This window comes from Hymenobacter sp. CRA2, assembly GCF_002007105.1.
Lineage (GTDB): Bacteria > Bacteroidota > Bacteroidia > Cytophagales > Hymenobacteraceae > Solirubrum.
Genome location: NZ_MVBC01000001.1, coordinates 518,151 through 575,821, shown reverse-complemented (window position 1 = coordinate 575,821; position 57,671 = coordinate 518,151). Strand labels below are relative to the sequence as shown.

At 63.4% G+C, this 57,671-nt stretch carries 46 protein-coding genes (2 of these 46 cut by a window edge); 28 read left to right on the top strand and 18 right to left on the bottom strand.

What is annotated here, in order from left to right; all coding sequences use genetic code 11:
* Both B0919_RS02250 and B0919_RS02245 read right to left on the bottom strand, forming a co-directional pair.
* Positions 1-459: the beginning of a mechanosensitive ion channel family protein gene (locus B0919_RS02250; protein ID WP_078010566.1), read on the bottom strand. Its footprint begins 699 nt before the window's first position; the window shows 459 of its 1,158 coding nt (coding positions 1-459); its start codon is at positions 457-459; the stop codon falls past the left edge of the window.
* Between the two features lie 172 nt (positions 460-631).
* Complete coding sequence (locus B0919_RS02245) at positions 632-1,858, bottom strand: Glu/Leu/Phe/Val dehydrogenase dimerization domain-containing protein (protein ID WP_078010565.1); 1,227 nt, start codon at positions 1,856-1,858, stop codon at positions 632-634.
* Between the two features lie 260 nt (positions 1,859-2,118).
* Between B0919_RS02245 and B0919_RS02240 the strand changes: the two genes are divergently transcribed.
* Entirely contained in the window at positions 2,119-2,427 is a 309-nt protein-coding gene (locus B0919_RS02240) for an ArsR/SmtB family transcription factor (protein WP_059071745.1), read from the top strand.
* A 288-nt stretch (positions 2,428-2,715) separates the two neighbouring features.
* On the opposite strand, the gene hemA is transcribed toward B0919_RS02240, so the two are convergent.
* A complete protein-coding gene (hemA, locus tag B0919_RS02235; RefSeq protein WP_078010564.1) occupies positions 2,716-3,990 on the bottom strand; it encodes a glutamyl-tRNA reductase in 1,275 nt (424 codons plus the stop codon).
* 402 nt (positions 3,991-4,392) lie between these two features.
* Here hemA and B0919_RS02230 point away from each other — a divergent pair, with 402 nt between their 5' ends.
* A complete protein-coding gene (locus B0919_RS02230) occupies positions 4,393-5,577 on the top strand; it encodes a sensor histidine kinase (RefSeq protein WP_078010562.1) in 1,185 nt (394 codons plus the stop codon).
* Positions 5,578-5,658: 81 nt separating this feature from the next.
* Here the strand turns inward: B0919_RS02230 and B0919_RS02225 are convergent, their stop codons facing one another.
* From B0919_RS02225 to B0919_RS02215, 3 genes are all read right to left on the bottom strand, one after another.
* Entirely contained in the window at positions 5,659-6,726 is a 1,068-nt protein-coding gene (locus B0919_RS02225; protein WP_176132811.1) for a lipocalin family protein, read from the bottom strand.
* Between the two features lie 45 nt (positions 6,727-6,771).
* Complete coding sequence (locus B0919_RS02220) at positions 6,772-7,296, bottom strand: carboxypeptidase-like regulatory domain-containing protein (protein ID WP_078010559.1); 525 nt, start codon at positions 7,294-7,296, stop codon at positions 6,772-6,774.
* A 126-nt stretch (positions 7,297-7,422) separates the two neighbouring features.
* Positions 7,423-8,181: a carboxypeptidase regulatory-like domain-containing protein gene (locus tag B0919_RS02215; RefSeq protein WP_176132810.1), complete on the bottom strand. Its 759-nt coding sequence runs from the start codon at positions 8,179-8,181 to the stop codon at positions 7,423-7,425.
* Positions 8,182-9,221: 1,040 nt separating this feature from the next.
* Here B0919_RS02215 and B0919_RS02210 point away from each other — a divergent pair.
* From B0919_RS02210 to B0919_RS02200, 3 genes are all read left to right on the top strand, one after another.
* Positions 9,222-10,994: an amino acid permease gene (locus B0919_RS02210; protein WP_410503608.1), complete on the top strand. Its 1,773-nt coding sequence runs from the start codon at positions 9,222-9,224 to the stop codon at positions 10,992-10,994.
* Positions 10,995-11,127: 133 nt separating this feature from the next.
* Positions 11,128-16,038, top strand: a complete 4,911-nt coding sequence (locus tag B0919_RS02205; RefSeq protein ID WP_078010555.1) for a DUF3320 domain-containing protein — start codon at positions 11,128-11,130, stop codon at positions 16,036-16,038.
* Positions 16,039-16,092: 54 nt separating this feature from the next.
* Positions 16,093-16,692 carry a hypothetical protein gene (locus B0919_RS02200; protein WP_078010553.1) on the top strand — a complete coding sequence of 200 codons (600 nt, stop codon included), beginning with the start codon at positions 16,093-16,095 and terminating at the stop codon, positions 16,690-16,692.
* Between the two features lie 194 nt (positions 16,693-16,886).
* On the opposite strand, the gene B0919_RS02195 is transcribed toward B0919_RS02200, so the two are convergent.
* Entirely contained in the window at positions 16,887-17,855 is a 969-nt protein-coding gene (locus B0919_RS02195) for a DMT family transporter (protein WP_078010552.1), read from the bottom strand.
* Positions 17,856-17,996: 141 nt separating this feature from the next.
* Between B0919_RS02195 and B0919_RS02190 the strand changes: the two genes are divergently transcribed.
* Complete coding sequence (locus B0919_RS02190) at positions 17,997-19,859, top strand: M1 family metallopeptidase (protein WP_078010550.1); 1,863 nt, start codon at positions 17,997-17,999, stop codon at positions 19,857-19,859.
* A 267-nt stretch (positions 19,860-20,126) separates the two neighbouring features.
* Here the strand turns inward: B0919_RS02190 and B0919_RS02185 are convergent, their stop codons facing one another.
* Both B0919_RS02185 and dusB read right to left on the bottom strand, forming a co-directional pair.
* Positions 20,127-21,179 carry a hypothetical protein gene (locus B0919_RS02185; protein ID WP_078010549.1) on the bottom strand — a complete coding sequence of 351 codons (1,053 nt, stop codon included), beginning with the start codon at positions 21,177-21,179 and terminating at the stop codon, positions 20,127-20,129.
* Between the two features lie 16 nt (positions 21,180-21,195).
* Complete coding sequence (gene dusB, locus B0919_RS02180; protein ID WP_078010548.1) at positions 21,196-22,182, bottom strand: tRNA dihydrouridine synthase DusB; 987 nt, start codon at positions 22,180-22,182, stop codon at positions 21,196-21,198.
* Positions 22,183-22,420: 238 nt separating this feature from the next.
* Between dusB and B0919_RS02175 the strand changes: the two genes are divergently transcribed.
* From B0919_RS02175 to B0919_RS02155, 5 genes are all read left to right on the top strand, one after another.
* Positions 22,421-23,476, top strand: a complete 1,056-nt coding sequence (locus B0919_RS02175) for a CPBP family intramembrane glutamic endopeptidase (RefSeq protein WP_078010547.1) — start codon at positions 22,421-22,423, stop codon at positions 23,474-23,476.
* Between the two features lie 46 nt (positions 23,477-23,522).
* The gene (locus B0919_RS02170) at positions 23,523-24,464 is read left to right on the top strand and encodes a phosphatidate cytidylyltransferase (protein ID WP_078010546.1); all 942 of its coding nucleotides are present in this window, start codon (positions 23,523-23,525) and stop codon (positions 24,462-24,464) included.
* A 575-nt stretch (positions 24,465-25,039) separates the two neighbouring features.
* Complete coding sequence (locus tag B0919_RS02165) at positions 25,040-26,329, top strand: Glu/Leu/Phe/Val family dehydrogenase (protein WP_078010545.1); 1,290 nt, start codon at positions 25,040-25,042, stop codon at positions 26,327-26,329.
* Between the two features lie 212 nt (positions 26,330-26,541).
* Complete coding sequence (locus tag B0919_RS02160; protein WP_078010544.1) at positions 26,542-27,222, top strand: phosphatidylserine decarboxylase family protein; 681 nt, start codon at positions 26,542-26,544, stop codon at positions 27,220-27,222.
* A gap of 63 nt (positions 27,223-27,285) precedes the next feature.
* Positions 27,286-27,963, top strand: coding sequence for a hypothetical protein (locus tag B0919_RS02155; protein ID WP_078010543.1), 678 nt, complete (start codon positions 27,286-27,288; stop codon positions 27,961-27,963).
* 15 nt (positions 27,964-27,978) lie between these two features.
* Here B0919_RS02155 and B0919_RS02150 read toward each other — a convergent pair whose 3' ends face one another.
* The 4 genes from B0919_RS02150 to ribD form a co-directional block, all read right to left on the bottom strand.
* On the bottom strand, positions 27,979-29,151 hold the full coding sequence (locus B0919_RS02150; RefSeq protein ID WP_078010542.1) for a glutathionylspermidine synthase family protein: 1,173 nt from the start codon (positions 29,149-29,151) through the stop codon (positions 27,979-27,981).
* A gap of 115 nt (positions 29,152-29,266) precedes the next feature.
* Positions 29,267-29,959 (bottom strand): hypothetical protein, encoded by a 693-nt coding sequence (locus B0919_RS02145; protein WP_078010541.1) that lies wholly within the window; start codon positions 29,957-29,959, stop codon positions 29,267-29,269.
* Positions 29,960-30,051: 92 nt separating this feature from the next.
* On the bottom strand, positions 30,052-30,534 hold the full coding sequence (locus tag B0919_RS02140; RefSeq protein WP_078010540.1) for a GAF domain-containing protein: 483 nt from the start codon (positions 30,532-30,534) through the stop codon (positions 30,052-30,054).
* Positions 30,535-30,675: 141 nt separating this feature from the next.
* The gene (gene ribD / locus B0919_RS02135; RefSeq protein ID WP_254846449.1) at positions 30,676-31,725 is read right to left on the bottom strand and encodes a bifunctional diaminohydroxyphosphoribosylaminopyrimidine deaminase/5-amino-6-(5-phosphoribosylamino)uracil reductase RibD; all 1,050 of its coding nucleotides are present in this window, start codon (positions 31,723-31,725) and stop codon (positions 30,676-30,678) included.
* 220 nt (positions 31,726-31,945) lie between these two features.
* On the opposite strand from ribD, the gene prmC reads away from it, so the two are divergent.
* From prmC to rfbA, 8 genes are all read left to right on the top strand, one after another.
* Positions 31,946-32,839, top strand: a complete 894-nt coding sequence (gene prmC, locus B0919_RS02130) for a peptide chain release factor N(5)-glutamine methyltransferase (protein ID WP_078010538.1) — start codon at positions 31,946-31,948, stop codon at positions 32,837-32,839.
* Between the two features lie 50 nt (positions 32,840-32,889).
* Positions 32,890-33,495, top strand: coding sequence for an acyltransferase (locus B0919_RS02125; RefSeq protein ID WP_078010537.1), 606 nt, complete (start codon positions 32,890-32,892; stop codon positions 33,493-33,495).
* Positions 33,496-33,510: 15 nt separating this feature from the next.
* Positions 33,511-34,812 (top strand): nucleotide sugar dehydrogenase, encoded by a 1,302-nt coding sequence (locus tag B0919_RS02120; RefSeq protein WP_078010536.1) that lies wholly within the window; start codon positions 33,511-33,513, stop codon positions 34,810-34,812.
* 111 nt (positions 34,813-34,923) lie between these two features.
* Positions 34,924-35,946, top strand: a complete 1,023-nt coding sequence (gene galE, locus B0919_RS02115; RefSeq protein ID WP_078010535.1) for a UDP-glucose 4-epimerase GalE — start codon at positions 34,924-34,926, stop codon at positions 35,944-35,946.
* A gap of 83 nt (positions 35,947-36,029) precedes the next feature.
* Positions 36,030-37,085, top strand: coding sequence for a dTDP-glucose 4,6-dehydratase (gene rfbB / locus B0919_RS02110; RefSeq protein ID WP_078010534.1), 1,056 nt, complete (start codon positions 36,030-36,032; stop codon positions 37,083-37,085).
* Positions 37,086-37,186: 101 nt separating this feature from the next.
* Complete coding sequence (locus B0919_RS02105) at positions 37,187-38,194, top strand: SDR family oxidoreductase (protein WP_078010533.1); 1,008 nt, start codon at positions 37,187-37,189, stop codon at positions 38,192-38,194.
* A 44-nt stretch (positions 38,195-38,238) separates the two neighbouring features.
* Positions 38,239-38,595 carry a four helix bundle protein gene (locus B0919_RS02100; RefSeq protein ID WP_078010532.1) on the top strand — a complete coding sequence of 119 codons (357 nt, stop codon included), beginning with the start codon at positions 38,239-38,241 and terminating at the stop codon, positions 38,593-38,595.
* 59 nt (positions 38,596-38,654) lie between these two features.
* Positions 38,655-39,533, top strand: a complete 879-nt coding sequence (rfbA, locus tag B0919_RS02095; RefSeq protein WP_078010531.1) for a glucose-1-phosphate thymidylyltransferase RfbA — start codon at positions 38,655-38,657, stop codon at positions 39,531-39,533.
* Positions 39,534-39,616: 83 nt separating this feature from the next.
* On the opposite strand, the gene chrA is transcribed toward rfbA, so the two are convergent.
* Entirely contained in the window at positions 39,617-40,888 is a 1,272-nt protein-coding gene (chrA, locus tag B0919_RS02090; protein ID WP_078010530.1) for a chromate efflux transporter, read from the bottom strand.
* A 210-nt stretch (positions 40,889-41,098) separates the two neighbouring features.
* Positions 41,099-42,085 carry an isopenicillin N synthase family dioxygenase gene (locus B0919_RS02085; protein ID WP_078010529.1) on the bottom strand — a complete coding sequence of 329 codons (987 nt, stop codon included), beginning with the start codon at positions 42,083-42,085 and terminating at the stop codon, positions 41,099-41,101.
* A 139-nt stretch (positions 42,086-42,224) separates the two neighbouring features.
* On the opposite strand from B0919_RS02085, the gene B0919_RS02080 reads away from it, so the two are divergent.
* Positions 42,225-43,052 (top strand): hypothetical protein, encoded by an 828-nt coding sequence (locus tag B0919_RS02080; protein ID WP_078010528.1) that lies wholly within the window; start codon positions 42,225-42,227, stop codon positions 43,050-43,052.
* A gap of 69 nt (positions 43,053-43,121) precedes the next feature.
* On the opposite strand, the gene B0919_RS02075 is transcribed toward B0919_RS02080, so the two are convergent.
* A complete protein-coding gene (locus tag B0919_RS02075) occupies positions 43,122-45,143 on the bottom strand; it encodes a hypothetical protein (RefSeq protein ID WP_078010527.1) in 2,022 nt (673 codons plus the stop codon).
* 249 nt (positions 45,144-45,392) lie between these two features.
* Between B0919_RS02075 and B0919_RS02070 the strand changes: the two genes are divergently transcribed.
* From B0919_RS02070 to B0919_RS02050, 5 genes are all read left to right on the top strand, one after another.
* Positions 45,393-47,435, top strand: coding sequence for an OmpA family protein (locus tag B0919_RS02070; RefSeq protein WP_078010526.1), 2,043 nt, complete (start codon positions 45,393-45,395; stop codon positions 47,433-47,435).
* A 144-nt stretch (positions 47,436-47,579) separates the two neighbouring features.
* Positions 47,580-48,194, top strand: coding sequence for a Crp/Fnr family transcriptional regulator (locus B0919_RS02065; protein ID WP_078010525.1), 615 nt, complete (start codon positions 47,580-47,582; stop codon positions 48,192-48,194).
* A gap of 66 nt (positions 48,195-48,260) precedes the next feature.
* The gene (locus tag B0919_RS02060) at positions 48,261-48,833 is read left to right on the top strand and encodes a DinB family protein (protein ID WP_078010524.1); all 573 of its coding nucleotides are present in this window, start codon (positions 48,261-48,263) and stop codon (positions 48,831-48,833) included.
* A gap of 79 nt (positions 48,834-48,912) precedes the next feature.
* Complete coding sequence (locus B0919_RS02055; protein WP_078010878.1) at positions 48,913-49,473, top strand: NUDIX hydrolase; 561 nt, start codon at positions 48,913-48,915, stop codon at positions 49,471-49,473.
* A gap of 59 nt (positions 49,474-49,532) precedes the next feature.
* Positions 49,533-49,778 carry a hypothetical protein gene (locus tag B0919_RS02050; protein ID WP_254846448.1) on the top strand — a complete coding sequence of 82 codons (246 nt, stop codon included), beginning with the start codon at positions 49,533-49,535 and terminating at the stop codon, positions 49,776-49,778.
* 111 nt (positions 49,779-49,889) lie between these two features.
* Here the strand turns inward: B0919_RS02050 and proS are convergent, their stop codons facing one another.
* On the bottom strand, positions 49,890-51,365 hold the full coding sequence (gene proS / locus B0919_RS02045; protein WP_078010523.1) for a proline--tRNA ligase: 1,476 nt from the start codon (positions 51,363-51,365) through the stop codon (positions 49,890-49,892).
* A gap of 196 nt (positions 51,366-51,561) precedes the next feature.
* On the opposite strand from proS, the gene B0919_RS25100 reads away from it, so the two are divergent.
* A complete protein-coding gene (locus B0919_RS25100; RefSeq protein ID WP_176132809.1) occupies positions 51,562-52,962 on the top strand; it encodes a hypothetical protein in 1,401 nt (466 codons plus the stop codon).
* 52 nt (positions 52,963-53,014) lie between these two features.
* Positions 53,015-54,547 (top strand): OmpP1/FadL family transporter, encoded by a 1,533-nt coding sequence (locus B0919_RS02035; protein WP_078010521.1) that lies wholly within the window; start codon positions 53,015-53,017, stop codon positions 54,545-54,547.
* 75 nt (positions 54,548-54,622) lie between these two features.
* Here B0919_RS02035 and B0919_RS02030 read toward each other — a convergent pair whose 3' ends face one another.
* Entirely contained in the window at positions 54,623-55,546 is a 924-nt protein-coding gene (locus B0919_RS02030; protein WP_078010520.1) for a hypothetical protein, read from the bottom strand.
* A gap of 120 nt (positions 55,547-55,666) precedes the next feature.
* On the opposite strand from B0919_RS02030, the gene B0919_RS02025 reads away from it, so the two are divergent.
* Positions 55,667-57,671: the 5' portion of a S9 family peptidase gene (locus tag B0919_RS02025; RefSeq protein ID WP_078010519.1), read on the top strand. The gene runs 269 nt beyond the window's last position; the window shows 2,005 of its 2,274 coding nt (coding positions 1-2,005); its start codon is at positions 55,667-55,669; its stop codon lies off the right edge, out of view.

The window sequence follows — 57,671 nt, the reverse complement described above, 5'->3', positions numbered from 1 at the left end:
GAAGGGAATAAACTGCGCGTCGAGGCGGGTGTTGGTGGAAGTCAGCAGCTCGGCCCGGCGGCGGTACACCAGCTCAGCAAAGTCGATGAGGCGCAGCACCACCCAGGCCAGGGCCGAAATGACGCCGATCTGGTACCCGGCGAAAGCTACCTTCTTGGGCCAGGGCTCGTTGCGGGCCAAATCGTGCGTGACGTCGGCGGGGTAGTCGAGCACGTTGAAGGCCAGAAACAGCGTGAACAGGAACAGCACCACCGACAGCGGCTGAATGAGCAAGTCGTTGAGTTCCTGCTCTGTAACGCCGGCGGTGTAGCGCTTGATAACGCGGTAAAACACCTTGGAGACGATGCGCGACATCAGCCGCCGCAGCCCGAAGCCCAGCAGCAAAATGATGCCGCACACCAGGTACTGCCCAACGGTGTTACCGAAGAAGTGCAGGTTCAGAAGCTCCTTGGTATTCATCTAAGCTTGAGTAGGGGATAATATTAGAACGTCATGTCGAGCGAAGCCGAGACGCCTCGCGTGGTTGGTCCGATAGTAATTTCTACGATGAGGTTACTACCCGGCATCAGCACGCGAGATGTCTCGGCTTCGCTCGACATGACGTTCTACTAATTCTGACTATCGGAGCAGCTTACACCAGCTGGCGCAGTGCCAGCTCGAAGGACGTGCGGGCCAGATGCAGCTCGCGGCCCTGGGCATGGCTGCGCTCCAGGGCCCGTAGGATGGTGCGCGAAATGTCGCCGAAGATGGCCTGGTCGGTGATTTCCGCGTTGGTTTCCATCAGGTAGGCAAACACGCGCGCCATGCCACAGTTGGCAATGAAGTCCGGGATGACTGCCGTATGAGCGTCGGCAAACTCGCCGGTAGGGCCGAAGAAGATTTCCGGATCGGCGAAGGGCACGTTGGCCCCGCAGCTGATGACTTCCAGCCCACCGGCCAGCAGTTGCTCCACCTGCCGGCGCGTGACAAGGCGCGAAGCCGCTGCCGGCACGAAGATTTCGGCGCCCGAGGACCAGATCTGCTCGTTCACTTCGGCGAAGGAGAGTAGGTTGTCGCCGGTCAGGGCGTTGCCCTGGCGGCTGAGCAGCAGGTTCTTGATTTCCTCGAACGAGAAGCCTTCCGGCTTCAGCAGCCCGCCGGCCCGGTCGATGATGCCGGTGATAAACGCACCTTGCTGGGCCAGGTAATAAGCCGCGGCGGCGCCTACATTGCCCCACCCCTGGATGATGGCGCGCTTGCCGCGCACATCCTGGCCGGGCCAGAGCTGGTAGTAGTGGCGCACGGCCTCGGCCACGCCGTAGCCCGTGATGAGGTCGGCCACGGTGTAGCGGCGGGCACGGTCGGGCGTGTACTGCTCGTCCTCGACCACCTTAATCACACCCTGGCGCAGCTGGCCCACTTTTTGAATCTTCTGCGGCTCGCTGGCGCGGTAGTGCCCCGTTACGATGCCTTCCTGCGGGTGCCACAGGCCGTAGTCCTCCGTGATGGGAATTACCTCATGGATTTCGTCCACGTTCAGGTCGCCGCCGGTGCCGTAGTAGTTCTTCAGCAGCGGAATCACGGCGCGGTACCAGCGCTCCAGCACGCCGCGCTTGCGCGGGTCCTGCGGGTCGAAGTTGATGCCCGACTTGGCGCCGCCGATGGCCGGCCCCGACACGGTAAACTTCACCTCCATGGTCTTGGCCAGGCTTTCTACCTCGCGCTTGTCCAGCCCTTTGCGCATGCGCGTGCCGCCGCCGGCCGCGCCGCCGCGCAGGGAATTAATGACCACCCAGCCCTCGGCCTCGGTTTCGGAGTCTTTCCACTCAAAGACGATTTCAGGACGCTTGTTTTCGAAGGTGGCCAGCAGGTCGCGCATACTCGGCAGGAAAAGGTGGGAAGGGAGGAAAAGAAAACCAACGACCCCGGACGGCCACCTGGGCAGCGTCGGCATCGGGGCTCAAAGGTACTGCAGCCCGACTAAAGCCCGGAACGAACAAATGCTACCTGCTTGGCGGAAAGCGTGTAATCCCGGAAAGAGACAAAAAGGGCCATTGTATAGGAACTTTACACTATAGGTAGCACGTATTACGCGTACCGTCATCCGACGGAAATCCTACTTCCACCTTTGTCGTCTCCATGAAACCTCTGCTTTCGCGCGTAGAATCGAAGAAAGTGGATAAGGCTGCCGCGATGCTGAAAGTGCTGGCTCACCCCAAGCGCCTGGCCATCGTTGATTTGCTTGGTAAAGAAGATAAAATGACCGTGACGGAAATTTACCGCACGCTCGGTTTGCCCCAAGCCATAGCTTCTCAGCACCTTATCACCCTGAAAGACCGCGGCATCCTTTCGTCGTTCAAGGTCGGTACCAAAATCTACTACTCCCTCTCCATTCCCAAACTGCTCGACGTGATTGACACGCTCGAAGGGTGTTGCGATACGATGTAAGGGACGCTATCCAAACCTAGCCTCCACCAAGTCACGAAGGCCCTGCTTCCCTCAAGGAGCAGGGCCTTCGCGCGTTTGGGCGGATACTTAAAGACCGTCATGCCGAGCGCGGCCGAGACATCTCGCGTGGTTTGGCCAGGGAGTAATCAGCCTAATAGAGAAATTACTATCGAACGTCAGCCCGCGAGATGCCTTGGCCGCGCTCGGCATGAATGTCTGAATCTATGAAACGACAGCGCCACCGCTGGTGGGCGGTGGCGCTACATCGTTGCTGAGGAGACCGGGCGCTTAGGCCGTGGCCTGCTGGCGCTCCAGGTCGAACAGGTCGTTGAGCACGTCGATGAGCTGGTCGGCTTCGTCGCGCTTGCAGGCAGCTTTGAGCTGCAGCACGTGCTGCTTCAGTACCTTCTGCATCAGGCTCTTGGTGATGTCGTCGAGGCGCTTGGCTTCCTCCGCCGACACTTTCTTCTGGTAGCGGTCCAGCTCTTCCTGGCGCAGGTGCTCCAGGGCACCTTTGATTTTCTGAATTACCGGCGACACCATCATCTCGCGGCTCCACTCGTCGAGGCCGGCGAGGCTTTCGGTGATGATGGCCCGCACCTGCGGCACGGAGGCCAGGCGGCGTTCTACGGCGGCAGTGGCGCGGCTTTGGATGGCGTCGATGTTGTAGAGCAGCACGCCGGGTACTTCCTCTACTTCCGGCTCGATGCTGCGCGGCACCGACAGGTCGATGAAGAATTTGTAGCTCAGCACCTGCAGGCGCTCCACCATGTCGACGGTGAAGTACGGCGTGTCGCGGGCGATGGAGGAAATGACCACATCGGCTTCCTGCAGAGCGTCGGCCAGGTTCTCGAAGTCGATGACCTTCACGCCTTCGCACTCGGCAGCCAGCAGCTCGGCCTTGGCGCGGGTACGGTTGCAGATGGTCACGTCGGGGAAGTCCTTGTTGCCGGCGAGGTGGCGGCACACGTCGGCGCCGATTTCGCCCAGGCCCACCACCAGCACGCGCGGGTTGGCCACGTCGGCGGTCAGCTCTTCCACCAGCTCCATGGTGGCGTACGAGGTAGAGGCGGCGCCGTCGCGGAAGTTGGTTTCCTGCTGTACGCGCTTGTTGGTGAAGAACACCGAGTGCAGCAGGCGGTGCAGGAAAGGCCCGGCGGCGTCGGCATCGGCCGACCACTGGTAGGCCTGCTTCACCTGGTTGCTGATCTGCAGGTCGCCCACCACTTGAGCGTCGAGGCCCATGGCTACCTCGAAGAGGTGGCGGGCGGCTTCGTCGCAGGTGTTGCGGACGGTGAAGTACTCGTAGTAGTTGGCAATGTCCGCCACGCCCTTGAGCTGGCCGAGGGCCTCGATGATGGCGGGGCTCTGGTCGCGCTCGGCGGCGTAGTAGATTTCGGTCCGGTTGCAGGTGCTGAGCACCAGCAGGTCCGAAAGGCCTAGCTCCTGGTGCAGCGTGTCGAGAAAGCGACGGCAGGCCGGTTCATCCAACGCAATCAGCTCGCGAATCGCGAGGGGTGCGGTTTTATAGGATAGCCCTACGGCCTTAAACGGGTGGGTCATAGCGGAAGCTACGGGCGACGTAGAAGTGGAATGCAAAATTACAGCGCATTTTGCTAGGGTAAAAACCCGAAAACGTGTCGGGAGGTTCGGTACCCGGGCGAAGTGCGTTTTTGGCGGGTTAAAACGGGTTAACGGCTCGGGGAACTGACGAAAATCATTCGACTCCGACCCGCACTAACGGCTTTCAGCAACAACAGGTTAAAGGTATATAGGGCGGCCGGGGGCGTCAATCGCCTAATGATGTGAGGCATGGCGGAGCAAGGGATATTTAAATAATGAGGAGCCGCGTAAGCCCGGCCCGGGCAAAAGGCATCGGTAGCGGGCGGGGCTACGTACTTTCGCAGTCTTAGCACGCGTTCAGAGCGGCTGATTGGTTGCCTGTTGCGGCATTTTCCTTTGTCTGTGCTCCCCATTTACGACCAAAAATCCCGGATTAAGCTCGTTATCGTGGTCTTGTCGCTGGTTATCGGCGCCGTCACGGTGATTTATACCAACCTGCTGGTGCGCCGCCTGCGCGAACGGGAGCAGCAGCAAGTGAATCTGTACGCCCGCACCTTGCGCTTTTTGATCAGCACGGAGGTGGAAGACGTAAACACGGCCTTCCTCAAAACGGAAATCATCGACGCCAACACCACGATTCCGGTAATCCTGGCCGACGGTGAGGGCAACATCATTGACTACCGCAACCTGACCTTGCCGCCCGGCCTGTCGGAAACACGGCGGGAGGCTTTTCTGCGCAACGAGCTGAACGACATGAAGGGGCAGCACCCACCCATTGTGGTGGACCTTGGGCTGGGTGTGAAGCAGATCATCTACTACAAAGACTCGCTGATTCTGACTCAACTGCGCACGTACCCGCTGGTGCAGCTGGCTATTATTGCCTCCCTGGCCGCCATTGCTTACCTGGTATTCAGCACCTCGCGGCGGGCCGAGCAAAACCGCGTGTGGGTGGGCCTGGCCAAGGAAACGGCACACCAGCTGGGCACGCCCCTGAGCAGCCTGATGGCCTGGCAGAGCTACATGCAGGACTCGGAGCGCTTTCAGGGCGAGCCGGTGGTGGAAGAGCTGGCCAAGGACGTCAAGCGCCTGCAAATCATCACGGAACGTTTCAGCAACATTGGCTCGGTGCCGGTGCTCAAGGACGAAGACATCCGGGAAGTGGCCGAGCGGGCGGTGGACTACCTGAAGGTGCGCGTCTCGCGCAAGGTGGTGTTTAAGGTGGAGAGCCTGCTGGAGCCCGGCGCCACGGCCAAGGTCAACATTCCGCTGCTGGAGTGGGTTATCGAAAACGTCTGCAAGAACGCGGTGGACGCTATGGACGGCCGCGGCTCCATCACGATGGTCATCCGCCACGGCGGCCGCAACAACCGGCAGGTTGCCCTCGACATCACCGATACCGGCAAGGGCATTCCCAAGAGCAAGTTCGAAACGGTGTTTCAGCCGGGCTATACCACCAAAAAGCGCGGTTGGGGCCTCGGGCTAGCCCTGGCCAAGCGCATTATCGAGAACTACCACAAGGGCCGGCTGTATGTGCGCTGGTCGGAAGTGGGCAAGGGCACCACGTTCCGGGTGCTGCTGAACGGGTAAGTTGAGGCCTGAGTATGGAGAGACGAGAATACGTTCTGACATGCAGAGCATGGTCTCACGTCTCCATACCCAGGTCTACTCTTATCTATTAGTTATTTCCACGTAGGCGTTGCCTTTCACCGGCTGGCCGTGGTGGGTGCCCGTTACGCGGCACATACCTTCCCAGTAGTTCAGCGCCGGCAGGCCCTTGAACAGCTTCAGGCTCAGCTCCTGATTCGGTACCAAAGGCTCCACGGTGAGGTCGTAGCCCTTGCTAGGCACTTGCACGCGCCAGCGGGCCGGGTACTGCCGGCCAGTGCTAGGGCTGCGCCAGGAGTCCAAGGGCTCCAGCCGGAAGTCCTGCTCGGCCAGGTGCAGGTTTTCGCCCTGCGGACCGAACAAGGAACCGCCGCCGATGTGCTCCTGGGTTTTCTTGTTGTGCACGGTGTAGAGCATCAGATCCTCGCGGGTTTCGTCGAGCTGAATGCTGAGCCAGTCCCAGGCAATGTGGCGCTTGTTGACGTTGCCGCAGTTCCACTGCCGGTCGTACCACAGCTCGCCCGCCACGGGGCGCGGCTGGCCGTCGAGCGTGAGCGTGCCGGTGGTGGCCAGGCGCGGGTAGCTGTAGTAGCCGGCTTTGGCTACGGGGCCGTACTGCTCGTAGCCGGTGCCGCCGTGCAGTAGCACCGGTTTGGTGGGCCTGGTTGTCAGGGCAAAGCCGGTGCCGGGATGCGTGACCATGGTGGCCTGCAGCTGGTAGCGGCCTTCCTGCCCGCCGAGCGTCCAGAGTTGGTTTTGCTTGGGCAAGCGCAGGCGGATGGGCAGCGAATCGGGCAGGATGCGCGCTTGGGCTTGCAGGGCGTAGTCGTAGTGAAACTGCTGGCGCTGTGGGTCCGTCACGGCCACGTTCACCATCAGGTAGTCGCGCTTGCCAGAAGGGTTGAAGTGGAAGAACACGTACTCGATGCCGTACTGTGCACCGGATTGCTGGTCGCGCAGGTGGCCGGTGAAGTACCACCATTCCACCGAGTTGCGCGGGTGCACGGACTCTTCGCGCGGCAGCTGAGCGCGTTCCTCAAACTTGTCGTATTTGGTGGTGGGCTTAAGCAAACAGCCCGGCAGGCTGGTGAGCAGGAGCAGGCCGGTGGCGGCCGAAAGCAGCTTGTTCATCGGCAGCATAAGCCCCGACGGTAGGGAAAGGTTTCAGCCGCCGGGCTACCGTTTGTCGCCGAGCACACGCCGCACGGTGCTCGGCTGGCCGGTGCGGGCTTCGTGGCGCCGGATGTGCTTGTAAGGCAGCGGGGCGGTGGCGTTTATGGCTGGGTCGCGCTCCAGCGCCACGCTGAACACGGAGTCGGGGTGAAGCGCGAGGAAGGTGAGCGGCTGCGCATGTGGCCGAAACGCGGCGGCCTGCACCAGCAGCGAATCACTGGAATGCTCGGCCAGTTGATCCGCCGTCAGCTCCAGTACAAAGTAGCCTTGCTCGTCGCTCACCGCGCCAATGGCCAGGTGCTTGAGCCACACGGAAGCGGCGGGGTAGGGCTGCTGGGTGTAAGCGTCCAGAATCCGGCCTTGCAGCTTCCAGGCAGTTGTGTCGGGCAGAGTACAGGCGGTAAGCTTCTGGGAGGGACCAGCCACTTCCGCAGCAGGCGAAACGAGGGCCGGGAATGTCGCCTGGGCAGGAGCATAGGCGGAAGCAGCGCCCATGAGCAGCACCGATGCCAAGCTCCAAGTGAACATGTGAGTAGCAATTAGTGTCAAAGCAGAGGCAGTAAACCAGAGAAAAGCATCAGCACCCACGCGGGCGCACGACCGAGCAGAGTACGTAAACTCCTGCGCTGGGATGCGCCGCCCGCGCCCACGAGGCTACCGCAACCAGTCTTCCAGCTGCAAGCGAGGTGGATGAGGTGCTTCTGCGTTCCTTATCGGCACGCCGCTGAGTACTGCCCCGCCTAAGATGCCGGGCAGGCTGCTATCGGCAGTGGGGTGAGCCAGCAGAATAGGGTGGTAGCTAACCAGCGCAGCGGGCATTTGTTCGGTGACGTAGCCCGGCAGACTAACCCTAACCTGCCACGCCGCTTCATCGGCTGGACGGGACGCGGGCAAGGCCAGTTGAAAACGACCGTGGGCATCGGTAGTGGTGCGAATGGCAGTGCCCGATAACCACACCGTCGCGTGGGTCAGCGGCTGGCCGGTGCTGGCCGAACAAACCTCGCCTGCTACGGACGCAAGGCCATCGGGGTGAAGCAGCGCGGGCATTCGGGGCGTGAGCCGGGCCGCCGCCTGCCGAGGCAAAAGCGACTTCGCCTGGCCAAGCGCCGGTGCAGCGACGCGCCAGACCCAGAGCGCGGCGGCCGCCGCGAACCAGCGGCGCCAGCTGGCCACTGCTTGATTATTAGAGGCTTGCAGGGGTCGAGCGAGCTGGTCGGCGCGAAACCTGCCGCACGTGCCTTCCCGGCCCGAATGGCTGAGCCAGAGCAGCAACTCGGCATCGGTTTTCTGGCTGAAGTCGACTACTACTTTCGAGCAGACGGCGCAGTGACGACCCTGTTCGGTGGGTGTCATCTGGCTCCAGTCTTCCTGACAGGGTTGCGAAACAGTAACGGTGAAGCTGGAACTGGGCATGGGGCAGGGCATAAGCACTCTGACTAGATGCATCGCCCCGCCCGATTCCACACGGCCGCTACTGCCGGGCCCGGGCCGGCGACTCATTCGGCGTGAATTGCCAGCTTTCGTGGTAGGGTTGCGACATGAGAAGGCATAGCATCAATAGAAAGGTGCTACCAGTAAGTCTATGCACCGCTGCCTTGCTACTCTGCTCAGTTTATGTCAGCCGGATAAACGGTGGTGGGGTCAAAAGGAATAGGATAAACTCGGGGTGTTGGCGGCATCTTAGCCGGACAGTGTGATGACAGTGTTTCACCGGGCTCGAACTCAATCTTAGGAGTACCAGTAACCATTGGTATGGCGCGCAGAGCAATAGTTAGCTGCGGCGCCAACGCTACTCGGCGACTGATATAATACGTGAAGGACTCATCGTCGGCGGCTACGACGTAAAGCATGGAGTCGCGCAACCGAGGCGGTAAGCGCAGCTCGAACCGACCGGCGTTGTCGGTGCGGGCCTGTAATGTATCGTTGGCTAAACTGGTGATATAAGCTCCCTGTACGGGCTTCTTGGTGCGTTGGTCTATGACTTGGCCACGCACTACCAAATTGGCTGCGGTAATAGCTGGAGCTGGCCGGAGCCGGACTTTCGCAGGCCGCGGCGCCGATTCGCAGCTGCTCAGGGCTACGGCTGCAGCGGCCAGCCAGGTCGCCCAGCTGCGCGGGGTTGGGTGCTCGGCCAACTGAGCCGGACGGAACCGGCCGCAGCTGCGACCATTGCGTCCCAGCCAGGCTACCACTTCCGCCTTGCTCATGCGGGTGAAGTCGACCACCACTTTTTCGCAGCTGCTGCAGTAGCGGCCGACGACGACGGGCGTCATCTGCTCCCAGGCAGCGGAGCAGGGGGCAGGAACGCTGAGGCGAGGGGGCATAGGACAAACGGCTAACGAGTATGCAATAAGCAGCATAAGCGCCGCGCAAGGCTGCTGGCGCACCGGCCAACGCGCAACGCCGCCGCATTATTTTCTATCTTTTGGCCCTTCAATTTATTCTCCCCCGTTTTGTCCTCCCCGCTTCCTCCCACGCGCACAGCCGGCTTGTTCCGGCGCAAACAGCTTTCCGACCTGCTGGCCAATCCGCCAGCCGACGAAGACCTGCACGGCTCGCACCCGGGCGAGGGCGGCCTGGCCCGCCACCTGACCGTGCGCGACCTGACGGCGCTGGGCATTGCCGCCGTTATCGGCGCCGGCATCTTCAGCACCATCGGCAACGCCTCGCACGACGGCGGGCCGGCCGTGTCGCTGCTCTTCGTCTTCACCGCTATTGCCTGCGCCTTCTCGGCCCTGTGCTACGCGCAGTTTGCGGCCACCATCCCCGTATCGGGCTCGGCCTATACGTATGCCTACGCCTCCTTCGGCGAGCTGGCCGCCTGGATTATCGGCTGGGCGCTCATCATGGAGTACGCCGTGGGCAACATTGTGGTGGCCATCAGCTGGTCGGATTACTTCACTGGTTTGCTTGACGGCGTCGGGGTGCATCTGCCCATCTGGCTAACCATGGGCATGCAAAGCGCCCACAAGCACTACAACGAAGTGCTGGCGCTGATGCAGGCCGGCAAACCACTGGCCGAGGCTTCGGCCGCGCAGCTGGAAGGCTACAAGGCTTGGGCCGCCGCGCCCGAGCTGCCCGGCGGCCTGCGCCTGGTGCTGGATCTGCCGGCTGGCCTTATCACGCTGGCTATTACCGCGTTGGTGTACGTGGGCATCAAGGAGTCGAAAAACGCCTCCAACCTGCTGGTGGTGCTGAAGCTGGTCGTGGTAGCGGTGGTCATCCTGGTGGGCGCCTTCTACGTGCAGCCCGACAACTGGAGCCCCTTCGCCCCGAACGGCATCGGCGGCGTGCTCAAGGGCGTGTCGGCCGTGTTCTTCGCCTACATCGGCTTCGACGCCATCAGCACCACGGCCGAGGAGTGCAAGAACCCGCAGCGTGATTTGCCGCGCTCCATGATTTATGCGCTGATTATCTGCACGGTGCTCTACGTGATTATCACGCTGGTACTCACCGGTATGGTGAGCTACAAGGAGCTGGCCGTGGGCGACCCGCTGGCCTACGTGTTCAACAAAGTCGGCGTAACGTGGCTGGGCAAAATCGTGGCCGTGTCGGCGGTGCTGGCCATGGCCTCGGTGCTGCTGGTGTTCCAGATCGGCCAGCCCCGCATCTGGATGACCATGTCGCGCGATGGCCTGCTGCCCAAGGTGTTTGCCAAAGTACACCCCAAGCACCACACCCCCTCATTTTCGACCATCGTTACGGGCTTCTTCGTGGGCGTGCCGGCCATGCTGCTGAACATGGACCTGGTTATCGACCTGACCAGCATCGGCACCTTGTTCGCCTTTGCGCTGGTGTGCGGCGGCATCCTCGTCATCGACCCGCACGGCAAAAGTGAAGCCCGCTTCAAGGTGCCTTACCTCAACGGCCGCCTGCTGGTACCCGTGCTGCTGCTCATCGGCGCCGGGCTGGTATTCGTCTACAACCGCGAGAATGTCAACGAGTTCTTCCGGCTGGTGAGCTTCTCGGAAGGCTACGAAGGCTTCCGCCACCAGATTCCCATGCTCGTGTTCCTGATTGCCTGCGTGTGGGTGGCGGCCGTGTCGTTCACCAAAAACCTCTCGCTGCTGCCAGTGCTTGGCCTGCTCACCAATCTCTACCTGATGACGCAGCTGGGCATCAGCAACTGGCTGCTGTTCGGCGCCTGGCTGATTATCGGTCTGGCCATCTACTTCAACTACGGCTTCAAGCACTCGAAGCTGAACAAGGTGGCCACGGCGCGGTAGGCCGCAGTGCCGCTTCAGCCGGCCCGGCCCCAACGGCAAATCAGCCGTTGGGGCCGGGCTTTTTTTGCACGCCCGGTTACCGACTGCTATACTTGACGATGGTTCGTGCCATGCCTAGTTATTTGTGCCTCTTATGGAATCCGCTACCGATTCGCTCGTAACCCCCGTGTCCCTTACGGCCCGCCTCGACGCCTCCCGCCAGGAGCTGCTCGACCTGGGTTTGCGCAACCCGCTGCTCAACCTCCGGCCGTCAAAAGCGCAGGGCGTAACGGTGGTGCAGGAAGAATCGGCGCAGGTACTCGACATCCTGGTGCGTCAGGGCAAAACCATGTATTTTTCCGCCGCCCCGGAGCCCGTGCGGCAAAAGCCGGTGCAGGCCCGCGCGGAAGCCAGTGAGGCGGCTGCGGAAGGGGAGGTAGCTGAGCAAGAGCTGACTGCGTCAGCTGCCGAATCGGCCGAGGTCGAAGTGCCAACGCTGGAGCACTACCTGGAAGAGCACCCGCCCGCGGAGCTTTCTGGGGCCGCGCAGCAGGCCCTGCTCACCGACAACCGCCTGCAAACGGCCGAGCCGCTGGCCCGGCTCGAAACCCGGCTGCTTAACACCTATTACACGGCCCGCACCAGCCTGGAAGAAACCGGCGTCAACATCCTGTACCTCGCCCTGGGCCAGCTCAGCTGGTACGAAGCCGAAAGCAGCTCCGAGCCGCGACTGGCCCCGCTGGTGCTGGTGCCGGTGGTGCTGGAGCGCGGCACCGTGGCCGAGCGGTTCAAGCTCACCTACTCCGGCGCCGAGGTGGAGGGCAACCTCTCGCTCCAGGCCCGCCTGAAAGCCGACTTCGGCATCCAGCTGCCGCTACCCGACCTCGACAACCAGCCGCTGCCCGAATACTTTGCCGCCGTGCGCGAGGCGCTGGGCGGGCACAGCCGCTGGGGCGTGGAGGCCGATGCCATTGCGCTGGGCTTCTTCTCCTTCAGCAAGCTGATGCTGTACCGTGACCTGGACCCGGCCACCTGGCCTGCCACGGCCGAGGGCACTTCGGCGCTGCTGGAGCACCCGGCCATCCGGGCCCTGCTCGACCACGAAACCGGCTTCGACGATGCCGCGCTGAGCGTGGGCGAGCAGGCGTTTCTGGATACCGAAAGCCCGGCTCACGAGCTGCACCAGGTGCTCGACGCCGACTCCTCGCAGCTGCTGGCTTTGCTGGCCGTGCAGGAAGGCCGCAACCTCGTCATTCAGGGGCCGCCCGGCACCGGCAAGTCGCAGACCATTGCTAACCTGCTGGCCGAGGCCATCGGGGCGGGCAAGAAAGTGCTGTTCGTGGCCGAGAAAATGGCCGCGCTGGAAGTAGTCAAGCGCCGCCTCGACGCGCTGGACCTGGGCGCGGCCTGCCTGGAGCTGCACAGCCACAAAGCCAATAAGAAAAGCCTGCACGACGAGCTGAAGGCGACGCTGGCGCTGGGCCGACCCGCGGCCACCACGGCCGCGCAGGACCAGGCCGCCCAGCTGCCGCGCTACCGCCTCGCCCTCAACGACTATGCCCTGGCCGTGAATGCGCCCATCGGCCGCAGCCGCCGCACCGCCCAGCAGGTAGCGGGCGAGCTGTTGCGCCTGCGCGCCGAGCAGGGCGCCGCCGAGCTGCCGCGCATTCCGTTCGGCGGACTGCCGGAGTGGACCGATGCCGATGCCGCCCACGCCGAAGACCTGGCGGCCCGCCTGCAGGCCACGCTGCTCAAAACCGGCGTGCCCCGACAGCTGCGCTTTTGGGGTAGTGAGCTGATCGTGCTGCTGCCCGCCGACCAGGACCAGCTGACCCGGCACCTGCAGCAGGCCGCCGCGGCCGTAACCGGGCTGCAGCAGCAGGCCGAAGCCCTGGCCCGGCGGCTACAGCTGCCCGTGCCCACCACCCGCGCCGCCGCCGAGGCCCTGCTACCAGCCGCCCGGCACGCGCAGCTGGCCCCGGCTCTGGCCGGCGTGGCCGTAGCCGATGCTGCCTGGGCGCAGCAGGCCAGCGCGTTGCACGAAATCATGGAGGCCGGGGCCGCGCACAACGCTCTGCATCAGCAATACGACGCCCTGCTGCTACCCGAAGCCTGGCAACAGCAGTTGCTGACGGAGCGCGCGGCCGTGCTGGCGTACGGCGACAAATGGTGGAAATTCCTGAGCGGCGACTTCCGCCGGGCGCGCAAACGCCTGCAAAGCCTGTGGCGCACGGCCATGCCCGCCGAGTCCGCCGCCCTGGTCGCCGCCATCGACGCGGTACACGACGCCGGCCGCCACGCCCAGACCGTGGCCGACGCCCGCAGCCTCGGCCAGCGGTTATTCGGCCCCGGCTGGCAGGACCTGCGCTCCGACTGGCCCGCCCTGCGCCGCACCGCCGACTACCTCGCGCTGACCCACCAGCGCATTCAGCGGGGCGAACTGCCCGCCGCCCTGCTCGGCTACCTGGAAAGCCAGAGCGGCACCCAAGGCCATAATGGCGCTACGGCCGAACAGCCCAGTACTACCACAACGCCCGACGAGCTGAACCAGTTGCTGGCGGGCCTGGAAGCGGCCCTGGCGCAGCACCGCGCGGCCGTGCAGGCGGTGGTGGAGGCGCTGCGCCTGAACGAGGCGCGCCGCTTCGGCCCCGACGGGCGGCTGCAGTTTCAGCCCTTCGCAGAGCAGAGCGCCGTGCTGGCCGCCTGGCAAACCCACCTGCCCGAGCTGCACCTGGCCACGGAATGGAACAACGTAGCCGCCGCGGCCCAGGCCGAGCACCGGCCCGAGCTGCTGGTGCTGGCCGAAGCCTGGCCCGAAGCGGCGCAGCACCTGCGGGCCGCCGTGCGCCAGACCTGGCTGGAGTTCCTGCAGAAACAGGCCTACGAGCAGCACCCGGCCCTGCGGCAGTTCGAGCGGGCCAGCCACGAGGAAACCGCCGCCCGCTTCCGCCAAGCCGACCGGGCCAGCCTGCTGCACAACCGCGCCCGCGCCATGACGCGGCACCACGACGGCCTGCCCAACCCGCAGCTGCCCACGGCCGGCGGGCAGATGGGCATCCTCAAAAACGAGTTTGCCAAGAAAACCCGCCACCTGCCCATCCGCCAGCTGATGCAGAAGGCCGGGCGGGTGGTGCAGGCCATCAAGCCGGTGTTCATGATGTCGCCGCTGTCGGTGGCCAGCTTCCTGCCGCCCGGCGCGGTGGAGTTCGACCTGGTGGTGTTCGACGAAGCCTCGCAGGTGAAGCCCGTGGACGCGCTCGGTGCCGTGGCCCGGGGCAAGAAGCTGGTAGTAGTCGGTGACTCCAAGCAGCTGCCGCCCACCTCCTTCTTCGATTCGCTGACGGGCACCGGTGAGGCCGCCGACGAGGAAAACGTGACGGCCGACATCCAGAGCATCCTGGAGCTGTGCAAGGCCCGGCAGATGCCCGAGCGCATGCTGCGCTGGCACTACCGCTCCCTGCACCAGTCGCTGATTGCCGCCTCCAACCACCTGTTCTACGACGACAAGTTGGTGATTTTCCCCAGCCCCGGCGGCCAGGGGCAGCTGGGCCTAGTGTACCACCACCTGCCCGAAACCTACTACGAGCGGGGCACCACGCGCACCAACCCACGGGAGGCCCAGGCCGTGGCCGAAGCCGTGCTGCACCACGCCCGCACCACGCCCCGGCTCACGCTGGGCGTGGTGGCCTTCAGCACCGTGCAGCGCCAGGCCATTCAGGATGCGCTGGAAGTGCTGCGCCGCCAGCACCCGGAAACCGAAGCTTTCTTCGCCGCGCACCGCCACGAGCCGTTCTTCATCAAGAACCTGGAAAATGTGCAGGGCGATGAGCGCGACGTGATGCTGATCAGCATCGGTTACGGGCGCACCAAGGACGGCTACCTCTCGATGAGCTTCGGGCCGCTGAACGGGGAGGGCGGCGAGCGGCGCCTGAACGTGCTCATCACCCGCGCCAAGCAGCGCTGCGAGGTCTTTACCAACCTCACAGCCGACGACCTGGACCTGAACCGCACCCGCGCCCGGGGCGTGGCCGCGCTCAAGACCTTCCTGAACTTCGCCCAGCACGGCCGCCTGAACCAGAACGAGGAAACCGGCCGCGAGATGGAGTCGCCCTTCGAGGAAGCGGTGTACCGCGCCCTTGCCGCTCGCGGCTACCAGTTGCGCCCGCAGATTGGCAGCCAGGGCTTCTACATTGATCTGGCCGTGGTCGACCCCGACCAGCCGGGCCGTTACGTGCTCGGCATCGAGTGCGACGGGGCCATGTATCACTCGGCCCGCTCGGCCCGCGACCGGGACCGGCTGCGCCAGCAGGTGCTGGAGGCCGTGGGCTGGCGCCTGCACCGCATCTGGAGCACCGACTGGTTCCGCGACCCGGCGCGCGAAACCGAGCGGGCCGTGCAGGCCATCGAGGAAGCCCGCCGCCTGGCCGCACTGGATGAACCCGATCAGCAGGAAGAAGAGCTGCTGACCGAACCCGCCACGTTGGAGCGCGAGGAGCCGGCCGCGCCCACTGCCAACCCCGCCGTGGAGGCCTATCAGGTGGCCCTGTTGCCCAATGCCATCCGGCAGCAGGAGCTGCACCAGTACGGCCTGGGCCAATTGGCGAAGTGGCTGAGCGTGGTGGTGGGCGTGGAAAGCCCAGTGCACATCGAGGAGGCTACCCGGCGGTTGGCCCACGCCAGTGGGGCCACGCAGGTGGGCGTCCGGATTCGAAAGGTGGGCCGGGATGCGGCCCTGCTAGCCCAGAACCTGCATTACCTGCGCCAGCAGGGCGACTTTCTGTGGGCGCCGGCCATGCAGCAGCCCTCGTTGCGCGACCGAAGCCAGCTGCCCGCCATTTCCCGCAAGCTGCCCTTCGTAGCGCCCGAGGAGCTGGCCCTGGCCCTGCGCACCGTGGTCGAACAGAGCTTCGCGCTGCCGCGGGAGGCCGTGTTTCTGCCCGCCGTACGCCTGCTGGGCTTTGCCCGCCTCAGCGACGACATGCGCCAGCACCTGGAGCCCGTGCTGGCCGGATTGTTAGCGCGGGGCGAGCTGGTAGAGCTGAACGGAATACTCAAGCCGAGCTAATTCAGAACAGCTCCGAGCCCTCGGCGAACCTCTGCGGGAACCCTCACCAAAACGATGCTCCCACCCGGCGAAACCATCTTGCTCACCCTGCGGCTGGCCGGCTCCATCCCCGCCCGGGCCGGCCGTGAGCTGCAACAGCAGCGCGTAGCCGCCCAGGAAGCCGCCCGCACGGCTGCCACCGCCGAAGAAGCCCAAGCCGCTCACCGCCGCGCCGACAAACGCTTCTTCGCCGAGTTCGATGCCTTGCTCGACACGGCCAAAGTGGGCGGTGCCTACCTGGAAAAGGAGAAAATAGCCGAAGCCGTGGCCGGCGAGCTGCTGATGCTGGAGGAACAGGGTCTACACGTGCCCTGCTTCGTGCTGACCTTCAATCACGTGCATGCCGTGCTGCACCAGCCCGCCGGCCATGCCCTGTCGCTCTACAAAGCCCTGGAGCTGCTGCACCAGCGCACCGCCCAGCAGGCCCGCCGCATCTTGCGCGGCCAACTGCCCCGCGAGGCTGACTTCTGGCACTCCAGCCCCCACGAGCTACCTATTCTCGACGCCGAAGAGCTAACCCGCGTGCAAGCCTACCTGCTCGGCCACGCCGCCCGCCTACGCCTGCCTCAGCGCTACCACGAATGGCCCTACCAGCACAGCGCCTCGATGCGCTAGCCACACAGGCAGGGCCACGCTGACGTCGGCGCCTCACCCCCCGGCCCCCTCTCCGGGGAGAGGGGGAGCCGAATAGCTTTTGGGTCAAGTAGTTTGCCTGGCCGGCGCCGCACGCCAGTGGCTTAATCGTCCACAACCGAAGGTCAGCGAAGCTAAAATCCGTGGAATCCGAAAAATCCGTCTAAATCCGTGATTTATTTAGCCCGGTTGATGATGAACACGCTCAGCAGGATGATGCTCATGCCCAGCAGGTGCCACGCGTTGATTATTTCGCCATCGAGCAGGCCCCAGGCCAACGCCATAATGGGCACCAGGTAGGTATTGGAAGCGGCAAACAGCGCCGTCGACTGCTGGATGAGCTTGTTGAACAAGACCATAGCCACTGCCGTGCTCATGGTGGCCAGCAGGGCAATGTAGCCGAAGGCCGTCCAAGCACCGGGCACGTGCTGCAGCTTGTAGATAAAATCGGTGCCGAGCAGCAGGTAGGCCGCAGCCGGCCCGCCGATGAGCATGAGCAGCAGCCCCGTCACGGCCACCGACGGAATGCCGTGGAAGTGATGCTTAATGATGTTGACGCTCAGGCCGTAGCCCAGCGTGGCCAGCACGATGTAGAGCCCGTACCAAGCGTTGCCTTCACCGGAGGGGGTAGCCTCGCCGCCGCTGCCGCCCAGGCCCATCAGGACAATGGTGCCCAGCAGGCCGGCGCCAATGCCCAGGGCCCGCAGCCAGGTGATGCGCTGCCCAAAAAACATCGCACCCACCAGCAGCGTGAACACCACCGTCAGCGCGTTGAGCACGCCGGCCAGGCCCGAGGCCAGTTTGGTTTCGGCGTAGGCGAAGAGGAAAGCCGGAATCAGCGTGCCCACCACACCGCTCAGCAGCAGCCACTTGAAGCGGCTGCGCTCCACCCGGCGCACATGGCGCAGCGCAAAGGGCAGCAGCAGCAGCGAGGCCACCGTGACGCGAGTAGCGCCTAGCTCCAGCGCCGAAAACACCACCAAACCCTTCTTCATCAGGATAAACGACGTGCCCCAGATGGAGGCCAGCACGATGAGCAGTACCCAGGCCGAAAGCGGCGTGGGCTGGTGCGGGGGCGGGCCGGCCACGGTAGGCGAGGAGGGAGCTGCGGCGGCAGCGGGGGCGGAAGCAGGAGTGGAAGGCATCAGGCTGCAAAGGTCGGAAGAACCGCCGGTTCGGTTGCGGCAGGCTGCCGGGCCGTTATGTCGGGTACGACGCGCTATTCCGTACCGCACATGATCATCAGGTGCAACGCCTGCCCCGTCGGGCCTGTCTGTCTCCCCGTTATGATTAGACTTCTTCTTGCCCTGCTACTGTTCGCTGGCCTTGCACGCCCGGCCGCTGCGCAGTCTTCGCTGTACATGCCGCGCGACATCAAAGCCGCCTACGCCAAGGGCACCCGCGCCCCCGACGGCCGCCCCGGCCCGCGCTACTGGCAAAACCGCGCCCGCTACGACATCACCGTGCAGGCTGCCCCGCCCGCCCGCGACATCCGCGGCCGCGAACAAATCGTGTATACCAACAACAGCCCCGACACCCTCAAGCAGGTGGTGTTCCGGCTGATTGCCAATATTCACCAGCCCGGCGCCGCCCGCGACGGCGACGCCTCGCCGGCCTACCTCACCGAGGGCGTGCAAATCGACTCCTTCGCGGTGGCCGGTCAGGCCCAGGACCCCAAAGCCTGGCGTGGCCCTGCTACTGCCAAGTCCGTGCGCCTGCCCCGCCCGCTGCTGCCTCACGATTCGGTGCGCTTTTCGGTGGTGTGGCACTACAATATTTCCGAGGAGAGCGGCCGCGAGGGTACGATTGACCCCACCACGTACTTCCTGGCCTACAGCTACCCGCGCGTGGCCGTGTACGACGACTACAACGGCTGGGACCGGCTGCCCTTCGTCGACAGCAAAGAGTTCTACAACGACTTCAACGACTACACCCTGCGCGTGCGGGTGCCAGCGGGCTACCTCGTGTGGGCTACCGGCGTGCTGCAGAACGCTGGTAAAGTATTGCAGCCCACCTACGCCAAGCGCCTGAAAAAGGCCCTGACCAGCGACGAGGTCAGCCACATCGTCACGGCGGCCGAGCTGGCCAAGAAGAACGTCACGGCCCAGCAAGCCCTGAATACCTGGGTCTTCACGGCCCGCGAGGTGCCCGACGTCACCTTCGGCCTGAGCGACCATTACGTGTGGGACGCCGGCAGCGTCATCGTCGACACCAAAGCCAAGCGCCGCGCCCTCATGCAGGCCGCCTACGCCGAAAAGACCGTGGACTTTCGCGAGTCCGTGAAGAACGGGCAGTTCGCCCTGGGCTGGTTTTCGGACCCCAAAAACTGGCCCGGCGTGGCCTACCCATACCCCACGATGACGGCCTTCCAGGGCTTCGCCGACATGGAGTACCCGATGATGGTCAACGACAGCCCGCAGGACGACCCCAAGTTCGCCCAGTTTGTGCAGGACCACGAAATCGTGCACACTTACTTCCCCTTCTACATGGGCATCAACGAGAGCCGCTACGCCTACATGGACGAGGGCTGGGCCACCACGTTTGAGCTGCTCATCGGCCGGGCCGAGCGCGGCGCCGCGGCCGACGAACTGTATCGCCAGTTCCGGGTGCAGCGCTACATCCAGGACCCCAGCACCACTCAGGATTTGCCCATCATCACGCCCAGCAGCGAGCTTAAGGCCGGCTACGGCAACAACGCCTACGGCAAACCCTCGCTGAGCTACCTGGCCCTGAAAGACATGCTCGGCGACGAGCTGTTCAAGAAGTGCCTGCACGCGTTCATGGAACGCTGGCACGGCAAGCACCCCATTCCCTGGGACTATTTCAACACCATGAACAACGTCGCCGGCCAGGACCTGAGCTGGTTTTTCCAGAACTGGTTCTTTACCAATAACTACATCGACCTGGCCGTGGGCGCGGTGAATGGCACCACCCTCACGGTGCAGAACGTCGGCGGCTTCGCTATTCCCTTCGACGTGGCCGTGGAGTACACCGACGGCTCGAAAGCCACCCTGCACCAGTCGCCGGCCGTGTGGCAGGCCAACCAGCGCCAGGCCACCATCACCCTGCCCAAAGCCGCGAAGTCGGTGGCTCTGCAAGGTGGCCTGTTCATGGACGCCACCGAGAAGGACAACGTGTGGCGGCGGTAGCATAGGCCGGCGGCAGTACTGGCCGTCATTGCGAGCAAAGCGAAGCAATCCTTCCTCCCAAGGCACGACGACACGAGAAGCATTAACCAAAAACGATACTGCCCGAGGCCTTGCATCTGAGGCTTCGGGCAGTATCGTTTTTGGGTAGTAGGCATTGAGGCGGCGGTGCCACGAGAGGAAGGATTGACGCCGCTTGATGCGCGGAATGTCGTACCTTCTCGCAATGACGGCCAGTGTCGCCGCGCCGCTTCGGGCGTAACGGCAGCTTTACGGATAATACGTGTAGCGCCACACCTTGCGCCACACCAGGTCATATGCTTCATTGATGGGGCCGGTGCCGGAGTGCTTGTACCGGCTGATTTCCTCCAACAGTCCGCGCTGGTTGTAGCGGTAGATGTGGTGTTCCTGGGCAAAGTCGCGGGCCAGACGCAGGGTGTCGGTGGTGCGCTGCGGCCCCTGGCCAATGGGCAGCTGGTGGCCCGAATACTGGACCGAGGCTGCCGGCTGACCATCGGGGCGGTAGCGCATATACAGGATTTTCTGCAAGGAGCCACCATTCTCGCCCGTAATACTCGTCAGGAGTCTGCCGGCTTCGTCGTACTGCTGCACCGCTATGTCGTCGAGCCAGGGCCGGCCCTGCTGGTACTGGTAGCGCACCTGCCGGGTTATCTGGCCCTGGGCGTTGTAGTAAGTCGAATCGAGGCGCCGGGGATAAATCAGCTCTTCGTACTCCACCGTCGCAATGCGGCGCCCAGCGTAGTCGTAGCTGGCCCGCCAGCGCGCTGGAAACGACAGCCGCCCGCCCAGCATGGTGGCCTCGTGGTGCACGCCCTCCACGGCGTTGCCGCGCAGGTCGTAGTGCGTCGTTTCCAGAAAATACCAACGCTCATGGCCGTAAAGCCCGGTTTCGTGGACGTAGCGCTGAATAACCTTATTCTGCGGCCCGTAAATCCAGTGCTCCACCGACTCCAGCTCCTCATCGGTGTGGTGCTCGATGGCCACGGTGCGGCCCTGCGCATCTTCCACGTAGACTTCTGTGCTGCGCGGCCCCCGGGTTTCGTAGGCCGGGTCGTTTTCGTGTGGGGCGTCGGCGCTCAGCCACCGGCCGGTAGGGGAGTAGTGCGTGGTCGTTTGCTCCGTCAGCTGCTGCGGGTCCTCCTGGCTGGGGCTCCACAGCTCCGTGACCGTCCGGATGCGGTGCTGCCGCACGAATACGGAATCGTGCAGGCGGTCCTGCGGCTGCTGGGCCCACGAAGCCAACGGGGCTGCCCCGCGCAGCAAGCCCGGCAGCAGCCCCGTGAATAGCGTGCGGCGCATCATGTCGAAGAACCGCCCTCTACGCGTACACCGCCTCGCTCTGCGCAATGTCCGCCAGGATAGCCCGCACCTCGTCGGGCGTACCGGCTTCCACCAGCTGGGTGCGCCACTGCTTGGCGCCCACCAGGCCCTTGAAGTAGTGCGCGTAGTGCCGGCGCATCTCGAACACGCCCAGTTTCGGTCCCTTCCACTCGATGCTCTTCTCGAAGTGCATCACGCAGGCCGCCACGCGCTCTTCCAGCGTGGGCGGGGCTAGCTTTTCGCCGGTGGCCACGAAGTGCTTGATTTCGCGGAAAATCCAGGGGTAGCCGATGGAGGCGCGCCCGATCATGATGCCATCGACGCCGTAGCGGTTCTTGTACTCCACGGCTTTTTCCGGCGAGTCGATGTCGCCGTTGCCGAAAATCGGGATGCGGATGCGCGAATTCTCCTTGATCTTGGCAATCAGGCGCCAGTCGGCGTCGCCCTTGTACATCTGCACGCGCGTGCGGCCGTGCACCGTCAGCGCCTCGATGCCGATATCCTGAAGCCGTTCGGCCACTTCCTCCACGTTTTTGGTCGACTCGTCCCAGCCCAGGCGGGTTTTCACCGTCACGGGCAGGTGCGTGGCTTTCACCACGGCCTCGGTCATGGCCACCATCTTCGGAATGTCGCGCAGCAGGGCCGCGCCGGCACCTTTACAGGCCACCTGCTTTACCGGGCAGCCGTAGTTGATGTCGATGAGGTCGGGGCCGGCCACGGTGCTGATGCGGGCGCACTCACCCATGGTGTCCACGTCGGAGCCGAAGAGCTGAATGCCGATGGGCCGCTCGTAGTCGAACACGTCCAGCTTCTGCCGGCTCTTGGCCGCCGCCCGAATCAGCCCTTCCGACGACACGAACTCCGTGTACATCAGATCCGCCCCGCCCTGCTTGCACACGGCGCGGAACGGCGGGTCCGACACGTCCTCCATCGGGGCGAGGAGCAAAGGGAAATCGGGCAGGGCAATGTCGCGGATATGAACCATGGTAAGCGGAAGGATGTAGAGGCGCGCGCAACGCGCCCGTCGGGCCAACCACGCACGTCCGTCGACCGCGACGTACCTGGTTAGCGTATTTTGCGCAAATTTACGACAGAAGGAAGTAGCGCGTAAGAAGTGCTGAATAGTCAGTCTTGCGGGCAAGAATCATGACAGTCAAATTCTTGCCCTAAGCCCGGGCTACCCGACTCCCTACTCATTACCCGGTACTCAATACCAAAATCCCATGAAAGGTTTCGCTCGCGCGCAAGACACCCCGCATCCCATCGTCGCCCTGATGCTGCTGGTGGTGCTCATTGTGGCGGGCATGTGCATCGGCTTTTTCGTGGCCATGCTGCTCATCGGCGCCGTGTACGGCACGCAGGTGCTGATGCGCATCACCGGCATCATTGCCGCCCCCCAGACCACGCCCGAGGGCTGGGGCATCCTGATGATTATGCAAGGCGTGCCGCTGCTCTTCGGCTTCGGCGGCGGGGCACTGGCCCTACTGCGCCTGCCCGCCTTCCGCCACGACGCGTCGGCCAACCTCGCCCTGCGCCCGGCTACCGCGCCGTGGCTGCTGGCCGCCATGGCCCTGATTATCGTGAGCGTGCCGGCCATGTCGGTGCTCATTGCCTGGAACGCCGACCTGCACCTGCCGCCGGCCCTCTACAGCTGGGAGCGGGCCGCCCGCCTCTACGAAGACCAGGCCCAAACGCTCACTACTTTCCTTACGCGCTTCAACACCCCGAGCCGCTTCCTGGTGGCCCTGATCGTGGTGGCCGTCATTCCCGCCATTGCCGAGGAGCTGACGTTCCGGGGCGTGGTGCTGCGCCAGCTGGCCCGCTGGACGCACTCCGTACACTGGGGCGTGTGGCTGTCGGCCATCGTGTTCAGCGCCATCCACGTGCAGTTCTTCGGCTTCTTTCCGCGCATGCTGCTGGGGGTAGTGCTGGGTTACCTCTTCGCCTGGAGCGGTAACATTCGCGTGTCCATGGCCGCGCACTTTGCCCAGAATGCCTTCCAGCTGCTGCTGATTTACCTGCAGCAGCGCGGCGCCATCAGCTTCGACGCCGATTCCAACGAATCCCTGCCCTGGCACTGGGCGCTGCTCTCCTTGCTGCTCACCGCCGGCCTGCTCTACTGGTTCTACCAGCAACGCTACGTAGCCCCCATCGAGGCGCACACGCTCACCGCCCGCGGCGTGCAGGTGCGCGCCGAGACGCCAGCCGCTGTGCCGCCCGTGGCAGGGCACACGCTCACCGGCCACGGCGTAGAAGCCCCCGATTCGCCCAAAGCGTAAGCTGCCCTTATCCCGATTACCCGCTCCTTCGCGCCCTCCACCCGCTTTGACTACGCCCGCTACTCCGCCTCCCGCCGCCACCGAATCCGCCGACGCCCAGAAGAAGCCGCCGGGCATGTCCAATATGTGGCAGCGCATCATTTCCGGCGTCGTCGGCGCGGTGCTGCTGCTGGGCTCTATCTGGTATAGTGGCTGGACGTTCGGCCTGTTCTTCGGGCTGGTGCAGGCCCGCATGCTGTGGGAGTTCTACCGCATGATGAAGGAGCTGAACTACAAGCCGGCGGCTGTGATTGGGGTTGTAATGAGCCTGGTACTCTTTTTCAGCTTGTTCCTGATTCGGATAGATGCTCATCGGGCGCCGGGTTCACGGGATATGCAAGAGCTGGCTTGGTCCTATATTCCGGTATTCCTGGCGGTCTGCTTCCTAGCGCCCATCATCCTGCTGCTGCGCGAAATGTACTGGTGGCCGCGCGAGAAGCAGCCCTTTTCGCCCTTCCCCAACGTCGGCGTGGCCCTGCTCGGCTTGTTCTACGTCACCCTGCCCATGAGCGGGCTCAACGTGCTGGCCTTCGGCCCCGAGGGCTACGACTACCGCCGCATCTTCGGCCTGCTGTTCATGGTCTGGGCCGCCGATACCGGGGCCTACATTGCCGGCAAAAACTTCGGCCGTAACAAGCTTGCCCTGAGCATCTCGCCCGGCAAAACCTGGGAAGGCTGGATCGGCGGCACCCTGCTCACCCTGGCCGTGGGCTGGGCCCTGGGCTACCTCATTCCCGAAATGCCCCTCATCACCCGCTTGGTAGCAGCCCTTGTCGTATCCGTCTTCGGCGTGCTCGGAGACTTAGCCGAATCCATGCTCAAGCGTAGCGTGGGAGTGAAGGATTCCGGCCGCATCATGCCCGGCCACGGCGGCCTGCTCGACCGCTTCGATGCCTTTCTCTTCGTCGTGCCCGTGCTGGTAGTCCTGCAACTGCTGTTCGGCACGTAGCCCAAGCCCCAGAGACTAAAGGCTAGAGTTAGTTCCCCTCCTCAGATGAGGAGGGGCTAGGGGTGGTTGAAAGACCAGGGCTAGATTTAAAGCTAAAAACACTGCGTTGTTAGGCGCCACTAGCATGCCGCCCGCCTCCACCGCTCTTCCGCACCTTCCCACCGCCTCACCGACCCTTCCCACCGGCTCGCCGATCGTCTCCACCAGCTCGTCGACACCTCCTACCACCTCGCCGCAGGGCTCTACCACCTCGCCGCCAGTAACTACCGTCTCGTCGCATTCAACTACCGCTTCGCCGAGGCCAACTACCACTTCGCCGCGGCTAACTACCACTTCGCCGGCACCAACTACCAGCTCTCCGACGATAACTACCGCTTCGTCGGCGCCACTATACCGGCTGAAACCCCAACTTTAGCCGTTGCCTAACGACTGTAAGCCGTATATATCCGTATTGGGGAATCCTAGTACCTTTGGCGCGCTTTTTACGCCCGCTGGTCCGGCTGCTCGGCTGGCTTCGGGCGGCGCTGTTTCTGCATTCCCCCACAATTCCCCATCCCTTTTACCCGACCAACAGCATGGCCTCTAACACGGTTTACAAGGAGCCGGCCCCGAAGGTGGACCGCGAAAACCCGCTCGAATCGATGATGTCGCGCTTCAACGTGGCCGCCGACATCCTCGGCCTCGACGACGCGACCTACAACGTGCTCAAAGCGGCGGACAAGCAGGTTATCGTGCACATCCCCGTAACCATGGACAACGGCGAAGTGCGCGTGTTCGAAGGTTACCGCGTGGTGCACAACACCGTGCTGGGCCCCTCCAAAGGCGGCATCCGCTACGATAAGAACGTGCACCTCGACGAGGTGAAGGCCTTGGCCGCCTGGATGACGTGGAAGTGCGCCGTGGTCGACCTGCCCTACGGCGGTGCCAAGGGCGGCATCATCTGCGACCCCACCACCATGTCGGCCGGCGAAATTGAGCGCCTCACCCGCGCTTACACGCTGGCTATGAAGGACGTGTTCGGCCCCGACCGCGACATCCCGGCTCCCGACATGGGCACCGGCCCGCGCGAAATGGCCTGGCTGATGGACGAATTCTCCAAGACCGTGGGCGCCACCACCCCGGCCGTCGTGACGGGCAAGCCCCTGGTAATGGGCGGCTCGCTGGGCCGCACCGAGGCCACCGGCCGCGGCGTGATGGTATCGGCCCTGGCCGCCATGCGCAAGCTGGGCATGAAGCCCGAAGAATCCTCGGCCGCCGTGCAGGGCTTCGGCAACGTGGGCTCCTGGGCCGCCAAGCTGCTCTGCGAACAAGGCGTTAAGATCAAGGCCGTCAGCGACGTATCGGGTGCCTACTGGAACGAGAACGGCATCAACATCGACGAAGCCATTGCCTATAAGAATGCCCATAAGGGCCGCCTCGACGGCTACACCGGCGCCGTGCTGATGGACAACGCCGACGACCTGCTCACCCTGCCCGTCGACGTGCTCGTGCCCGCCGCCGTGGAGGACGTCATCACCGAGCACAACGCCCACGACATCAAGGCTCGCCTGATCGTGGAAGGCGCCAACGGCCCCACCTCGGCCTCCGCCGACCCCATCATCAACGAGAAAGGCATCATGGTGGTGCCCGACATCCTGGCCAACTCCGGCGGCGTGACCGTGTCCTACTTCGAGTGGGTGCAGAACCGCCAGGGCTTCAAGTGGACCGAGGAAATGGTGACCGAGCGCGCCGACCGCATCATGTCCGACGCCTTCGAGAAAGTGTACGCCACCAGCCAGAAATACAACGTGCCGATGCGCATCGCCGCCTACGTGGTAGCCATCGACAAAGTCGCCCAGACCTACAAGTTCCGCGGTAGCTTCTAAGCCCGCCGCCGAAGCTTGTTGCGCGGATTTCCGTATACAAGCTTTGTCATCCTTTCTGCTAAGTATAGCCCGGGTCGCAAGGCCCGGGCTATCTTTGTAACCATACCACCCGCTCCCTCCCGTTTTCTCCCGCTTACCTTGCCGCTCGTTTGTTTTGCCTGATTGCCCTCTGAACCGGTATTATCAGATCAATCAGCGCTAATCTGCGATTTATGAAGATCCACAAAGAAGGTCGCCGTATCCTGTTTTTCACGCTGCTGGCCCTGCTGGCCGTGAACCTGTTGCTCTACCAATTCAACGAGCAGGGCGTGGGCTTCAACCGCGTGTTTTCGGCCATTTCCGTGGTGGCCTTTCTCTTGCTGCTGCAGTTTTTCCGTAGCCCTTTCCGCAACCTGCTCACCCACGAAGACATCGTTATTGCTCCGGCCGACGGCAAGGTGGTTGTGATTGAGGACGTGCACGAGCCGGAGTTCTTTGACGGGGTGCGCAAGCAGATCAGCATCTTCATGTCGCCCATCAACGTGCACATCACCCGCAACCCGGTGTCGGGCACGGTGAAGTACTTCAAGTACCACCCCGGCAAGTACTTGGTAGCGTGGCACCCGAAGAGCAGCACCAAGAACGAGCGCACCACGGTGGTAGTGGAAACCGAAGCCGGCCCGCAGGTACTGTTCCGCCAGATTGCCGGTGCCATGGCTCGCCGCATCGTGTGGTACGTCAACGAGGGCGACGAAGTAAGCCAGGGCGAAGAGTTCGGCTTCATCAAGTTCGGCTCGCGCGTCGACGTATTCGTGCCGGTGGATACCGACGTGAAAGTGCAGATTGGCGAGAAAGTGAAGGGTGGCCAGACAGTCATTGCCCAGCTCAAAACGCCGCCGGCCAGCTTGTTCTAAGCCGCTTCAGCCCGATATTATCTGCCCGGCAACTTCCCGTTGCCGGGCTTTTTGTTTACTGCTATGCCAGCATTGCCGCCATTTATCAGCGACGTATTCGTCCGGGTGTTGACCGGGCAGTTACCCATTGCTGATTTCGAGCAGTGGGTCTACCGCACGCCCGAGCTGGAAGCGCACCTGTCGGCCGACGATTACCTAGAGCTAATCAGCATTAGATACCCAAGCCCGGACGCTCAAGCGGATATTGCATGGGTGTTGGAGCGCTACGTGGATTGGGGTGAATTGCAACGGGAGGAGTTGCTCGGCTTGCTTCGCACCATTGCCGCACGGACATCCCCAGATGCGGTATTCGACGCGCTGGTCACTTGTTATGACTGGTATTGGCGTGGCTGCCGCTTTCTGGAAGGTCTGGGCCTGCGTTTTGGGCTGGAAGCCGATGCTGACTACGGCTGGGGCGGAATGCGTGGGGAGTGGAAAGCCCTACCCACGGAAGAAAAGCAGGCTTACTTAATGGGCTTCTACCCAGCGGTACAACACGAAGCAGAGCAAGTGGCGGGCTGGCTAACGGCCGGGCTTATCCGCTTCGAGCACCAGCCCTATTCTTCCCAAGAGGATTATATCTACTACACCGATACCCGGCCGCAAGCCCTGGCAGGGGTGGCACCAGAGCCGAAAAGCGCGGACCCAGGCCCGCCCGCTGGCGCGCCGAATCGTAAGAAGTTTCGGCAGCGGCGCAGCTGACAGCCAGCTACGCTGCTACTCCAGCAGGTGCGGCAGGAACTCCGACAGGTTGGTGATGATGCCCTCGGCGCGGCGGAAGCCGATGGCGCAGGCCTCGCCGGCCCAGAACACGCCGGCCTGGTAGCGGCGGCCCTGCGCATCGGTGGGGAAGTCCAGCCACTGCTGGCGTACTTGGGGCTGCTCGTCGTAGTCGCCGGGCTCGGCGTGGCGCACCTGGCCGGCTTCGATTTCCGTCAGGCTCTGACCCTCGCGGCCAAACAGCGGCTTGCGCACGTAGTGGCCATTCAGGTCAGTAAGGCTGGCTTCGGCCAGCAGCGGGTGGTGCGGAAACACTTCCCAGAGCCGCGCCAGCATGGCCTTGCTCTGAAAAATCAGGCTGTAGGGCGGGTTGGCAATGATCAGGTCGCGGCTGAGCAGCAGCTGGGTCAGGTCGTTGGTCAGCTCGGGCTCTTCCTCGGCCAGCAGCTCCCAAGGCACCAGCTTGAACACGAAGCCGAAGCGCTGCCACTGGTTGGGCGCTATTTCGGCCCAGGCGCCCCGGTCCTCGCCGTCGAGCGACACCTGCATGGCGTCGACGGAGCACACGTGCGCCGTGGCAAAGCCAGCGGCGCGGGCGGCTTCGGCCACCACGGTGCAGTTGGTTTCATCTTCCTCGCTGTCGGGCAGGTGCACGAGCAGCAGGCTGGGCTCGAGGTCGGGGTTGAGCTGCAGCCACTCGCGCAACTGCAGCTCCAGCCCTTCGAATAGGCCGTTGGCCTGTTGCTGGTCCTCGGGGCGGCCGGCGGCCATCAGGCTGGCCCACTGCACCACGGCCGTTTCGGGCAGGCTGGTGGCTGTATCGGCGTTGAACTCCACCAGCTTAGGCCCCTCGGCGGTGGCGGCCAGGTCGAAGCGGCCGTAAAGGTGCCAGTGCCGCTCGTCGTTCCAGGTGTGGCGCACGGCCTGCCACAGATTCTGCGGAATGCCCAACTGCTGCAGGAAATCATCCGGCATGGAGTCGGGCACGGCCTGAACGTACATTTCGTAGAGCGAATCGGCAGCTTGCAGCAGCTCCTCGGCCGCGGCTTCGGTGAGCACCACGGCTTCGCGGGCCAGGTAGGTGGCGCAGGCGTCTTCCATGGCCCAGTCCCAGCCCAGGCGGTGCAGGGCCGGTTCAACGTCGCCCGAGAGGGGCAGCAAACGAATCATATCGGGAAATGAAGCATGAGGAAGCAATAAAAAGAATGGCGAAAGGGCATGGCCAAGAAGCCTATGCTCATGGCTGCAATTTGTCCTTCCTCATTCTTCCTTCTTCACTAAGCAATTAGCCGCCGAAGCCACCAAACCCGCGGCTGCGGCTGCCAAAGCCACTGCTGCGGCCGCTGGGCGCGGTACTGCGGTAGGTGCTGCGCGACGAGGACGTGCTGCGCGTGTATGTGGGGCTTTCCTGGACGCCGGCGTTGCGGGAGGTGCGGCTGCCGCTGAAGCCCCGGCCGAAAAAGCCGCGGCCTTCGTTTTGCCGCTCGCGGGCAATGTTTTGGCGCCAGCCGTAGTTGCCTTGCATCACGCCCGGATTGGCGTAGTAGCCGGGGTTGGGCGTGAGGAAGCGCCCGGCCATGTAGCCGATGCTGCTCCACATGAGCACGTCCATCAGGCCGGTGCTGCCCACGCGGTTTTCGGGGTAGCGCCGGCTGTAGTCCTGCATTTGCCGCTGCAGGGCCTGGCCCTGCAGCGTGTCCGTTTTGCCATCGAAGTGGTGCAGGATGGCGGCTACTTCCTCCTTGCCGGCCGGGCGCTCAGCCGTAATTTTCCACTGGCCGGGCTGCACCTCCGTCATTTCCGTGATGACGCCCTGGCTGTAACTCTCGCCGCTCCAGTCGGCGGTGGCTTCGTCGGTGTCGCGGCGGCCGTTGTCGGAAGAGCAAGCCGGCAGGATGGCCAGGCCCAAGCTGGCTGCGGCGGCCAGCAGCAGTACGTTGCGGCGCCAGTCGCCGAGGCGGTAGAAGGGTTTGTTCATAGCGCAGACAAATAAAGATTTTTGCCGGAATAACTCCGGCAGTGCCCGTTGACGCCTATAACGAAAGAGCCGGCTCCGGGGCGAATGATGAGCTAGAACCACTGCGCCATCCGCTGGCACAGCTGCTCCAGGTAGTGCTGGTCCGTCTCGTCAAAGTCGTTGAGCTGGTCGCTGTCCACGTCGAGCACGGCTACTACCTCGCCGTCCTTGAGGATGGGCACCACGATTTCCGATTGCGACAGGGAGCTGCAGGCAATGTGTCCCGGAAACCGCTCCACATCGGGCACCAGCAAGGTGCGGGCTTGCTCCCAGGCGGCGCCACATACGCCCTTGCCGCGGCGGATGCGGGTGCAGGCCACCGGCCCTTGGAACGGACCGAGTACCAATTCGCCGTTTTTTACGGCGTACACGCCTACCCAGAAAAACCCGAAGGCCTCTTTCAGCGCCGCCATGGCATTAGCGAGGTTGGCTACCTGGTCGTCTTCGCCCGTGGTCAGGGCCTCGATTTGCGGGAGCAGGGCTTGGTATTGCTGGGCTTTGGAAAGCGTGCGGTCAATGAGAAGGTCTTCGGCCATGAGGCAAAGATGAAATTGTGAAAGGCGCAGTGGTGAATTGAGCTATAAACAAAATTACAGCTGGAAGGTGCGAGCCTGCGGCAAAAGCAGCCTAACGCATGCCCTTCGCACTTTCACAACCTCACAACTTCACCACTTGTCTCAGCCAAATACAAACAGCTCGTCCTGCCCGATGCGGTGATGCTCGCGCAGGCCCGTCAGGCTCAGCGGCGGGGCCACCACGCCGCCCGCCCCGATGCGCACCTCCGTACTGCGCAGCACCCGGATTTCGTCCCACAGGCCGGCTTCGAGCAGCATGGTGTGCAGGGCCGGGCCGCCTTCCACCAGCACCGATTGCACGCGGCGGGCGTTGAGGTCGTCGAGGATGGCCGGGAGCATATCGGTCTGCGCGGGCACGGTCACGTAGCTCAGGTTCGGCTGGTTTTCGCGCTGGCCGTTGGTGTATACCACGGTGGGCTGCGCGCCGTCGAGCAGGTTGTGGGTGGCCGGCAGCGTCAGGCCGCGGTCGATGACTAGGCGCAGCGGGTTGGGGCCGGGCCACTCGCGCACGTTCAGCTGCGGGTTGTCGTTGAGGGCCGTGTGCGTGCCCACCATGATGGCCTGCTCCTCGGTGCGCCAGCGGTGCACCAGCATCTTGGCTGCCGGCCCGCTGATGGCCACCGGCTGCCCGCTGGGCCCGGCCACGAAGCCGTCGCGCGACTCGGCCCACTTCAGAATCAGGTACGGGCGGCCCAGCTCCTGCACGGTGAAAAACCGCCGGTTCAGCCGCCGGCCTTCTGCGCTCAGCAAGCCGGTGCGCACGGGTATGCCCGCTTCGCGCAGCTTGGCATAGCCGCGGCCCGCCACCAGCGGATTGGGGTCGTCGTTGCACACGATGACCTCGCCCACGCCCCGGGCAATGAGCAGGTCGGCGCAGGGCGGGGTCTTGCCGAAGTGGGAGCAGGGCTCCAGCGTGACGTACACCCGGCACTGGCCCAGGTCCACCTCGGCGGGCACGGCCGCCAGCGCGTTGACTTCGGCGTGCGGCTCGCCGTACTGCTCGTGCCAGCCTTCGCCCACCACGCGGCCAGCAGCATCCGTCACCACGCAGCCCACCATGGGGTTGGGCCGGGCGGTGTGGGCACCGAGCACCGCCAAATCCAGGGCGCGGCGCATCATCAGGTGCTCGTGGGTGGTAAAGTCAGTAACCACAGGAGAAACGGATACCATAGCGGATGACGGGAGGGCGAAACAAGCCGTAAACGAGCAAACGTACTGCGCAGGCTATAGGGCAGCGGCGGCCGTGTACTTTTGCCGAAGGAAAGTGGAACGGGACTAGCCAGTCCTGACAGTAAACATACTATTCCCCGCCCCATTCGGCTGCCAAGGCGTTAGCCATCCGTTTTACTTGTTTCCGCATCCGTCCGCACCCGTGGTTACCATTCGCCAGCTCACCGACCAGCTTACCCGCGACCTGCAGGCCGTGTACCCCGCGCCCGAAGCCGCCAGCGTGGCTGCGTGGCTGGTGGAGCACCTGCTGCAGCTCGACGGCCTGCAGCGGCGGATGCGCGCCGCCGAGCCCGTTGAGCCCGCCGTGGCCCCACGCGTGGCGGCCCTGCTGCCGCGCCTGCTGCGCCACGAGCCCGTGCAGTACGTGCTGGGCACGGCCACCTTCCTCGACCTGGAGCTGGAAGTAACGCCCGCTACGCTTATTCCGCGGCCCGAAACCGAGGAACTGGTCGAGTTGATAGCCCGCGAGCAGGCCGGCCGCCGCGGTCTGCGCGTCCTCGATGTGGGCACCGGTTCGGGCTGCATTCCCATTGCTTTGGCGCGCCAGCTTCCTGACAGCCAGGTGCACGGCTTGGATATTTCAGCTGAAGCCTTGGCCGTGGCCCGCCGCAACGGTCAGCGCTACGCCCCGCAGGTGCAGTGGCTGCAGGCCAATATCCTGCGCGAGGGGCCGCCCGGCCTCGGGGCAGCCTCCCTCGACGTGCTGGTGAGCAATCCGCCCTACGTGCGGGCCTCCGAGCAGGCCTTGATGCGCCCCAACGTACTCGAATATGAGCCGCACACCGCCCTGTTTGTGGCCGATGACGACCCACTGCTGTTCTACCGCCGCATTGCCGGGCTGGGCACCACGCTGCTGGCGCCGGGCGGCGCTATTTACTTCGAAATCAACGAGGCGCTGCCCACGGAAACCATAGCTCTGCTCACGGCGCACGGCTACGTAGCGGCCCGGGCGCTACCCGACCTAAGCGGACGGGCACGCATGGTGCGCGCCACCTGGCCCGGGCACAGTAGCCCCGTCCAACCCGATGGCGTCTAAGTGAAAAGGCCTACCTTTGGGGGCCGAAAAACCAGCTCCGCGTTCGTTCAATGCCCGATACCGATTCCCCGTACTATGCGCACCCCACCGCCGTCCTCGACGAAGGGTGCCGCATCGGCGCCGGCACGCGCATCTGGCACTTCTGCCACGTGAGCAGCGGGGCCGAGCTGGGCGAAGATTGTTCGCTGGGCCAGAACGTGTTTGTGGCCGGTGGCGTACGCCTGGGCCGCAATGTGAAGGTGCAGAACAACGTAAGCCTGTACGCTGGCGTAGAATGCGCCGACGATGTGTTTTTGGGCCCCTCCGTAGTGTTTACCAACGTGCTGAACCCGCGCGCTGCCGTGGTGCGCCGCCATCAGTACCAGCCCACCCGGCTGGGCCGCGGCGTGAGCATCGGCGCCAACGCCACCATCGTGTGCGGCGTCACCCTGGGTGACTACGCCTTCGTGGGGGCCGGCGCCGTCGTAACCAAGGACGTACCAGCGTACGGCCTGGTATACGGCAACCCCGCCCGCCGCCGCGGGTGGATGAGCCGCGCCGGCCACGTGCTCCGGTTCGACGCCGAGGGCTACGCCCGCTGCCCCGAGGGCGGCGAGGTGTACAGCCTTCACCAGAACGGCACCCTTACCTGTATTACTCCCGACTCCAACGCGTAACCAACGCAACGACCTGTGTACGAGCAGTTACTGAACAAAGAGGCCAAGCTGGCCGTCATCGGCCTCGGCTACGTAGGCCTGCCCATTGCCCTCGAGTTTGCCCGCAAAATCAGCGTTATCGGCTTCGACATCAACGCCCAGCGCGTGGAGATGATGCGCAATCACGTAGACCCCAGCGGGGAGCTGGAATCCGAAGCGTTTGAAGGCTGCGACATCACCTTTACCGATTCGCTGGACGTGCTGCGCGAGGCCCGCTTCTTTGTGGTGGCCGTGCCCACGCCCATCGACGAGCACGCCATGCCCGACCTGAAGCCGCTTATCGGCGCTTCGACCACGGTGGGCAAGGTGCTGAAAGCCGGCGACTACGTGGTCTACGAATCGACCGTGTACCCGGGCTGCACCGAAGAGGACTGCATTCCGATTCTGGAACGCGAGTCGGGCCTGAAATTCCCCACTGACTTCAAGGTGGGCTACTCGCCCGAGCGCATCAACCCCGGCGACAAGGAGCACACGCTCTCGACCATCGTGAAGGTGGTGGCCGGCTGCGACGCCGAGTCGCTGGAGGAAATTGCCCAGACCTACGAGCTGGTGGTGAAGGCCGGCGTGCACCGCGCCTCGTCGATCAAAGTGGCCGAAGCCGCCAAGATCATCGAAAACACCCAGCGCGACGTCAACATCGCCCTGATGAACGAGCTGTCGATGATTTTCGACCGCATGAGCATCAACACCTACGAGGTGCTGGAAGCTGCCGGCACCAAGTGGAACTTCCTGAAGTTTTCGCCCGGCCTGGTGGGCGGCCACTGCATCGGTGTGGATCCTTACTACCTGACCTACAAGGCCAAGGAGCTGGGCTACGACGCGAAGGTTATCCTCTCGGGCCGCACCACCAACGACGGCATGGGCGCCTACATCGCGCGCAAAACCGTGCAGATGATGATCAAGCAGGGCAAGGACGTGGCCAAGAGCAAGGTGCTGGTGATGGGCGCCACGTTCAAGGAAAACGTGGAAGACATCCGCAACTCCAAGGTGGCCGACGTCATCAACGAGCTGAAAAACTTCTCCGTCAACATCGACATCGTGGACCCGCACGCCGACTCCGACGAGCTGCACCACGAGTACGGCTTCCGCCTCACGCCGCAGGAGCAGATCGGCTCGGATTACGACGCGGTTATCGTGGCCGTGAGCCACAAGCCCTACACCGAGAAGGACGAAGTGTACTTCAAGTCCATCACCGCCGACAAAGCCGTGCTGGTGGACATTAAGGGCCTGTTCCGCGAGAAAATCAACAACGACGCGCTGCACTACTGGAGCCTGTAAAGCGAGATGGTGAGGTGGTGAAATGGGGAGTGACGTTCTGCTTGCGCTATCTGCGCAGTGGCGCGCCTCCTGAGCATCAACTCACTATTTCACCATTTCACTATTTCACCTATGAAAAAGATTCTCGTCACGGGCGGCGCGGGCTACATCGGCTCGCACACGGTGGTGGCCCTGCAGGAAGCGGGCTTCCAGCCAGTTATCGTCGACAATTTCTCCAACTCCAAGGAGTCGGTGCTGGATGGGCTGCGCAGCATTCTAGGTGCGGAAGTGAAAAGCTACCACGTCGACTGCAACGACAAGGCCGCGTTTCGGCAGGTATTTGAGCAGGAAGGCGATGTAGCCGGCGTGATTCACTTCGCGGCTTTCAAGGCCGTGGGCGAATCGGTGCAGAAGCCGCTGGCCTATTTCCAGAACAACGTTGGTTCGCTGCTCGTGCTGCTGGAGCTGATGCAGGAGTTCAAGGTGAACAACCTGGTCTTCTCCTCGTCCTGCACCGTGTACGGCGTGCCGGACGCGCTGCCCGTGACCGAGCAGACGCCGACCAAACCCGCCAACTCGCCCTACGGCCGCACCAAGCAGATGTGCGAAGACATTCTGCGTGACCTGTCGCAGGCACCCGGCAACGAGGTGAAAAGCATCCTGCTGCGCTACTTTAACCCCATCGGCGCGCATCCGTCGGCCAAGATCGGGGAGCTGCCGCTGGGCGTGCCCAACAACCTGGTGCCCTTCGTGACGCAGACGGCCGCCGGCTGGCGCCAAGAGCTGACCGTGTACGGCGTGGACTACGACACCATTGACGGTTCTTGCGTGCGCGACTACATCTACGTCGGTGACCTGGCCCGCGCCCACGTGGTAGCGGTGCAGCGTCAGCTCGACGGCAAAGCCGAAGACGTGGAAGTGTTCAACGTGGGGACCGGCAACGGCAACTCGGTACTGGAAGTGGTAGGTGCCTTCGAGAAGGTTACCGGCCAGCCGCTGAAGTACCGCACCGGTCCGCGCCGCGCCGGCGACGTGCCCGCCATCTACGCCGATGCCACCAAAGCCGCCGAGGTGCTGGGTTTCCGCACCGAGGTGGGCCTGGAAGAAGCGCTGACCACAGCCTGGCGCTGGCAGCAAACCTTGAAAAATGAGTAGATGAGCCAATGAGTGGGTGAGCAGATGCCTTGGCGGCAATTCACCCACTCATTGGCTCATTCGCCCATCCATTCATTTATCTCATGAAAATCCTCATTACCGGCGGGGCGGGCTTTATCGGGTCGCACGTGGTGCGCCTGTTCGTCACGAAGTACCCCCAGTACCAGATCCTGAACCTGGATGCGCTGACCTACGCGGGCAACCTGGAAAACCTGCGCGACATCGAGGACCGGCCGAACTACCGCTTCGTGAAGGGCGACCTGACCGATCAGGCCTTCGTGGACCAGCTCTTTGCTACCGAGGAGCCGGATGCGGTGATTCACCTCGCGGCCGAGTCGCACGTGGACCGCTCCATTACCGACCCGCTGGCCTTCGTCAAGACCAACGTGCTCGGCACGGTGCACCTGCTGAACGCTGCCCGCCACCTGTGGCAGCCCCTGGGCTACGAGGGCAAGGTGTTTTACCACGTGAGCACCGACGAGGTGTACGGCTCGCTGGAAATGGGCACCGACATGTTCACGGAAAGCACGCCCTACGACCCCCGTTCGCCGTACTCGGCCTCCAAGGCGTCGTCGGACCACTTCGTGCGGGCCTGGTACCACACCTACCACATGCCGGTAAAGGTGTCGAACTGCTCCAACAACTACGGCCCCAACCACTTCCCCGAGAAGCTCATCCCGCTGGCGCTGCACCGCATCCAGAAGGGCGAGCCGATTCCGGTGTACGGCAAGGGCGAAAACGTGCGCGACTGGCTGTTCGTGAAGGACCACGCCACGGCCATCGACGCGGTGTTCCATAAGGGCCAGGTAGGCGAGACCTACAACATCGGCGGCGTGAACGAGTGGAAGAACATCGACCTCATCCACCTGCTCTGCGACGTGATGGACGAGAAAACCGGCAAGCCGCAAGGCACCTCCCGCCAGCTCATCAAGTTCGTCACCGACCGCGCCGGCCACGACCTGCGCTACGCCATCGACTCCTCCAAGATCATGAACGAGCTGGGCTGGAAGCCCTCCGTGACCTTCGAGCAGGGCCTGCGCCAGACGGTGGACTGGTACTTCGAAAACGAGGAGTGGCTGCACAACGTGACCAGCGGCGCCTACCAGGATTACTACCGCCAGCAGTACGCGGCACGGTAGTATCAATGAGGAAGGAAGAAGGAGAAGGGAAGAAGTGCGTCGCCGCTCAGCTTCCGTTGCCTGCTCTTGCTTCCTCATTTCTCCTTCTTCATTAAATCTGCATGTACGAATCCCCCTTTCACGAGCAGCCGCTCGATAACCTGACCTTCCTCGTCACCGGCGGGGCAGGTTTTATTGGTTCCAACATCGTTGAGTACCTGCTGAAGTACGGCGTGAAGAAGGTGCACACCTTCGACAACTACTCCAACGGCTTCCGCAAGAACCTGCGCCTGTTCGAAGGCCACCCGGCCCTGGAAATCCTGGATGGCGACATCCGCGACCCGGAAGCCTGCCGCAAGGCCTGCGAGGGCGTCGACGTGGTGCTGCACCAAGCCGCGCTGGGCTCGGTGCCGCGCTCCATCAACGACCCGATTACGAGCAACGACGTGAACGTGGGCGGCTTCGTGAACATGCTGGTGGCTGCCAAGGACGCGGGTGTGAAGCGCTTCGTGTACGCCGCATCTTCGTCGACCTACGGCGACTCGCCCCACCTGCCCAAGGTAGAGGACCGCATCGGCAAGCCTCTGTCGCCCTACGCCGTGACCAAGTACGCCAACGAGCTGTACGCCGACGTATTCGGGAAGACCTACGGCATGGAAATCATCGGGCTGCGCTACTTCAACATCTTCGGCCCGCGCCAGGACCCGAACGGGGCCTACGCCGCCGTGATTCCGCTGTTTATCGACGCAGTGTTGCAGGGCAAGGCGCCGCGCATCAACGGCGACGGCGGCCAGACCCGCGACTTCACCTTCGTGGAGAACTGCGTGCAGGCCAACATCCGGGCGGCCCTGGTGCAGAACCCCGAGGCCGTGAATCAGGTGTACAACATCGCCGTGGCTGACCGCACTTCGCTCAACGACCTGTTCAACATCCTCAAAGAGGAAGCCGGCGTCGACATCACCCCGGAGTACGGCCCCAACCGCGCCGGCGACATCCGCGACTCGCTGGCGGATATCTCCAAGGCTAAGAACCTGCTGGGCTACGACCCGCAGGTACGCATCCGCGAAGGCCTGAAGAAGACGCTGGACTGGTTCCGCGCCAACCAAGAGTTTATTGGGATGAGGGATTGATAGATAAGGGATAAAGGTCAAAAGGTTCTTACGAATTTCACGTCATGCATGATTACCGGGAACTGCGGGTGTGGCAGGATGCCATTAATCTGGCAGTGGAAGTGTACCAGCTGACGTCCTTATTTCCCTCATCCGAAAAATTTAATCTAGTAAGCCAAATGAATCGGGCTGCCGTTTTGGTGGGCTCGAACATTGGCGAAGGTGCCGGGCGGGCTTCCAATGCGGAGTTTACCCAGTTTCTGCACTACGCCAGCGGCTCGTGCACCGAGTTAATTACCCAAATCGTCATTGCCGAAAGGCTGGGGTTTGCCTCAAAGGAAGGGGCGGAAACCGTTTCTGCCAGAGTACAGTCAGTCCACCGCCAGATAATTTCCCTGATCCAAACCCTCCGCAAAGGATAAGCCGCGCCAACCTGCAAAGCGTCCTTTATCCTTCATCCTTCCATCCTTCATCCTCCCAAATGAAAGGCATCATCCTGGCCGGCGGCTCCGGCACCCGCTTGCACCCGCTCACGCTGGCCGTCAGCAAGCAGCTCATGCCGGTCTACGACAAGCCGATGATATACTATCCGCTGTCGATTCTGATGATGGCGGGCATCCGCGAAATTCTCATCATCACCACCCCGCACGACCAGCCCCAGTTCCAGAAGCTGCTCGGCGACGGGCAAAGCCTGGGGTGCCGTTTTGAGTACGTGGTGCAAGAGGTGCCCAACGGGCTGGCCCAGGCCTTCGTGCTCGGCGCCGATTTCATCGGGCAGGACAAAGTGGCCCTGGTGCTCGGCGACAATATCTTCTACGGCGCCGGCATGGAGGAACTGCTCAAGAGCAACAGCGACCCGGACGGCGGCGTGGTGTACGCTTACCACGTGCACGACCCGGAGCGTTACGGCGTGGTGGAGTTCGACGACAACCGCCAGGCGCTCAGCATCGAAGAGAAGCCCAAGCAGCCCAAGAGCAACTACGCCGTGCCCGGCTTGTACTTCTACGACAACGAAGTGGTGCAGATTGCCAAGGACCTGAAGCCTTCGTCCCGCGGCGAGTATGAAATCACCGACGTGAACCAGGAGTACCTGCGCCGTGGCAAGCTGAAAGTAGGTATCCTGGGCCGCGGCACCGCCTGGCTGGATACCGGCACCTTCGAGAGCCTGATGCAGGCCGGTGAGTTCGTACGCGTCATCGAGCAACGCCAGGGCCTGAAGGTGGGCTCCATCGAGGAAGTGGCGTACCGCCAGGGCTTTATCGATGCCGAGCAGCTGCGCAAAATTGCCGAGCCCCTGCGCAAGAGCGGCTACGGCGACTACCTGTTACGCCTGCCTGAGCAACAGCTGCTGGAAGGGTAATACCTTAATCAGGAATGAAAAAGGAGGAGTGAAGAATGGCAGAACGACCATTCTTCACTCCTCCTTTTTCATTCCTTATCGCCCTACGGCAGCAGGGCGCCGAGTAGCAGGGCGCTAAGTACCAGAACGTAGGACGGCAGTCGGTCCCAGAGTAGTATCAGGAAGGTCGCGCCGACGATGATGGGGTTGAGCGGTAAGTCGACGCCGTAACGGCCCGGCATGTGCCAGGTGGGGCCGTCGGGCAAAGGGTGGTAGAGCAGGAAAGTGGCCGCCACCACCAGCCCGGCCGATACGGCGTTGATACCCTCCAGGGAGGAACGTACCACGCGGTACTGCTTGAGCTGGTCCCAGAAACGGATCAGAAAGAAGATGAGCAGCGTGCCGGGCATGAAAATACCCACGGCGCCCACTACGGCCCCGATCAGCTGCCCGCTGGTGCCGTAGTCGCGCATGGCCAGCGCACCGATGTAGGCAGCAATGGAGAAGTTAGGCCCCGGCAAGGCCTGCGTCAGACCGTAGCCGGAGAGGAATTCCTCGCCGGAGAGGTATTGTTTGAATTCTACAAACTCGGCGTAGAGCAGCGGCGCCAGCACTTGCCCGCCGCCGAACACCAGGGAGCCGTTGCGGTAGAAGTTTTCGAACAGGCGCATGGGCAGCGCGCGCGTGTAATGCCCCAATAAGGCGGCCACAATGAACACCCCGAGCCAGAGCACGAAGTTGGACCATTCAACCCGCAGAGGCTCTTTTTTCTCCACCTGCGGCATCTTGCGGTAGCGGAAGGTGGTAATCAGCCCACCGCTCACGAGCAAAATGGGCAGTACCCAGGGTAGCTGAAAGAAGTACGCAATGAGCGCGGCGGCTACCAGCAGGGCCACGGCGGTTTTGGTGTGAATTACCTTCTCGGCAATCTTGTAGGCCGAATACGCCACGAAGCCCACCGCCACCGGCTGCACAAAGCGCACCAGCTGACCGACCTGGGCTTTGTCGAGGTAGTTCAGGCTAAGCGCGGCGCCGGTCATCAGCAGCACCGAGGGCAGCATCCAGACCAGCAGGGTGAGGTAGGCCAGGTTCGGCCCGCCCAGGCGAAACCCGATGGCCGTGATGGTTTGGGTGGAGCCGGGCCCGGGCAGCACCTGGCACAGGGCCATCAGCTCCAGCAGCTCCGCCGACGAAAGGTAGCGGCGCTTGTCCACCAGTACCCGCAGCATCATGGCCGTGTGCGCCTGCGGGCCCCCAAAAGCCGTGAGACCGAGCACGGCGACGTCCTTCAGAAAGATGATACCGCGCACGCGCTTGGTACGAAGGCGCTTGGGCGGGGGCGCCAGCTTCACTTCGGCTGGTTCGGAGGGCTGCACGGGCAGTAATCGGGAGGGTGGTAATGGTAAAGAAGCACAATCCCGCGTGAACGGCCAACTGCCCAGGTAGTGCTTTAGGGCTGAAGTCGGGGCAGAACGGCGTTTACTTTAAGCCGCTTACGTGCTTGCCGGGCAGCCGTATAAAAACAACGGTGCCACGGCTCTGAAGCCGTGGCACCGCGTCGGTTGGGCCAAGCCGCAGGGCTTCGCTTACATCGTCGACTTTTTCTTCAGCCCGAGCTCGATGAGACGCTCGTTGAGGAATTCGCCGGCCGTGATGTCGGGCTGCTGCTTGGGATTGTCGGGCGTCACGCAGCTTTCCAGGGCAGCCAGGCTCATTTCGGAGCGCGGGTGCATGAAGAAGGGAATGCTGTAGCGCGAGGAGTTCATTTTCTCGCGGGGCGGGTTCACCACGCGGTGGATGGTGCTCTTCAGCACGCCGTTGGTCAGGCGCTGCAGCATGTCGCCCACGTTCACCACAATCTGGTCGGGCAGGGCGGTGATGGGAATCCAGTGCCCGTCGCGGCGCAGTACCTGCAGGCCGTCGGCGGAGGCGCCCATCAGCAGCGTGATGAGGTTGATGTCGCCGTGCTCGGCGGCGCGCACGGCGTCGGCCGGTACCGCATCGGGGTTTTCGATGGGGTAGTAGTGGATGGGGCGCAGGATGCTGTTGCCGTTGCGCACCTTATCGTCGAAGTAGTTCTCCGGCAGGTTCAGGTACAGGGCAATGGCGCGCAGTACGTCCTTGCCAGCGGCTTCCAGCGTCTTGTAGGTCGTCAGCGAGGTGTTGGCGAAGCTTTCTACCTCTTGCGGCCAGATGTTGTCGGGGTACTCGGCGCCGATCGGGTCGTTGGGGTCGTCGACCTCCTGGCCCACGTGGTAGAACTCCTTCAGGTCGCCGGTGTTGCGGCCCTTGGCGTGCTCCTTGCCCTTGCTCACGTAGCCGCGCTGGCCAGCCAGCTCGGGCTTTTCGTACTGCTGCTTCACCTCGTCGGGGAGGGAGAAGAAGGCTTTCACGTCGGTGTACAGCTTCTGGGTCTGTTCTTCGGTGAGGCCGTGATTTTTGAGGGCGATGAAGCCGATGTTCTGGTAGGCTTCGCCGAGCTGCTGCACAAACTTCGCTTTGCGCTCCGGGTCACCGGAGCGGAAATCCGCCAAGTCCAGCGAGGGGATTTCCTCCAACAATTTTTCGCTCATAGCGAGTGGGAATTACGTTTGGGGAACGTCTTTTTAGAGTTCGGCAAGATACTCAATTTATCGTTGCCATATTTTAAATCAACCGCCTTAGCGGCCTTGCCGTACGGGGGGGCACCACCTTTTACCTCCACCTGATTTCATGTACAAATCCCTTTGCCTGCTCGGCCTGACCGCCCTGAGTCTGGCTGCCTGCGACACCTCCAAGCAAAAGGCCGACACCACTACTGCCACGGCCGAAACAGTAACTTCAGCTACCGCTTCGGCGGCTACCATAGAGAAGAACGGCATCCGCCTCACGCCGTTTACCGACTCGCCCAAATACGCAGCTGCCGGCCTGCGCCTGAACACGCCCGCTGCCAATTCCACGGTGCCTAGCGGCGCCGTCGCCTTCGATTACGACCTGACCAACTTTCAGCTCACGAAGATGACGGAAAGCATGCACGCCGAGCACCTGGCCAACTCGGCCAAGGGCCAGCACATCCACAACATCGTGGACAACCAGCCCTACACGGCGCACTACACCACGGAGTTTACCAAGGACATTCCCGACGGGCAGCACGTGGTTCTCTCGTTTCTGTCGCGCTCCTACCACGAAAGCCTGAAGCACCGCTCCGCCTACGACCTGCGCGTCATAACCGTGGGCAAGTCGGCGGCCCAGCCCATGGCCTTCGACGTGAAGGCCCCGCACCTGTTCTATAGCCGCCCCAAGGACGTGTACACCGGCAACGACGCCAAGAGCGTGATGCTGGATTTCTACCTGGTCAACACTACCCTTGGTCCAGAACACAATAAGGTGCGCGCCACCATCAACAGCACGGAGTTCCTGCTGGATCAGTGGGCGCCCTACATGATGGAAGGTCTGCCCATGGGCGAAAACACCATCAAGCTGGAGCTGGTGGACGCCGACGGTAAGGTTATCCCGGGGCCGTTCAACACGGTTACGCGCACGTTCACGCTGCAGCCGTAACGCGCCTGTCTGCTCGTGCAAGGTCAGCGCCGGTTTCTCATGCGGGAGGCCGGCGCTGACTTTTGGGGGCTACCAGCGGCGCGCCCGCCGCAGCTGCCACTCCAGCAGCAGCTCGAAGTAAGGCAGCAGGCGCTTGTTGGTCTGGGCCAGTTCCTCGGCGGTGTAGGTACTGCCCACGTAGCTGCCGCGGCCCGCGCGGTAGCGGTATAGGTTCTGCAGCTGTTGCAGCCACAGGGAGGTCGTCAGCACCAGCGGGCCGGCGCGGCGCTCGTAGCTTAGCTCGGGGCCCTGCTGGCGGGTGAGGGCGTGCAAGTAAATGAGGCCCGGGGAGCCGGAGCCTTCGGGCAGCAGGGCGGCGCGCTGGTGGCTGCGCTGCTCCAGAAAGCGGTAACCGGCGCGCACGCTGCTCTGGCCGCGCACCCCGCGCCAGCCCCGGCGCATGCCCAGGCTCAGGTCGTGGATGATGGTGGTATCAAGCGGGCTTTCCTTGAAGGCTTGCCAGTTGAGTTGCCCGATGCGGTTTTCCCGCCGCTGGTAGTCCAGCGTCAGCAACCACTGTGGGCGCACTTCCCACTGCAGATGCTGCTCCAGCTCCAGCACGCGGCTGGCGCGGTTACGCAATTGCTCACTGGGCCGGTCGCGCACCTGGTAGCTCACCCACAGGTGATAGGCGCCGCGCCAGCTGAAGCTGCCCGGCACCCAGGCGAAGCCGGGCTCCCAGTGCAGCAGCCGGTCGGTGTAGTTTTCGGCGCTCTGCTGGGCTTTGATGAACACCAGCTGCCGGTATTCGCCCCACAGCCCCAGTGTGGTGCGGAAAGTAGGGTGCCAGCGTGACGTCACGCGCAGGCGCAATTGGTGGCTGGCCTCGTCGCGGTCCTGGTAGTTTTCGGAGCTAGGTGTATCCACGCGCAGCAGCTGGGCCGAGCCACTCACCGCCACGGCGTGGCGCGGATGCGGCAGCCAGGTCAGTTCGCCCTGCCATTGAGTGGTCTTTTCGAGAATGTCCCTGATTCGTTCGCGCTGCTCGGCCGTGGCCAGGCGGGTAGGGGAGAGGTAGCGGTTGTTGTCGAGGTAGTAGTTGCGGGCCCGCTCGTGGTACCAGAACTGCACCCGCGCCTGCAGCTTGCGGTGCGTCAGCACCAGCTCCTGGCGGGTGTCGTACTCGTGCTGGCGGTAGCCCAGGTTCTGTACCGTATCGGCCTGCGGGCTGAGGCGGCGGTACAAAAACGCGCGGCTAGGCAGCAGCACGCTGTTATCGGAGTGAAACGCGGCTTGCCCCGGCAGCTGGTAGTGCCAGGTAACCTGCGCCGCCAGCGTATCGCTCTGGATGCGCTGCACGTTGGTGGGCAGGTAGTCTTCGGTGCGCGTGTTGCGGTAGCCGAGGCGCAGCAGGCCGAGGCTGTTTTCATCCAACGGGCGCTGATAAAACACGTCGGCCAGGGCCCGCTGCCAGCGCCGCGGGCCCAGCTGGCTTTGGGTGCCCACCACGCGCACGCCCACCGGATCAGACCAAGCGGCCAGGGGGCGCAGCAGGGCTGTCAGCTCCACGCCGTAGGTCGGGCCCAGGTCCTGGCGCTGGTTGCGGGCGTCGTGGGTGAGGCCCCCGAGCAGGGCCAGCCGCACGGCCGACAGCGAGTCCTGCCCCGAGTGCGGGCGCAGCCGGTGCTGCCAGCCCACGCGCCCGAGCCACGTCACGGTGCGGATGTGGCTGGCGTGGCTGTAATCGTACATCACCTGCTGACCGGCCTCCCAGGCCCGGCCCAGCTGCACGAGGTGCAGCAGGTCGCCGCGGTAGTCCTCGCGCACGAAGGGTGGGCGGCCGCGTGTGTCGTACACCCACTCGGTGAGGGCGCGGTAACGTAGCTGCTGCCGGGGCGTCAGGCGCCAGCGGCCCAGCAGCTCGCTCTGTTGCGTGTAGGTGCTCACCCCGATGCGCCGCACGTGCAGGCGGGCTGCCACCAGCGTATCGGCCGGCAGCACGGCTGTCGTTGCTACGTCACTGGGCGTCTGGGCAATGGCCGCTGCGCCGGCGCCCAGGCACGCGCCGCCCAGGCTCAGAGCGGCCTTCCAGAAGCGGGCGAAGCAGCGCATAGCAAGCGGCGGGGCGGGGAGGGATGACGTCGTAAAGTACTACTTTGAATAGCGGCCCACAACCTGCTTTTCTGCCGACTGACATGCTTGTGTGGTGGAGCCAGCCGGTAATGATTTGTATTTTTGGGGCCTTTTGGCACCAACCGAAACTTCCGGTTGCCATAAGACGTCTTTGGAACTCATGCGTAATAGGCCCGGGGTACGTCTGGGCTGCTGTGCGCAGGCATCGTTTTGGCCACACTTCTTAATATGAGCATACGTTCACTTGTCCTGTCATTAGGATTGTTGGTGGGGGGAAGCAGTGGGGCCTGGGCCCAGCACGCCGTCTGGGCGGCGAAAGTGGTGGAGGTATCGTCGCAGAAAGCCGAGGGCAAAGAGCCCTTCTCGCCCGAGAAAGTCCTCGGCGAGCCCAACGCCCTGCCCCTGGGCCAGATCAGCAACGAAGCCTGGATTCCGAAAAAGGAAGGCCCGAAGGAGTTCATCGAGGTGAAGTTTGCCAAGTCGGTAGTGGCCAAGCAGGTGACCGTGGTGGAAAACTTCAACCCCGGCTCCATCATCAGGATTGAGCTGGTGGACACCCGCGGCGAACGGCACCAGGTGTACGAAAACCCGAGCCCCGGCCCGCTGCCCGAACTGTTCCGCACCCTGCAGGTAACGTTTGCGGCCGGCACCTACCGCACTATCGGTGTGGTGGTGACGATGAACACGGCCAAGGTGAACGGCGTGAACCAGATCGACGCCATCGGCGTGGCCGACGTGACCGACGTGATGGTGAAGAAGGAGTTCAAGGCCGCGCCCTCGGAAAGCATTTCCTTCGACTCGGCCATGGTCAACCTCGGCCCGAACGTCAATACCAAGTTCACCGAGGTGCACCCCGTTATTGCTCCCGACGGCCGCACCTTGTTTTTTGCCCGGCAGGGCCACCCGCAGAACGTGGGCGGGGCCAAGGACCCACAGGACGTGTGGTACTCCACCCTTACCAACGCCAAAACCAAGCAGTGGGGGCAGGCCAAAAACGCCGGTACGCCTATCAATACCACCTGGGGCAATGGTGTGGCTTCGGTTTCGGCCGACGGCAATACGGCCGTGCTCATCAGCGTCTACAACCCCGATGGCTCGGTGGACCCGAAAGGCGCCAGCATTACCCGGCGCAAGTCGACGGGCTGGACGCAGCCGGAAAAGCTGAAAATCCAGGACTTCTACAACGACGACGAGGAAAACGTCGACTTCTTCCTCAGCACCTCGGGCAAGCAGCTGCTGATGGCCGTGGAGCGCAAGGACGGCAAAGGGCAGCAGGACCTGTACGTGAGCTTCCGGCAGGCCGACGGCTCCTTCTCGCGGCCGCAGAACATGGGCGGCAACATCAATACCAAGCAGGCGGAGTTTGCGCCCTTCCTCGCGCCCGATGGCAAGACGCTGTACTTCGCCTCGGAGGGGCACACGGGCTACGGCAAGAGCGACATTTTCTACTCCAAGCGCCTCGACGACTCCTGGACGAACTGGTCGAAGCCGCGTAACCTGGGCCCGAGCGTCAACTCGCCCGCGGCCGACGGCTACTTCACCCTCTCGGCGGCCGGCGACGAGGCCTATCTCGTATCGGAACGCAACGGCAACGACGGCTCGCGCGACATTTTTCGCATCAGCCTCTCTTCCAACAACAAGCCCGAAGTGGTAGCCCTGGTGCGTGGCCGCGTGCTCGATGCCGCCACCAAGAAGCCGGTAGCGGCCACGGTGCGCTACGAGAACCTGATTACCGGCGAGGAAATCGGGGTGGTGGAAACCAACGCCACCGACGGCACCTACACCATCGTGCTGCCCACCGGTGCCCACTACGGCTACCGCGCCGATGCCACCGGCTACCTGTCCGAGGACCAGAACCTGGACGTAACCGACCGGCAGAAGTACTCCGAAGAAACCCAGGACCTGTACCTGATTCCCTTCGAAGTGGGCCAGAAGATCAAGCTGAACAACATCTTCTTCGCCCAGAGCAAGTACTACCTGCGCGAAAATTCCTACCCCGAATTGCAGCGTCTGGTGGCCATCCTGAAGAACTACCCGCAGGTGGAAATTCAGCTGCAGGGCCACACCGACAACCAGGGCGACCCAGCGCTGAACCTGAAGCTGAGCAACGACCGCGTGACCGAGGTGAAGAAGTACCTCGTGGCTAAGGGCATTGCCAGCAGCCGCATCACCACTCAGGGCTTCGGCGACACCAAGCCCATTGCCCCGAACGACCAGGAGGAAACGCGCAAGCTCAACCGCCGCGTGGAATTCGTGATTACGAAGAAGTAAAATGGTTACTGGGTTAGCCCGCTGACCATTCAATACGCCAGTGCTGACCAGCGGCCGGCTCCTTCGCGGGGCCGGCCGCTGCTGTTTGGCGGGTGGCAAAACGACTGGTTATTCGGTAGATTGGCCCGTCAGCCATGCAAGCCCATGCCCACCTTCCACGCCATCGAAGAGCCTACCCGCGCCCACCCAGACGTGGGGCGGCTGGCGGCGCTGCTGCAGCAGATTCCGCAGCTGACCGCCGCCGACATTGAGCAGATGCTGCCGCTGTGGCGCCGGCGGGTGTCGTTGCGGCGCGGTGACTTGCTAATGGGCGTGGGGCAGACGGAAGCGCACCTGTACTTCGTGCTGAAAGGCACCCTGCGCATTTACCGGCCCATGCCCGATGAGGACATTTACACCCGCTTCGCTTATCCTAACACGCTGGCTACCAGTGTGCCTTCGTTTCTGACGGGGCAGCCCTCCGAGTACTGCCTGCAGGCGCTGCAGCAATGTGAGCTGCTGGCCATTGCGAAAACCGACTGGCTGCGGCTCATCGACGAAAACGCCAACTTCGCCCGCTTCTGGCACCTGGAAATGGAGCGGGCGGTGCTGGGCCTGATCGAGCGGCAGATTGATTTGCTGCTGCCCGAGCCCCAGCAGCGCCTGGAGCGCGTGCTCAAGCGCAGTCCGCACCTGTTTCAGCTGATACCCAAGAAGCACATTGCCGCCTACCTGCGCATGACGCCCGAAACGCTAAGCCGCCTGGGCGCAAAATCTTGAGCGTAATCAAGAGTCAGCGCCCTCCAGGCACCGACTTTTGCTTAACCCACTGAAACGGGTTAAGCCATGAACGCCAACGCCTTTGTTGCCCAACTGCGGGCCACTACGCGCCGCCTGCAGCGCACCGTCGAAACGGAGCTGCTGCCTCTGAGCGACGCCGCGCTGAACCACAAGCCCAGCGCCAGCGCGTGGAGCGTCCTGGAGTGCCTGGAGCACCTGAACCGCTACAGCCGCTACTACCACCCGGTGCTGACCCGGGCCGTGGCGCGGCAGGAATCGGTGGCCACCTCAGCCCAAGTGCGCTACAGCTGGTTGGGGCGCAAGTCGTTGGCCATCGTGCGACCCGATAACGGCCGGCGCCACAAAACGGTGCGCCACATGAACCCCGCCGGTAGCCAGCTGAGCCGGGCCGGGCTGGAGGAGTTTCGCCAGCACCTGAAGGAGCTGCTGGGCCTGCTCGACGCTGCGCCGCACACCGACCTGAACCGTAAAGCCGTACCGGTGGAGTTCTTTCGCCTGCTGAAGCTGCGCACGGGCGAGGCCCTGGAGTTTGTGGTGCTGCACGCCGAGCGGCACGTGCAGCAGGCCGTGCGCGCGTCGCAATCGGTGCACGCCCCGGCACCGCTGCTGTCGGTGTAACAGAAGGTTGCGCGGCCCAGGCGGCGCATGCTACGGCCCGAGGCCTAACTTGCGCCTTCGTTTGTCCCTGCTGCTGCTGATGCCCGCGAAAATTGAGCCCTGGAAAATCCTGCAATCAGAGTTGGTGGTAGACCACCGCTGGTACAAGCTGCGGCGTGACCACGTGCAACTGCCCACGGGGCAAGTGCTCGACGACTACTTCGTGAGCGTACGCCCGAACGTGGTGCTGGTGTTCTGCCTCACCGCCGACGAGCAGGTGCTGCTGGTGCGACAGTATAAGCACGCGGCCGGCGACATTTTCATCGAGCTGCCCGGGGGCGTAGTCGACGAGGACGAAACGGCGCCCCTGGAGGCTGCCAGGCGCGAATTGCTGGAGGAAACCGGCTACGCCACCGACGACGTGGAGCTGCTGGCGGAAATCACCGACAACCCCACCAAGGACACCAACCGCATCTATTTCTTTCTGGCCCGCAACGCCCGCCGCGTGGCCGAGCAGAAGCTGGACGAAACGGAAAACATCGAGGTGCTCACCGTGCCGCTGGCCGAAGTGGAAGCTATGGTGCTGAGCGGCCGCATCCGCGTGGCCGGCTCCGTAGCCTTGTGCCTGCTGGCCCTGCGCAAGCTGCAAGCCGGCGCGTAGCTTCTGGGCCCGCGGCGGGTGGGCATAACTGCCCGCCCGACCTTGCGTACCACCGAGCTATGATGAAACAACGCGAAGTAACCGACCAGCACAATACCACCTGGACCTGCGTGCAGGCCTACGCCGCCGTCGACAGCGCGGCCACGGCCGAAGCGGTAGAAAAGAGCGAAACGGCCGAGGGCACCGTGCCCGTGGTGTGCACCCCCAGCGGCGGCGCCCAGACCGTGCGCCTGGAGCTAAGCAAGGATTGGCTGGACAACCTGTCGGATGACGAGCTGAAACGAGCCATTCAGGAGGCGCAGTAATATGTCCAGCCGCAAAAAGCCCCGCTACCGGCCGGTAGCGGGGCTTTTTGCTGTCAGGTAGGACGACTTTGAGGGGCTACAAAATCTGCGTAACCCGTCAGCACCGGTGACTTAGTAGGCCCGGGCGAAGTACACGCGGCGCTTCGAGGGCTTGCCCGTCACCATGCACACGCCGTCTTCGTCGGGCTCGTTCAGCGCGATGCAGCGAATGGTGGCCTTGGTTTCTTCCTTGATGCGCTCCTCCGTCTCGCCGGTGCCGTCCCAGTGGGCCACCACGAAGCCGCCCTTCTCGTCCAGCACCTGCTTAAACTCCTCGTAGCTGTCGACGCGCGTGGTGTGCGACTCGCGGAAGTTGAGGGCCTTGCGGTAGATGTTTTCCTGAATGTCCTGCAGCAGCTGATCGATGCTGCTCACGATGTCGGCCAGCGGTAGATTCAGCTTCTCCTTGGTGTCGCGGCGGGCCACTTCGATGGTGCCGTTGTCCAGGTCGCGGGCACCGATGGCGAGGCGCACGGGCACGCCCTTCAGCTCCCACTCGGCAAACTTGAAGCCGGGGCGCTCGGTGTCGCGGTCGTCAATCTTCACCGAAATACCGCGCTGGATCAGGCCCATCTGAATGGGGCGGATGCGCTCCAGCAGCTCGTCGAGCTGGCCGGTCTTGTAAATCGGCACGATGACTACCTGAATCGGAGCCAGCTTGGGCGGCAGCACCAAGCCTTCGTCGTCGGAGTGCGCCATCACCAGGGCGCCCATCAGGCGGGTGCTCACGCCCCAGGACGTGCCCCATACGTGTTCGAGCTGGCCTTCCTTATTAGTGAACTGCACGTCGAACGCCTTGGCGAAGTTCTGGCCCAGGAAGTGCGAGGTGCCGGCCTGCAGGGCCTTGCCGTCCTGCATCATGCCCTCGATGCAGTACGTCTCCACGGCGCCGGCAAACCGCTCGTTCTCGGTCTTGACGCCTTTCACCACGGGCAGGGCCAGGTGCTCCTCGGCAAACTCGGCGTACACGTCCAGCATCTGGCGCGTTTCGGCCAGGGCTTCGGTGTCGGTGGCGTGGGCGGTGTGGCCTTCCTGCCAGAGAAACTCGGCGGTACGCAGGAACAAACGGGTACGCATTTCCCAGCGTACCACGTTAGCCCACTGGTTGATGAGCAGCGGCAGGTCGCGGTAGCTCTGAATCCAGCCTTTGTAAGTGCTCCAGATAATGGCCTCCGAGGTCGGGCGCACCACCAGTTCTTCTTCCAGCTTGGCGTTGGGGTCCACGCGCAGTTTGCCGGGCTTATCGGGGTCGGTTTGCAGGCGGTAGTGCGTCACCACGGCGCATTCCTTGGCAAAGCCTTCGGCGTTTTTCTCCTCGGCTTCAAACAAGCTTTTGGGCACGAAGAGCGGGAAGTAGGCATTCTGGTGGCCCGTGCGCTTGAACATATCGTCCAGCGTCCGCTGCATTTTTTCCCAGATGGCGTAGCCGTAGGGCTTAATGACCATGCAGCCGCGCACGGCCGAATTTTCGGCCAGGCCGGCACGCTTTACCAACTCGTTGTACCACAGGGAATAATCCTCGCTGCGCTTCGGCAACTGTTTGCTCATCTTGGAGTATCTTAGAGAAAGAAAAAAGTTCCCGAGCTTGGTACAAGATTTGCCTGTACCATACGGGCACCGTTTCGGGCCCAAAGTACGTTATTAAACCGGAGCATTCCGCCCCGACCAACCAAGTGAGGTTGAACAACCTCTAGGGTCCAACCGTTCTTGCTCATACCGTCTTTACATTCCCGCGCACGCTGCCATGAAACATATCTCAACCACCTTATTGCCGGCCCTCGCCCTGCTCTCGCTTGGCGGCTGCGTGGCATCCACCGGCTACGTCATGACGGAGCCCGATGGCGTTTATTACTCCTCCAAAGACCGTATCTCTGAACAAGCCACGGCCTCGACGGCGGATCAGTCGTCCAATGAAGCTGGCATCGATGACCCCGATGCAGTAGCCAACCCGGAGTACAGCACCGCTAAGCGTTCCAGAGGCAGCGCCTCCGATGAATACTACAGCGACGATTACGACTACTCCTACATGGGCCGCCGGCGCTATAACGGCCTGGGCATGGGCTACAACAACTACTGGGGCTACAACGACCCGTTCTGGTACAGCCCCGCACCTTTCTACGGCTCGAGCTGGGCGTATAGCCCGTACTACGGCTACGGCGGCTGGGCTGACCCGTTCTGGGGACCGAGTTGGTACGGCGGATCGTCCATTTCCATCAACATCGGTTGGGGCCTGGGTCGCTGGGGCGGCTGGGGGCCCTCCTATGGGTACGGCTATGGCTACCGGCCCTACGGGTATGGTTATGGGTACGGCTACGGCAGCGCTTACTACAACGGCTTCTACGACGGGTATTATTCCGGCCTCTACGGTGGCGGCCGGGGCAATGGCTACTACGGCAACTGGGACGGTTACCGCTCCGGCGGCCGCAACGTGAACTACGCTCACCGCACCGACCGCAGTGTGGAAGTGGTGGGCGCGACGGGTAACGGCGGCGGTGGCCGACCCCGCGTGGACGAAAATACCGGCGGCCGTGCCGTCGAAACACCCAGCCGCTACCGTTCGCGCGTGTCGGACGGAGCCGTGGTGGGTGGTGGCGGAGGCGGTGGGTTCTCCACCTCGCCGAACGGGCGCGTGACGCGCACCGGGGATGCCGCGCCGCAGCAAGCTGCTGAGGGGGCACAACCCGGTCGGGGCCGCCTGTACCGTATCACCGAAGCTGCCGCCAGCAAGCCGGAAGGCGCTACGCCCAACGCGCAGCTCGGTGACCAGACGACGGACTACGGCAATACCAAGCGCCGCAATGGCCGGGTGAATCAGTTTGGTAGCGCAACCCAGAACAACCAGACCACTTCGCAGCCCGAATATTCGCAGCCGCAACCCCAGTACTCGCGGCCGCGCCGCGAGTCGCGCTACAATGAATCCAGCACGCCTTCGCCGCAGGTAGACCAGCAGCCCACCCGCCGCGAGCGGAGCTACGAAGCGCCTACCCGCGCCTACGAGGCGCCCACGCGTTCCTACGAAGCCCCGTCGCGCTCCTACGAGCGTAGCGGCGGCAACTTTGGGGGCGGAGGTGGCAACTCCGGCGGCGGTAACTCTGGCGGTGGCGGTGGTAGCCACGGCGGCGGTGGCCGGGGCCGCGTAAACTAGCGCCCATCTCTCTGTTTCTTCCGCGGAGTTTTATCCGCATATCCCTTTAGCTATGAAACGCTATGCCATGGGGCTGGCCCTGCTGGGCTTGGCCAGCCCCCTCTTTGCCCAAAATGAAGCCGATGCACTGCGCTATTCGCGCCTGCAGTTTGGTGGTACAGCCCGCTCCCTGGGCGCCGGCGGTGCCAACGTGGCCGTGGGTGCTGACCTGGGTAACCTCGTCAGCAACCCGGCCGGCCTGGGTCTGTTCCAACGCTCGGAATTCAGCTTTTCGCCCGGTCTCGGCATTACCAACTCGGATGCCCGCGTGGGCAACGTGAACGGCTCGCCGCAACTGCGCGACACCCGCAACAACTTCCACGTCGCTAACGCGTCGATTGCCTTTGCCAACCGCCGCCCCGACAGCGACAACAACGACTGGCGCGGTGGTACGCTGGCCGTAGGCTTTACCCGCGTCAACGATTTCAACGCCAGCTTCCGCTACCGCAGCACCCTGCCCGACAACCGGTCGCTGTTTCAGCGCTTCCGCGAGCCGCGAGCCTCGCTCGATGACATTTACGGGCAGGACTCGGTGCGCAGCTACACCTCGCTCGACGGGCTGGCGTACGGGTCTTTCCTGTCCGATTTCGGGCGCGTGAACGGCCGCGACGCCATCGTGACGCCTGGGCCGCTGCAGCGTACCTCGGCCACGCAGGAAGAGCTGGTGCTGACCTCCGGCTCGCAGACGCAATTTGATATCGGCTACGGGGGCAGCTACCGCGACAAATTCTACATCGGCGGTGCCTTCGGTATACTGACCTCCCGCTACAACTCCACGAGCGAACTGGTAGAAACCGACGAGACGAACTCCAGCCGCTCGTTTGGCAGCCTGACGCTGCGCGACGAGCTGCGCACCCGCGGCAGCGGCTTCAACGCCCGCCTCGGCGCCATCTACCGGCCGCTGGACTGGCTGCGTGTGGGGGCTTCGGTGCAGTCGCCTACCTTCTTCCAGCTCGACGACGAGTACAGCACGGCCCTGAGCGCCGAGTTCCGGCAGCCCATTACGGTAGGGGGGCAGAGCGTTTCGTCCAGCTCCGTCAAGACCGAGCCGGGCCGCTACAGCTACCGGCTCACCACACCGTGGCGTGCCAGCGGGGGCGTGGCGGCCGTCATTGGCAAGTACGGCTTCGTGTCGGCCGACGTGGAAACGCTGGACTACAGCGAGGCCCGGCTGCGCAACGCCTCGGACCTGCAGGACGGCGATACGTACTCGTTTGCGTCGGAAAATGACCGCATCAGCCAGATCTACAAGCGCGTGGTGAACGTGCGGCTCGGGGCCGAAGCACGGCTGGATGCCTTCCGCCTGCGGGCCGGCTACGCCAGCTACGGCGACCCGTACCGCGACAGCCGCTTCGACCGCACGCAGGAGTACTACACGGGCGGCGTAGGCTTCCGGCAGCGTAACCTGTCGCTGGACCTCGCGGGCGTGTACAGCACGGCCAACCGGGTATACTCGCCCTACACGCTGGCCAGCGGCGCGCAGCCGGAGGTGAAGGTCAATACCAACCGCCTGACGACCACCCTGACGCTGGGCCTGCAGTTCTAAGCACTTCCCACAGCCTGTAAAACAACAACGGGCGGCCCCGCAAGGAGCCGCCCGTTGTTGTTTTTGGGGTATCGGTTAGCGTCGTCGCACTTTCACATCGAGCGTGAGCACGCCCGTGGTAGTGGAAATGTCGCTGACGTTGATCAGGCCGTCGTTGCCATCGGCGGTGCGGAAGGCCACTACCCGGCCTTTGGCCAGTGGCGCGGTGCTGCTGGCGGATGGAGCCGCGGCCGTAACGGCTGCGGTCAGGGCCGTTTCGTTGGTGATGTTGGCGAAGGAGGTCGAGCTAAGCGACGTAACGGCCAGCACGGTGAGCCGGCGAACCGTCCAGTCCTGCACCCGGAAATTAGGCGAGGCGGTAGCCGAAGTTGGCGAAGCCAGGGTAGGGCCCGCGGTGGTGGGCACGTACAGGATGTCGGTCAGGCGTTGGTAATCCAGGGTATCGGTGGCGTGCGGCGGCAGCGCGAAGCCGCGTAGCGCCGCCAAGGCCGCCCGATTGGTTCTGTTCAGTGGCGGCTGCAGGCGCACAGTGTAGCTGTGCAGGGCGGCGAGCGAATCGGCGGGGCGCACCGTAACGGTAATCCGGCGCGTGGCGCGGTTGCCCGCTTCGTCCAAGGCGGTGTACACCCAGGTTTGCCGGCCGGCGTTGGTGCTGGCGCTGAAGCGGTGCGTGAACGAGAACGACTGGCTGTTGATCTTGTCCCGGAAGTAATACGTCAGCGTGTCTCGGAACTCGGGACGGTTGGCGTCGAGGTAAAACTGCTCCTGCGCCGTGATGGTCAGGCTCTTCAGCGGCGGGTCTTCCGAGCGGTCCTGGCCCAAGTCGCTGGTCTGGGCAAACACCCGCACTTCTATCGTGTCGCCGGCCGAGGCGGTTCGGTCGCCTGTGGTAGCTGTGCCGTTGGAGACAAAATCGAGCAGCGGCGTCCTGTCAGGCGTTTCGCAGGCTACGGCCAGCGGCAACAGGGCAAGTAGATATAAGGAACGGAACAGGCGCATAGGTAAGGCAAAGGTCGGAGAAAAGCGGAGACGAACGGCGGCCGGGCTGCAACCCTGCCCGCCGCGGCGCCGACGTTGGCGCGGCCGCGTACCTTTAACGCTGCCACTGAGTTTTCTTACATGATCCACCCGTTTAAGACTTTCGGCCTGGCTGCGGGCCTGCTGCTGGGCAGCACCCCAGCCGCCGTATTGCTGCCTTTGGCGCCCGTGGTGGCGCAGCAGCGCCAAGCCATTACCCTCGAAGACGTTTGGGCCAAGGGTACCTTCGCGGCCCGGCAGGTGCAGGGCTTCAACTGGATGCGCGACGGCCGCTACTACTCCGCCCTGGACAAAGGCGAAGTGGTGCAGCACGACGTAACTACCGGCCAAGCCACGCAGACGCTGGTATCGAGCCAGCAGCTGCGCCCCGCGGGCGCCGACCAGCCCATCAGCGTGGACGGCTACGAGTTCAACGCCGACGAGCAGAAGATGCTCTTCAGCACCGCTACCGAGCCCATCTACCGCCGCTCGACGCGCGCCAACTACTACGTGTACGACCGCGCCGCGCAGAAGCTGTTGCCGCTGAGCACCGGCGGCAAGCAGAGCTACGCCACCTTCTCGCCCGACGGCCGCCGCGTGGCCTTCATGCGCCAGAACAACCTGTACGTGGTGGACTTGCAGACCATGCAGGAGACGCCTATCACCACCGACGGCGTAGTTAATAAGCTCATCCACGGCGGCGGCGACTGGGTGTACGAGGAAGAGTTTGAGGTGTCGAAGGCCTTCCAATGGTCGCCCGACTCCAAACAGCTGGCCTATATCAGCTTCGACGAGAGCCGCGTGCCCGAGTACAACCTGCAGGAGTGGGGCCCGCTCTACCCCAAGGACTACCGCTACAAATACCCCAAAGCCGGTGAGCCGAACTCGACGGTGATGGTATCGGTGTACGACGTGGCTGCCGGGCGCACCACCAAAATGGACATCGGCACCGAGACGGACCAGTACGTGCCGCGCATTCAGTGGACCAAGACGCCGGGCCTGCTCAGCATTCAGCGCATGAACCGCCTGCAGAACAAGCTGGAGCTGCTGCACGCCACCACCGCCACCGGCAAAACCGACGTGGCCTGGACGGACACCGACAAGGCCTACGTGGAAGTCACCGATGACCTTCGTTATCTGCAGAACGGCAAGCAGTTTATCACCACCTCGGAGCGCGACGGGTACCGCCACCTCTACCTCTTCGACATGAAGGGCAAAGTGGTGAAGCAGTTGACTTCGGGCCCCTGGGAAGTCACCGAATTTGTGGGCCTCGACGAAGCCAAGGGCATTGCTTATTACGTGTCGGCGGAGGCCTCGCCCCTTCAGCGCCACCTCTACCGCGTGAATCTGAACGGCAAAGGCAAGCAGATGCTGGGCTATCCTGGCGTAGCAATGGGCGTGACGTCGGGGGCCAATACTCTGCTAAAGCTCGGCGTGCAGGGCACCGACGTGGTGAACATGAGCCCCGATTTCCGCTACTACCTCAACTACCACACGGCTGCCAACGAGCCCGTGACGGTGAGCCTGCGCACGGCCCAGGACGGCAAAGAGGTGAAGGTGCTGGAAGACAACGCGGCGCTGAAGCAACGGATGAAGGACTACAGCTTCACGCCGCAGGAATTCTTCACCTTCAAGACTTCGGAGGGCGTGCAGCTGAATGGCTGCACCATCAAGCCGGCCAACATGGAAGCGGGCAAGAAGTACCCGGTGCTGACCTTTATGTACGGCGGTCCTGGCTCGCAGCGGGTGCTCGACAAGTGGAACAGCGTGGACTACTACCCTTGGTTTCAGTACCTGGCGCAGCAGGGCTACGTGGTGGCCATCGTGGACAACCGCGGCACCGGCGGCCGGGGCGCCGCCTTTAAGAAGGCGACCTACGGGCAGCTCGGCAAGCTCGAAACCATCGACCAGGGCGAGGCAGCCAAGTACCTCGGCACCTTGCCGTGGGTGGACAAGGCGCGCATCGGCATCTTCGGCTGGAGTTTCGGTGGTTACCTCTCGTCCCTGGCCATGACCAAGAATGCCGACCTATACAAAGCCGGTATTGCAGTGGCTCCGGTGACGACCTGGCGCTACTACGACTCCATCTACACCGAGCGGTTTCTGA

Bases quoted from the DNA above. Each gene is read 5' to 3' on its own strand.
- B0919_RS02245 (WP_078010565.1), bottom strand. From the start codon at position 1,858: ATGCGCGACCTGCTGGCCACCTTCGAAAACAAGCGTCCTGAAATCGTC.
- B0919_RS02240 (WP_059071745.1), top strand. From the start codon at position 2,119: ATGAAACCTCTGCTTTCGCGCGTAGAATCGAAGAAAGTGGATAAGGCT.
- hemA (WP_078010564.1), bottom strand. From the start codon at position 3,990: ATGACCCACCCGTTTAAGGCCGTAGGGCTATCCTATAAAACCGCACCC.
- B0919_RS02225 (WP_176132811.1), bottom strand. From the start codon at position 6,726: ATGAACAAGCTGCTTTCGGCCGCCACCGGCCTGCTCCTGCTCACCAGC.
- B0919_RS02220 (WP_078010559.1), bottom strand. From the start codon at position 7,296: ATGTTCACTTGGAGCTTGGCATCGGTGCTGCTCATGGGCGCTGCTTCC.
- B0919_RS02215 (WP_176132810.1), bottom strand. From the start codon at position 8,181: ATGCCCAGTTCCAGCTTCACCGTTACTGTTTCGCAACCCTGTCAGGAA.
- B0919_RS02205 (WP_078010555.1), top strand. From the start codon at position 11,128: ATGGAATCCGCTACCGATTCGCTCGTAACCCCCGTGTCCCTTACGGCC.
- B0919_RS02200 (WP_078010553.1), top strand. From the start codon at position 16,093: ATGCTCCCACCCGGCGAAACCATCTTGCTCACCCTGCGGCTGGCCGGC.
- B0919_RS02195 (WP_078010552.1), bottom strand. From the start codon at position 17,855: ATGCCTTCCACTCCTGCTTCCGCCCCCGCTGCCGCCGCAGCTCCCTCC.
- B0919_RS02190 (WP_078010550.1), top strand. From the start codon at position 17,997: ATGATTAGACTTCTTCTTGCCCTGCTACTGTTCGCTGGCCTTGCACGC.
- B0919_RS02185 (WP_078010549.1), bottom strand. From the start codon at position 21,179: ATGATGCGCCGCACGCTATTCACGGGGCTGCTGCCGGGCTTGCTGCGC.
- dusB (WP_078010548.1), bottom strand. From the start codon at position 22,182: ATGGTTCATATCCGCGACATTGCCCTGCCCGATTTCCCTTTGCTCCTC.
- B0919_RS02175 (WP_078010547.1), top strand. From the start codon at position 22,421: ATGAAAGGTTTCGCTCGCGCGCAAGACACCCCGCATCCCATCGTCGCC.
- B0919_RS02165 (WP_078010545.1), top strand. From the start codon at position 25,040: ATGGCCTCTAACACGGTTTACAAGGAGCCGGCCCCGAAGGTGGACCGC.
- B0919_RS02160 (WP_078010544.1), top strand. From the start codon at position 26,542: ATGAAGATCCACAAAGAAGGTCGCCGTATCCTGTTTTTCACGCTGCTG.
- B0919_RS02155 (WP_078010543.1), top strand. From the start codon at position 27,286: ATGCCAGCATTGCCGCCATTTATCAGCGACGTATTCGTCCGGGTGTTG.
- B0919_RS02150 (WP_078010542.1), bottom strand. From the start codon at position 29,151: ATGATTCGTTTGCTGCCCCTCTCGGGCGACGTTGAACCGGCCCTGCAC.
- B0919_RS02145 (WP_078010541.1), bottom strand. From the start codon at position 29,959: ATGAACAAACCCTTCTACCGCCTCGGCGACTGGCGCCGCAACGTACTG.
- B0919_RS02140 (WP_078010540.1), bottom strand. From the start codon at position 30,534: ATGGCCGAAGACCTTCTCATTGACCGCACGCTTTCCAAAGCCCAGCAA.
- B0919_RS02125 (WP_078010537.1), top strand. From the start codon at position 32,890: ATGCCCGATACCGATTCCCCGTACTATGCGCACCCCACCGCCGTCCTC.
- galE (WP_078010535.1), top strand. From the start codon at position 34,924: ATGAAAAAGATTCTCGTCACGGGCGGCGCGGGCTACATCGGCTCGCAC.
- rfbB (WP_078010534.1), top strand. From the start codon at position 36,030: ATGAAAATCCTCATTACCGGCGGGGCGGGCTTTATCGGGTCGCACGTG.
- B0919_RS02105 (WP_078010533.1), top strand. From the start codon at position 37,187: ATGTACGAATCCCCCTTTCACGAGCAGCCGCTCGATAACCTGACCTTC.
- B0919_RS02100 (WP_078010532.1), top strand. From the start codon at position 38,239: ATGCATGATTACCGGGAACTGCGGGTGTGGCAGGATGCCATTAATCTG.
- rfbA (WP_078010531.1), top strand. From the start codon at position 38,655: ATGAAAGGCATCATCCTGGCCGGCGGCTCCGGCACCCGCTTGCACCCG.
- B0919_RS02085 (WP_078010529.1), bottom strand. From the start codon at position 42,085: ATGAGCGAAAAATTGTTGGAGGAAATCCCCTCGCTGGACTTGGCGGAT.
- B0919_RS02080 (WP_078010528.1), top strand. From the start codon at position 42,225: ATGTACAAATCCCTTTGCCTGCTCGGCCTGACCGCCCTGAGTCTGGCT.
- B0919_RS02075 (WP_078010527.1), bottom strand. From the start codon at position 45,143: ATGCGCTGCTTCGCCCGCTTCTGGAAGGCCGCTCTGAGCCTGGGCGGC.
- B0919_RS02070 (WP_078010526.1), top strand. From the start codon at position 45,393: ATGAGCATACGTTCACTTGTCCTGTCATTAGGATTGTTGGTGGGGGGA.
- B0919_RS02065 (WP_078010525.1), top strand. From the start codon at position 47,580: ATGCCCACCTTCCACGCCATCGAAGAGCCTACCCGCGCCCACCCAGAC.
- B0919_RS02060 (WP_078010524.1), top strand. From the start codon at position 48,261: ATGAACGCCAACGCCTTTGTTGCCCAACTGCGGGCCACTACGCGCCGC.
- B0919_RS02055 (WP_078010878.1), top strand. From the start codon at position 48,913: ATGCCCGCGAAAATTGAGCCCTGGAAAATCCTGCAATCAGAGTTGGTG.
- B0919_RS02050 (WP_254846448.1), top strand. From the start codon at position 49,533: ATGATGAAACAACGCGAAGTAACCGACCAGCACAATACCACCTGGACC.
- proS (WP_078010523.1), bottom strand. From the start codon at position 51,365: ATGAGCAAACAGTTGCCGAAGCGCAGCGAGGATTATTCCCTGTGGTAC.
- B0919_RS25100 (WP_176132809.1), top strand. From the start codon at position 51,562: ATGAAACATATCTCAACCACCTTATTGCCGGCCCTCGCCCTGCTCTCG.
- B0919_RS02035 (WP_078010521.1), top strand. From the start codon at position 53,015: ATGAAACGCTATGCCATGGGGCTGGCCCTGCTGGGCTTGGCCAGCCCC.
- B0919_RS02030 (WP_078010520.1), bottom strand. From the start codon at position 55,546: ATGCGCCTGTTCCGTTCCTTATATCTACTTGCCCTGTTGCCGCTGGCC.